Annotated in this window: 44 protein-coding genes and 1 riboswitch; of the genes, 15 read left to right on the top strand and 29 right to left on the bottom strand. The window is 72.0% G+C overall.

Annotation, left to right across the window (positions count from 1 at the left end):
• The first annotated feature begins 451 nt into the window (after positions 1–451).
• Positions 452–542: riboswitch (glycine riboswitch) on the top strand.
• A 170-nt stretch (positions 543–712) separates the two neighbouring features.
• From gcvT to V7Z97_RS12160, 5 genes are all read left to right on the top strand, one after another.
• Positions 713–1,852: a glycine cleavage system aminomethyltransferase GcvT gene (gene gcvT, locus V7Z97_RS12180; RefSeq protein WP_334163696.1), complete on the top strand. Its 1,140-nt coding sequence runs from the start codon at positions 713–715 to the stop codon at positions 1,850–1,852.
• 159 nt (positions 1,853–2,011) lie between these two features.
• Positions 2,012–2,377: a glycine cleavage system protein GcvH gene (gene gcvH / locus V7Z97_RS12175; RefSeq protein ID WP_334163694.1), complete on the top strand. Its 366-nt coding sequence runs from the start codon at positions 2,012–2,014 to the stop codon at positions 2,375–2,377.
• 128 nt (positions 2,378–2,505) lie between these two features.
• A complete protein-coding gene (gene gcvPA, locus V7Z97_RS12170; RefSeq protein WP_334163693.1) occupies positions 2,506–3,849 on the top strand; it encodes an aminomethyl-transferring glycine dehydrogenase subunit GcvPA in 1,344 nt (447 codons plus the stop codon).
• Positions 3,846–5,399, top strand: coding sequence for an aminomethyl-transferring glycine dehydrogenase subunit GcvPB (gene gcvPB / locus V7Z97_RS12165; RefSeq protein WP_334163692.1), 1,554 nt, complete (start codon positions 3,846–3,848; stop codon positions 5,397–5,399). The genes gcvPA and gcvPB overlap by 4 nt, the downstream gene beginning before the upstream one ends.
• Before the next feature lie 179 nt (positions 5,400–5,578).
• The gene (locus tag V7Z97_RS12160; protein WP_334163691.1) at positions 5,579–5,980 is read left to right on the top strand and encodes a hypothetical protein; all 402 of its coding nucleotides are present in this window, start codon (positions 5,579–5,581) and stop codon (positions 5,978–5,980) included.
• Between the two features lie 63 nt (positions 5,981–6,043).
• Here V7Z97_RS12160 and V7Z97_RS12155 read toward each other — a convergent pair whose 3' ends face one another.
• From V7Z97_RS12155 to V7Z97_RS12115, 9 genes are all read right to left on the bottom strand, one after another.
• Entirely contained in the window at positions 6,044–6,547 is a 504-nt protein-coding gene (locus V7Z97_RS12155; RefSeq protein WP_334163690.1) for a F0F1 ATP synthase subunit B, read from the bottom strand.
• The gene (locus V7Z97_RS12150; RefSeq protein WP_334163689.1) at positions 6,547–7,164 is read right to left on the bottom strand and encodes a F0F1 ATP synthase subunit B family protein; all 618 of its coding nucleotides are present in this window, start codon (positions 7,162–7,164) and stop codon (positions 6,547–6,549) included. Before V7Z97_RS12150 ends, V7Z97_RS12155 begins: the two co-directional genes overlap by 1 nt.
• A gap of 67 nt (positions 7,165–7,231) precedes the next feature.
• A complete protein-coding gene (locus V7Z97_RS12145) occupies positions 7,232–7,459 on the bottom strand; it encodes a F0F1 ATP synthase subunit C (RefSeq protein WP_257815053.1) in 228 nt (75 codons plus the stop codon).
• Between the two features lie 52 nt (positions 7,460–7,511).
• Complete coding sequence (locus V7Z97_RS12140) at positions 7,512–8,297, bottom strand: F0F1 ATP synthase subunit A (RefSeq protein ID WP_334163688.1); 786 nt, start codon at positions 8,295–8,297, stop codon at positions 7,512–7,514.
• A gap of 15 nt (positions 8,298–8,312) precedes the next feature.
• Complete coding sequence (locus V7Z97_RS12135; protein WP_334163687.1) at positions 8,313–8,672, bottom strand: AtpZ/AtpI family protein; 360 nt, start codon at positions 8,670–8,672, stop codon at positions 8,313–8,315.
• A 171-nt stretch (positions 8,673–8,843) separates the two neighbouring features.
• On the bottom strand, positions 8,844–12,287 hold the full coding sequence (smc, locus tag V7Z97_RS12130; RefSeq protein ID WP_334163686.1) for a chromosome segregation protein SMC: 3,444 nt from the start codon (positions 12,285–12,287) through the stop codon (positions 8,844–8,846).
• Positions 12,288–12,304: 17 nt separating this feature from the next.
• The gene (locus V7Z97_RS12125; RefSeq protein WP_334163685.1) at positions 12,305–12,919 is read right to left on the bottom strand and encodes a DsbA family protein; all 615 of its coding nucleotides are present in this window, start codon (positions 12,917–12,919) and stop codon (positions 12,305–12,307) included.
• Entirely contained in the window at positions 12,919–13,539 is a 621-nt protein-coding gene (locus V7Z97_RS12120) for a DsbA family protein (protein WP_334163684.1), read from the bottom strand. Before V7Z97_RS12120 ends, V7Z97_RS12125 begins: the two co-directional genes overlap by 1 nt.
• A 94-nt stretch (positions 13,540–13,633) precedes the next feature.
• Positions 13,634–14,182, bottom strand: coding sequence for a DUF721 domain-containing protein (locus V7Z97_RS12115; RefSeq protein ID WP_334163683.1), 549 nt, complete (start codon positions 14,180–14,182; stop codon positions 13,634–13,636).
• Positions 14,183–14,296: 114 nt separating this feature from the next.
• Here V7Z97_RS12115 and mutY point away from each other — a divergent pair, with 114 nt between their 5' ends.
• Positions 14,297–15,352 carry an A/G-specific adenine glycosylase gene (gene mutY, locus V7Z97_RS12110; RefSeq protein ID WP_334163682.1) on the top strand — a complete coding sequence of 352 codons (1,056 nt, stop codon included), beginning with the start codon at positions 14,297–14,299 and terminating at the stop codon, positions 15,350–15,352.
• On the opposite strand, the gene V7Z97_RS12105 is transcribed toward mutY, so the two are convergent.
• The 5 genes from V7Z97_RS12105 to ygfZ all read right to left on the bottom strand — a co-directional run bounded on the left by V7Z97_RS12105 (position 15,336) and on the right by ygfZ (position 19,963).
• Positions 15,336–16,493 carry an MFS transporter gene (locus V7Z97_RS12105; protein ID WP_334163681.1) on the bottom strand — a complete coding sequence of 386 codons (1,158 nt, stop codon included), beginning with the start codon at positions 16,491–16,493 and terminating at the stop codon, positions 15,336–15,338. The genes mutY and V7Z97_RS12105 overlap by 17 nt on opposite strands.
• Before the next feature lie 96 nt (positions 16,494–16,589).
• Positions 16,590–17,669 carry a site-specific DNA-methyltransferase gene (locus V7Z97_RS12100; RefSeq protein ID WP_334163680.1) on the bottom strand — a complete coding sequence of 360 codons (1,080 nt, stop codon included), beginning with the start codon at positions 17,667–17,669 and terminating at the stop codon, positions 16,590–16,592.
• A gap of 104 nt (positions 17,670–17,773) precedes the next feature.
• Positions 17,774–18,451, bottom strand: a complete 678-nt coding sequence (locus V7Z97_RS12095; RefSeq protein ID WP_334163679.1) for a ribonuclease HII — start codon at positions 18,449–18,451, stop codon at positions 17,774–17,776.
• Complete coding sequence (locus tag V7Z97_RS12090) at positions 18,444–19,037, bottom strand: DNA-3-methyladenine glycosylase I (RefSeq protein WP_334163678.1); 594 nt, start codon at positions 19,035–19,037, stop codon at positions 18,444–18,446. The genes V7Z97_RS12095 and V7Z97_RS12090 overlap by 8 nt, the downstream gene beginning before the upstream one ends.
• 92 nt (positions 19,038–19,129) lie before the next feature.
• Complete coding sequence (ygfZ, locus tag V7Z97_RS12085; RefSeq protein WP_334163677.1) at positions 19,130–19,963, bottom strand: CAF17-like 4Fe-4S cluster assembly/insertion protein YgfZ; 834 nt, start codon at positions 19,961–19,963, stop codon at positions 19,130–19,132.
• 60 nt (positions 19,964–20,023) lie between these two features.
• On the opposite strand from ygfZ, the gene V7Z97_RS12080 reads away from it, so the two are divergent.
• Both V7Z97_RS12080 and V7Z97_RS12075 read left to right on the top strand, forming a co-directional pair.
• Positions 20,024–21,019 carry a glycosyltransferase family 9 protein gene (locus V7Z97_RS12080; protein WP_334163676.1) on the top strand — a complete coding sequence of 332 codons (996 nt, stop codon included), beginning with the start codon at positions 20,024–20,026 and terminating at the stop codon, positions 21,017–21,019.
• A complete protein-coding gene (locus V7Z97_RS12075; protein ID WP_334163675.1) occupies positions 21,012–22,346 on the top strand; it encodes a dihydroorotase in 1,335 nt (444 codons plus the stop codon). The genes V7Z97_RS12080 and V7Z97_RS12075 overlap by 8 nt, the downstream gene beginning before the upstream one ends.
• Here the strand turns inward: V7Z97_RS12075 and V7Z97_RS12070 are convergent.
• Positions 22,343–23,716 carry a serine hydrolase domain-containing protein gene (locus tag V7Z97_RS12070; RefSeq protein WP_334163674.1) on the bottom strand — a complete coding sequence of 458 codons (1,374 nt, stop codon included), beginning with the start codon at positions 23,714–23,716 and terminating at the stop codon, positions 22,343–22,345. The two genes, V7Z97_RS12075 and V7Z97_RS12070, sit on opposite strands and share 4 nt — an antisense overlap.
• Before the next feature lie 97 nt (positions 23,717–23,813).
• On the opposite strand from V7Z97_RS12070, the gene V7Z97_RS12065 reads away from it, so the two are divergent.
• From V7Z97_RS12065 to V7Z97_RS12050, 4 genes are read left to right on the top strand one after another with little or no spacing between them, the layout of a single operon-like run.
• Positions 23,814–24,164 (top strand): YciI family protein, encoded by a 351-nt coding sequence (locus tag V7Z97_RS12065; RefSeq protein WP_334163673.1) that lies wholly within the window; start codon positions 23,814–23,816, stop codon positions 24,162–24,164.
• Between the two features lie 3 nt (positions 24,165–24,167).
• Positions 24,168–25,382, top strand: coding sequence for an RNA polymerase sigma factor (locus V7Z97_RS12060; protein WP_334163672.1), 1,215 nt, complete (start codon positions 24,168–24,170; stop codon positions 25,380–25,382).
• Positions 25,383–25,435: 53 nt separating this feature from the next.
• Positions 25,436–27,217: a feruloyl-CoA synthase gene (locus V7Z97_RS12055; protein WP_334163671.1), complete on the top strand. Its 1,782-nt coding sequence runs from the start codon at positions 25,436–25,438 to the stop codon at positions 27,215–27,217.
• Positions 27,214–28,755, top strand: a complete 1,542-nt coding sequence (locus tag V7Z97_RS12050; RefSeq protein WP_334163670.1) for an acetolactate synthase large subunit — start codon at positions 27,214–27,216, stop codon at positions 28,753–28,755. The genes V7Z97_RS12055 and V7Z97_RS12050 overlap by 4 nt, the downstream gene beginning before the upstream one ends.
• Before the next feature lie 2 nt (positions 28,756–28,757).
• On the opposite strand, the gene V7Z97_RS12045 is transcribed toward V7Z97_RS12050, so the two are convergent.
• The 6 genes from V7Z97_RS12045 to V7Z97_RS12020 form a co-directional block, all read right to left on the bottom strand.
• Positions 28,758–29,759, bottom strand: a complete 1,002-nt coding sequence (locus tag V7Z97_RS12045; protein ID WP_334163669.1) for a sensor histidine kinase — start codon at positions 29,757–29,759, stop codon at positions 28,758–28,760.
• 207 nt (positions 29,760–29,966) lie between these two features.
• Positions 29,967–31,274 carry a hypothetical protein gene (locus tag V7Z97_RS12040; RefSeq protein ID WP_334163668.1) on the bottom strand — a complete coding sequence of 436 codons (1,308 nt, stop codon included), beginning with the start codon at positions 31,272–31,274 and terminating at the stop codon, positions 29,967–29,969.
• A 168-nt stretch (positions 31,275–31,442) separates the two neighbouring features.
• Positions 31,443–31,898, bottom strand: coding sequence for an NfeD family protein (locus tag V7Z97_RS12035; RefSeq protein ID WP_334163667.1), 456 nt, complete (start codon positions 31,896–31,898; stop codon positions 31,443–31,445).
• Positions 31,899–31,900: 2 nt separating this feature from the next.
• Complete coding sequence (locus tag V7Z97_RS12030; protein ID WP_334163666.1) at positions 31,901–32,875, bottom strand: SPFH domain-containing protein; 975 nt, start codon at positions 32,873–32,875, stop codon at positions 31,901–31,903.
• An 80-nt stretch (positions 32,876–32,955) separates the two neighbouring features.
• The gene (locus V7Z97_RS12025) at positions 32,956–33,276 is read right to left on the bottom strand and encodes a hypothetical protein (protein WP_334163665.1); all 321 of its coding nucleotides are present in this window, start codon (positions 33,274–33,276) and stop codon (positions 32,956–32,958) included.
• A 28-nt stretch (positions 33,277–33,304) separates the two neighbouring features.
• The gene (locus tag V7Z97_RS12020; RefSeq protein ID WP_334163664.1) at positions 33,305–33,655 is read right to left on the bottom strand and encodes a hypothetical protein; all 351 of its coding nucleotides are present in this window, start codon (positions 33,653–33,655) and stop codon (positions 33,305–33,307) included.
• A 120-nt stretch (positions 33,656–33,775) separates the two neighbouring features.
• Here V7Z97_RS12020 and V7Z97_RS12015 point away from each other — a divergent pair, with 120 nt between their 5' ends.
• Positions 33,776–34,333, top strand: a complete 558-nt coding sequence (locus V7Z97_RS12015; RefSeq protein WP_334163663.1) for a YbjN domain-containing protein — start codon at positions 33,776–33,778, stop codon at positions 34,331–34,333.
• Here V7Z97_RS12015 and V7Z97_RS12010 read toward each other — a convergent pair.
• The 8 genes from V7Z97_RS12010 to V7Z97_RS11975 all read right to left on the bottom strand — a co-directional run bounded on the left by V7Z97_RS12010 (position 34,330) and on the right by V7Z97_RS11975 (position 42,357).
• Positions 34,330–35,313 (bottom strand): NAD(P)H-dependent flavin oxidoreductase, encoded by a 984-nt coding sequence (locus tag V7Z97_RS12010; RefSeq protein WP_334163662.1) that lies wholly within the window; start codon positions 35,311–35,313, stop codon positions 34,330–34,332. The genes V7Z97_RS12015 and V7Z97_RS12010 overlap by 4 nt on opposite strands.
• A gap of 81 nt (positions 35,314–35,394) precedes the next feature.
• On the bottom strand, positions 35,395–36,177 hold the full coding sequence (locus V7Z97_RS12005; protein WP_334163661.1) for an SDR family NAD(P)-dependent oxidoreductase: 783 nt from the start codon (positions 36,175–36,177) through the stop codon (positions 35,395–35,397).
• A gap of 64 nt (positions 36,178–36,241) precedes the next feature.
• The gene (locus V7Z97_RS12000; RefSeq protein WP_334163660.1) at positions 36,242–37,039 is read right to left on the bottom strand and encodes a 3-hydroxybutyrate dehydrogenase; all 798 of its coding nucleotides are present in this window, start codon (positions 37,037–37,039) and stop codon (positions 36,242–36,244) included.
• On the bottom strand, positions 37,039–37,839 hold the full coding sequence (gene yaaA / locus V7Z97_RS11995) for a peroxide stress protein YaaA (protein ID WP_334163659.1): 801 nt from the start codon (positions 37,837–37,839) through the stop codon (positions 37,039–37,041). Before yaaA ends, V7Z97_RS12000 begins: the two co-directional genes overlap by 1 nt.
• A 49-nt stretch (positions 37,840–37,888) precedes the next feature.
• Positions 37,889–39,298 carry an FAD-binding oxidoreductase gene (locus V7Z97_RS11990; RefSeq protein ID WP_334163658.1) on the bottom strand — a complete coding sequence of 470 codons (1,410 nt, stop codon included), beginning with the start codon at positions 39,296–39,298 and terminating at the stop codon, positions 37,889–37,891.
• Between the two features lie 23 nt (positions 39,299–39,321).
• The gene (locus V7Z97_RS11985; protein ID WP_442958032.1) at positions 39,322–40,290 is read right to left on the bottom strand and encodes an L-threonylcarbamoyladenylate synthase; all 969 of its coding nucleotides are present in this window, start codon (positions 40,288–40,290) and stop codon (positions 39,322–39,324) included.
• The gene (locus V7Z97_RS11980) at positions 40,221–41,498 is read right to left on the bottom strand and encodes a cytochrome b/b6 domain-containing protein (protein WP_334163657.1); all 1,278 of its coding nucleotides are present in this window, start codon (positions 41,496–41,498) and stop codon (positions 40,221–40,223) included. Before V7Z97_RS11980 ends, V7Z97_RS11985 begins: the two co-directional genes overlap by 70 nt.
• 70 nt (positions 41,499–41,568) lie before the next feature.
• Positions 41,569–42,357: an SDR family NAD(P)-dependent oxidoreductase gene (locus V7Z97_RS11975; protein ID WP_334163656.1), complete on the bottom strand. Its 789-nt coding sequence runs from the start codon at positions 42,355–42,357 to the stop codon at positions 41,569–41,571.
• Between the two features lie 145 nt (positions 42,358–42,502).
• On the opposite strand from V7Z97_RS11975, the gene V7Z97_RS11970 reads away from it, so the two are divergent.
• Both V7Z97_RS11970 and V7Z97_RS11965 read left to right on the top strand, forming a co-directional pair.
• Positions 42,503–44,245, top strand: a complete 1,743-nt coding sequence (locus V7Z97_RS11970; RefSeq protein WP_334163655.1) for an acyl-CoA dehydrogenase — start codon at positions 42,503–42,505, stop codon at positions 44,243–44,245.
• A gap of 86 nt (positions 44,246–44,331) precedes the next feature.
• A partial coding sequence (locus V7Z97_RS11965; protein ID WP_334163654.1) for a hypothetical protein occupies positions 44,332–44,903 on the top strand: 572 nt, incomplete at its 3' end.

The raw sequence follows: 44,903 nt of genomic DNA, 5'->3' as shown, positions 1-44,903 counted from the left end.
CATGGCCGCGAGCTCGGCCAGCATGGCCGAGTGGCGGTCCTGGGCTGGGGCGTCGACGGACATGAACGTAACGGGAACACGGGTTCGCCAGAAAGGCAAATATTGGGTGGGGGAATTTCGACCACGCACCCCACGAACCCCACGAACCCCACGGACAGGACGGCTCCGCCGTCGGGGAACCACGGAAGACACGGAAGACGCCTGCGGCCCCTGCGCCTCACCCCAGCCACCCGCGAACCCCAAGCCGGGCGCCTCCGGCGCGCAACGGGCCCCTTCCCCGGCGACCGCAGCGGGCCCTCCTTTCCGTGTGGTCCGTGTATTCCGTGGTTCCTTCCTTTCCCCGTTCGTGCGGTTCGTGGGGTTCGTGGACAATCTTCACCCACTTGTCCGCCCCGGCGCCCCGCGCCGCAGTCGCGCATTGACTCCCCCCGCACGCCGGCTACACGGTCGCCCAACTCTCGCGGGAGAGACCGGGATTCGACCCCGGAGCCGAAGGCGCAACCGCCCCGGAAACGCTCAGGCAAAAGGACCGCGACGGGCTGATGCACGCTGGAAAGTGGCGTCCGGTTTCCGGGCGCCCGCCGAAGGAGCAAGGGCGCACGACCCGCGCCCGAAATCTCTCAGGCCCAAGGACAGCGGGGGCGCAGGATGCCGGGGCGCAAGGCCGCGGCGGACTGCATGGTCGTCAGCCGGAGTAGCCCACGTGTCCGACATGCCCGCCGAGAAGGTCCTCAAGACCACCCCGCTCACCGAGGCGCACGTGGCGCTAGGCGCGAAGATGGTCGAGTTCGCCGGCTACTCCATGCCCGTGCAGTACCCGGACGGCGTGCTCAAGGAGCACCTCTGGACCCGCGAGCACGCCGGGATCTTCGACGTCTCCCACATGGGCCAGGCGCGCCTGCGCGGCGTCTCCCCCCTCTCCGCCTTCGAGGAGGTCACCCCCTCCGACTTCATCGGCCTGAAGGCCGGCAAGCAGCGCTACTCGGTGCTGCTGAACCGCCAGGGCGGCATCATCGACGACCTGATGGCCGCGAGGCCCGTGGCCCCCGACGGCTCCGGCGACGACGGCCTCTTCGTGGTGGTCAACGGGGCCTGCAAGGACAACGACTTCCGGGTCATCGACGACGAGCTCGCGCCGCAGGTCACCATCGAGCGCCTGGAGGACCGCGCCCTGATCGCCCTGCAGGGTCCCAAGGCGGTCGACGTGCTCAAGCGCCACGTGCCCGAGGCCGCCGCCATGGTGTTCATGGACGCCCGCCTGCTCACCGGCTTCGGCGTCGACCTGATCGTCTCGCGCTCTGGCTACACCGGCGAGGACGGCTACGAGATCTCCGTCCCGGCCCACGCCGCCGTCTCGGTCTGGAACCAGCTCCTGGCCGACGAGCACGTGAAGCCCATCGGCCTGGGGGCCCGCGACTCCCTGCGCCTCGAGGCCGGCCTGCCGCTCTACGGTCACGACCTCGACGAGACCGTCAGCCCGATCGAGGGCGACCTGGCCTTCGCCGTCTCGAAGAAGCGCAGGGACGCCCGCGACTTCCCGGGCGCCGCCCGGATCGCGAAGGAGCTCGCGGAAGGCCCGGGACGCATCCGCGTCGGCCTGAAGGTCAGGGAAGGCGCCCCGGCCCGCGAGGGCGCCGAGATCGCCGACGAGGCCGGCGAGGTCATCGGCAAGGTCACCTCCGGCGGCTTCTCCCCCGTCCTGCGCCAGGGCATCGCCCTCGGCTTCGTGCCCCCCTCCCATTCGGAGCCCGGGACCCAGCTCAACGTCATCGTCCGCGGCAAGCCCCAGAAGGCCGAAGTCGTGAAGACCCCCTTCGTCCCCCACCGCTACGTCCGGAAGGGCGCCGCATGACGTCCTATCCGCTCGTCCCCGCGGAAGCGGGGACCCAGGCGTTTTCCGTTTCCAGCCTTCACCGGCCCGCGCCCGCGGCCACTTCGCAGCACAAACAAGCCTGGGTCCCCGCTTTCGCGGGGATGAGCGGGCTTGGGATCTGACCCGAGGAGACAACCCATGCGCTTCACCAAGGATCATGAGTGGGTCCGGCTCGACGGGGACGTGGCCACCGTCGGCATCACCGCCTACGCCGCCGAGCAGCTCGGCGACGTGGTGTTCGTCGAGGTCCCCGATGTCGGCAAGACCGTGAAGGCCGGCGACGGCTTCGCGGTGGTGGAGAGCGTCAAGGCCGCCTCCGACGTCTACGCCCCGGTGGCGGGCGAGGTGGTCGAGGCCAACCCCGAGCTCTCCGGCGCGCCCGAGACCGTCAACGCCGATCCCACCGGCGCCGGCTGGTTCGCGAAGCTGAAGGTCTCCGATCCCTCCGAGGTCGAGGCCCTCATGGACCAGTCCGCCTACGACGCCTACCTCGCCACGCTCTAGGTCCGCGCGAAGCGCGATCAAGATGAACCACGGAACACACGGACCACACGGACATCCCGCCCGCACGGCCTGTTCCGTGTCGTCCGTGTGTTCCGTGGTTCTCCCTCTTCTCTCTCGCTGAGATTCCGATGCGCTACCTGCCCCTGACCCCCGACGACCGCGCCGAGATGCTCGGCGTGATCGGCGCGCCCGACGTCGACGCCCTGTTCGCCGACGTCCCGGCCGCCGCGCGCAAGGCCGACCTGTTCGACCTGCCGCTGCACGCCGGCGAGTTGGAGGTGGAGCGGGAGCTGGCGGCGCTGGCGGCGCTCAACCGGCCGGCCGGCGCGGGGCCGTTCTTCTGCGGGGCCGGCGCCTACCGCCACCACGTCCCGGCGACGGTGGACCACATCATCCAGCGCTCGGAGTTCCTGACCTCCTACACGCCCTACCAGCCGGAGATCGCGCAAGGGACCCTGCAGGTCCTCTTCGAGTTCCAGACCCAGGTCGCCGCGCTCACCGGCCTCGATGTGGCCAACGCCTCCATGTACGACGGCTCCACGGCCTGCGCCGAGGCGGTGATGATGGCCCAGCGTGTCACCCGCCGGGAGAAGGCCATCCTCTCCGGCGGCCTGCACCCGCACTATGCCGCCACGACCCAGACCATCGCCCACGCCGAAGGCATGGAGATCGTCCGCCAGGCGGCCGCCATCGACGCCGAGGCCGCGGTGATCGACGCCATCGACGCCGAGACCGCCTGCGTCGTCGTCCAGACCCCCAACGTCTTCGGCGTGGTCACCGACGTGACGCGGATCGCCGAGGCGGCCCACGCCAAGGGCGCCCTGCTGATCGTGGTGACCCCCGAGGCCGTCTCCTACGGCCTGCTCAAGTCGCCCGGCGAGATGGGCGCCGACATCGCCGTGGCCGAGGGCCAGTCGATCGGCAACGCCCTGAATTACGGCGGCCCCTACGTCGGCCTCTTCGCCTGCCGCGAGAAGCTGGTGCGCCAGATGCCCGGCCGCCTCTGCGGCGAGACCGTCGACGCCGAAGGCCGCCGCGGCTTCGTGCTCACCCTGTCGACCCGCGAGCAGCACATCCGCCGCGAGAAGGCGACCTCCAACATCTGCACCAACTCCGGCCTCTGCGCGCTGGCCTTCACCATCCACCTCTCCCTGCTGGGCGAGACGGGCCTGAAGCAGCTCGCCGCCCTGAACCACAGCCGGGCCCGCGAGATGCGGACCGCCCTGGCCGGAGCCGGCCTGGAGATCCTGACGCCGCGGTTCTTCAACGAGATCGCCGTGCGCGTGCCCGGCGACGCCGGCGCCATCGTGGAGAAGGCGCTGGCCTCCGGCGTCGTCGCCGGCGTCCCCTATTCCCGCCTCGACCCCCACGCCGGCCTGGACGACGTCCTGCTGCTGGCCGCCACCGAGACCACCACCTCCGACGACATCGCGGCGCTTGCCGCCGCCCTGACCAAGGCCTGCGCCCAATGAGCATGTCCAACGTGGGCCGCCCCACCCGCCCCGAAGGCGCCGTCGCCTCCACCGCCCATCAGTCGCTGTCCGGCGGCCGTGGCCTGCTGCAGGACGAACCCCTGCTGTTCGAGCTGGGCGGCTGGGACAAGACCGGCGTCGACCTGCCGCTTCCCGAGCACGACGCCGCGGACCTCGGCGACCTGGTCCGCGCGGGCCCCATCGGCCTGGCCGGCCTCTCCGAGCCCGAGGCCATGCGCCACTACGTGCGCCTGTCGCAGAAGAACCACGCCATCGACCTGGCGCTCTATCCGCTGGGCTCGTGCACCATGAAGCACAACCCGCGGCTCAACGAGAAGGCCGCCCGGATGGCCGGCTTCGCCGACCTCCACCCCCTCCAGCCCCAGACCACGACCCAGGGCGCGCTCGCCCTCATGGACCGCCTGGCCCACTGGCTGAAGACCCTGACCGGCATGCCCGCCGTGGCGCTCTCGCCCAAGGCCGGGGCGCATGGCGAGCTCTGCGGCCTGCTCTGCATCAAGGCCGCCCACGAGGCCGCCGGCGAGGGCCACCGCCGCCGCGTCCTGGTGCCCACCTCGGCCCACGGCACCAACCCCGCCACCGCCGCCTTCGTCGGCTACTCGGTCACCGAGATCGCTCAGACCACGGACGGTCGCGTCGATCTGTCCGACCTCGAATCCAAGCTCGGCCCGGACGTCGCGGCCATAATGGTCACCAATCCCAATACCTGCGGACTGTTCGAGCGCGACATCCTGGAGATCAGCCGGCTGACCCATGCGGCGGGCGCCTACTTCTACTGCGACGGGGCCAACTTCAACGCCATCGTCGGCCGGGTCCGCCCCGGCGACCTCGGCGTCGACGCCATGCACATCAACCTGCACAAGACCTTCTCCACCCCGCACGGCGGCGGCGGTCCGGGCGCGGGTCCCGTGGTGCTCTCCCAGGCCCTCGCCCCCTTTGCCCCCGCCCCCTGGGTGGTCAGCGACGGCGACGGCCTCCGCCTCGTCGAGGAAGCCGTCGAGGACGCCGCCCAGGCGTTCGGCCGCATGAGCGCCTTCCACGGCCAGATGGGCATGTTCGTGCGGGCCTACGCCTACATGCTGAGCCACGGCGCCGATGGCCTGCGCCAGGTGGCCGAGGACGCCGTCCTCAACGCCAACTACGTCAAGGCCCGCCTGTCGGCCGAGATGAGCCCGGCCTTCCCCGAAGGCCCCTGCATGCACGAGGCCCTGTTCGACGACGCCTGGCTGGAGGACACCGGCGTCACCACCCTCGACTTCGCCAAGGCGATGATCGACGAGGGCTTCCACCCGATGACCATGTACTTCCCGCTGGTCGTCCACGGGGCCATGCTCATCGAACCCACCGAGACCGAGCCCAAGGCCGAGCTCGACCGGTTCTGCGACGCGCTCCTGGCGCTCGCAGGCGCGGCCAAGGCCGGCGACGTCGACCGCTTCAAGGGCGCGCCCTACCTCGCCCCCCTGCGCCGCCTCGACGAGACCCAAGCCGCCCGCAAGCCGAAGCTGACCTGGAAGCCCGAGGCCGCCTGACGGGGCCCTGTGTCACGCTCGCCATGGCGAGTGTGGCTTTGGCGCCATCAGCCGGTGAATAGGCCCGCGTTAGCAAAATTTAACGCGCCTCTGCCTTTACGATTCACCGGGGCGTTCGCATATCGAGAGGGCGTGACGGCGGAACCTCCCCAAGCCCCCGCGCGCTCTCGGGTACCAATATGTCACTCGTCTTGCCCTCGCCGCGCGCCCGGCGCGCTACGGACGATCTCGCGCCCGAGATCGTGGGCCGCCTCGTGCGAGGCGCGCTGGTGACGCTTGGCGGCCTGATCGTCGTGGCCGGCGTGCTGATCGCCCCAATCCCCGGACCCGGCGGGATCCCCGTCATCGCGGTCGGCCTGATCGTGATCCTGCGCAATTCCTACAAGGCCAAGCGGGTCTTCGTCCGCGCCCACCGCCGCTGGCCGAAGGTGGTCCATCCGATCCGCCGGCTGATGCGCCGCGAGCCGGAGATCGCCTCGGTCTTCTGGCAACAGTACCTGCGGGTCGAGCGCTTCGCCCTGCCGAAGCGCTACCGCCTCGGCGTCCGCGGCCGCCGGCGCCTGAAGCGCCAGTTCCGCTAGGCCGACAAAGAGAAAGCCCCGGAGCGCGCTCCGGGGCTTCGTTCTTTCGGGCCGGCGAGACCGCTACTGCAGCTTCGAGGCCAGCTGGCCGATCGCCCGGTCCACGAGCGGATCGGCCTTGGCGCCGGCGACGCGGCCGGACAGCACCTGCTCGGCCATCTGCACCGCCAGGTCGGCGGCCGAGGCGCGGACCTCGTCCATGGCGCGGCGCTCGGCGTCGGCGATCTTGCGCTCGGTCATCTCCTGGCGGCGCTTGAGGCTCTCCTCAAGCTTCGCCTTCGCCTCGGCTTCGTAGGCCCGGGCCTGGGCCTGAGCCTGCTCCAGCATCGCCTTGGCGTCGGCCTCGGCCTTCGCGCGCTCGGCGCGCAGGTCGGCCAGCAGGCGCTCGGCCTCCTCGCGGATCCGGGCGGCCTCGTCGAGGTCGGCCTGGATGGTCTTGGCCTTGGCGTCCAGCATGCCGGCGACGGCCTTCGGGGCCTTGGCCACGAAGATCACGATCGCCAGGAAGATCAGCAGACCGACGCCGACCCAGAATTCGGCCTCGGCCGGGTTCAGGAAGGCGGGCATCAGGCGGCTCCTTGGCGGGTGGCCATGGCCTTGGCCTCGGCGGCCGAAGGCGCGGCTCCGGTCAGCTTCTCGACGATGGCCAGGGCGGTGTCCGTGGCGATGCCCTGGACGTTGCTCATGGCCTGGTCGCGGGTGGCGCGGATCCGGGCCTCGGCCTCGTCCATCTGGGCCGCGAGGCGCTGATCCTCGGCGGCTTGGCGGGCGGCGAACTCGGCCGCAGCCTTGGCCTGGGCGTCGGACGCCACGCGGCGGGCCTCGGCCCGGCCCTGGGCGATCTCGGCCTGGGCGGCGGCGGCCTGGGCGTCGGCCTCGGCCTGCACGCGCCGGGCTTCCTCGAGGGCGCCGGCGATGGTCTCGGCGCGCGTATCCACGACCTTGCGCAGCCGGGGCACGAAGACCCGGGCGAGCAGGACGTAGAGGATCGCAAACAGGACCAGCAGCCAGACGATCTGGCCGCCCCAGTACTCGAACCGGAACTGTGGCAGGCCGCCGCCTTCGCCGCCGTGATGGGCGACTTCGGTCGTGCCGGCCGGAACCTCGTGGCCGTGGACCGCTTCCGCGGCCTCGGCGGCGGGGTTGCCGTCGTGGTCACCCGTAGGGGTGGGAGTCGTAGCCATCGGAGGCAAGTGTTCCTAGGCGCTGGCGGGCGGCTCCAAAGCTGGAGCCGCCTTTGGCGGAGCTGTCTTAGGCGGCGAAGAGGATCAGCAGGCCGAGCACGAAGGCCAGGATGCCCAGGGCTTCGGTCAGAGCCGCGCCGAGGATCAGGTTCGTGAACTGGCCGCCGGCCGCCGACGGGTTACGGGTGGCGCCTTGCAGGAACCCGCCGAAGATGGTGCCCACGCCGATGCCCGCGCCGATCATGCCGAGGGTCGCGAGGCCAGCGCCGATGAACTTAGCCGCTTCCGCTTCCATGGTGTCCTAGTCCTAGATCAAGGGTTGAAAGTTTGAGGGTTGGATCCGGCCGTCAGTGGTGATGGCCGAGGTTGACCACGTCGTTGAGGTAGACGCAGGTCAGAACCGCGAAGACGAAGGCCTGCAGGAAGGCCACGAGGAACTCCAGCGCCGTCAGGGCGACCACGCCCGCCAGCGACAGGCCCGCGGCCGGAATGGCCAGCAGGCCCAGGCCGCCGCCGGCCGCCAGGGCGCCCAGCGAGACCACGAAGCCGGCGAACACCTTCAGCGCCACGTGGCCGCCCAGCATGTTGCCGAACAGACGAAGGGCGAGGGTGACCGGGCGAAGGGCGAAGGAGATGAACTCGATCGGGGTGACCAGGATCAGCATGTACCAGGGCACGCCCGCGGGGACGAACAGCTTGTACATGGCCGCGCCGTTGCGGACGAAGCCGACGATCAGCACGAGCAGGATGGTCATGATCCCGAGCGTGGCCGTGATGGCGAGCTGCGAGGTCGCCGTGAAGACCAGGAACATGCCCAGCAGGTTCATCACCAGGATGAACAGGAAGATCGTGAAGACGTAGGGGAAGAACCTCCGCCCCTCGTGGCCGATGATGCTCTCGGTGAGGTTGTCGATGTAGCTGAACACCCCCTCGCCGATCAGCTGCAGGCGGCCCGGCACCACGGTCGGGCGCGCGGTCACGGCGGCGAAGAAGGCGACGATCAGGCCCGCCGCAAGCGTCATCGCCAGCGTCGAGTTGGTGAACGCCATGTCGATCGTCCCGAGACCGGGGATCGAGAAATCCGGGAGGTCGACGATCTTCGTGACCTCGAACTGGTGCATCGGGTCGGCCATGCCGCCTCGAACTCCTCAATCTTCGTCTTCGTCGTCGAGGGGCAGGTCCTTGGGGGGACCGTATTCCTTCGCGACCTCGGCGGACATCTGCTGCGCAGAGCGCACCGCCATCCAGATCGACACGCCGAAGCCCACGAGGACCCCGACGATCATACCCCAGGGTCGGATGCCGAGGACCGCATCGGCGATCGCGCCGAACGCCAGCCCCACGAACACCCCGCCGATCAGCACGCCGATCAGGCGGTACCCATACCCCGACACCTTGGCGGCCGCGGCGTCGTGAGACACCTGCCGCGCCTGGCGCGCCTCCAGAGCCTTCGCCCGGGCGTTCAGGCGCTGTAGCGCCTCATCACGCGATTCGTCCGGGTTCGACATGGGCGGTGCGCCAACGGCCCGCCGTGTCGCCACGGCGGAGGGGGGCTTGAAAGTCGCGCGGAACCTATAGACCGCGCTGCGGTGCGTCAAGGCTGGCCGCCCCGTATTTAGGTCTTTGATTTTACTAATCTTCTAGCGCCGCCGCGACATTGCCGCAGCGGGACCCCGAAGCTATTCGGCCGCCATGGCCTCGGCTTGCCGCAGATCGACGCTCACGAGCTGCGAGACGCCCCGCTCGGCCATGGTCACGCCGAACAGCCGGTCCATGCGCGACATGGTCACCGGATTGTGGGTGATGGCGATGAACCGGGTCTGGGTCCGGCGCCGCATCTCGTCGATCATGTTGCAGAACCGGTCGACATTGGCGTCGTCCAGGGGCGCGTCCACCTCATCGAGGACGCAGATCGGGGCCGGCTGGGCCAGGAAGACGGCGAAGATCAGGGCCGAGGCGGTCAGCGCCTGCTCGCCGCCGCTCATCAGGCTCATGGTCGCCAGCCGCTTCCCCGGCGGGCAGGCGTAGATCTCCAGGCCCGCCTCCAGCGGGTCGTCCGATTCGACCAGCCTCAGCTCCGCCTGGCCGCCCTCGAACAGGGCGGAGAACAGCGTCTTGAAGTGCTCGTTGATCACCTCGAACGCCGCCACCAGGCGCTCGCGGCCCTCGTGGTTGAGCTCGTCGATCCCCTGGCGCAGGCGGGCGATGGCGCCGGTCAGGTCGGCCTTCTCGGCGAGCATGCCCTGCAGTCGGGTGGAGAGCTCCACGGCCTCCTCCTCGGCGCGCAGGTTCACCGGCCCGATCTGCTCGCGCTGGCGCTCCAGGTTGTAGAGGTGGGCCTCCATCCCGCCGGCGTCACCGGGAATGGCCACCGCCTCGTCCGCCAGCTTCTTCGCCAGCTCGCCAGGCTCGATCTGGGCGGTCTCGCGAATCTGGACGGTGACCTCGGTGAGGCGCTGGACGGCGGCCTCGGCGTGGGCGGCGAGGCTGGCGCGCACCTCCCGAGCCTCCGATGCCTCCGCCTCGGCGGCGCGCAGGCCCCGCTCGGCCTCGGCCCGTTCGTGCTCGGCGGCGGCGAGCGCGTCCGACGACTTGGCCCGGCGGGCCTCGGCGGCGGCGAGTTCGTCCAGCAGCGTCGCGCGGCGCCCGGCCAGGGTGTCGGGCTGAGCCTTCACCCGCTCCAGCTCGGCATGAGCCTTGGCGCGGGCCTGGACGAGCTGCTCCAGGCGCTTGGCCGCGGCCTGCGCCCGGCGGCTCCAGTCGTCCCGCTCGCGGCTCAACTGCTCCAGGCGGCTGGCGCGGCCGGCGCGTTCGCGCACCTCGATGTCCAAGGCCGCGCGCGCCCCGGCGGCGGCCTCGCGGGCGGGACCTGCCGCGGCGCGGGCGGCGGCCAGCCGCTCGGCGAGGTCGCTCCCCTCGCCCTCGCCAGCGGCCGTTTCCAGCACCGACTTCAGCGCCGCCTCGACCTCGGCAAGCTCGGCCTCGAAGCGGCGGATCACGTCATCGAGCGAGGCGGCGTGCGCCTCGCGGCGGGCGGCCTCGCGCTCGAAGCGTTCCAGGGCGGCGCGCGCCTGGGCGGCCTTCTGCTCCAGAGGCGGCGGTTCGCGGCGGGCGTTGCGCAGGCCTTCCTCGGCCGCCTTCAGCCGGGCGGCGGCGGCCTGGGCGGTCTCCCGCGCCGCCTTGGCCCTGGGCTCCAGCTTCTCGATCTCGGCCTCGACCTCGGCCAGGCGGGTCTTCTGCTCCAGCCGCACGGCGGCGGGCTTCGGCGCCTCGGCGCGGGCGGTGAAGCCGTCCCAGCGCCAGAGGTCGCCTTCCTTCGAGACCAGCCGGCCGCCGACGGGCAGCGCGCTCTGAAGCCGGTCGCCGTCGGCGCGGTCCACCAGGGCCGTGAACTTCAGCCGCGCCGCCAGCGCCGGCGGCGCCTTCACCAGCGGGCCGAGCGGCGTCGCCCCCTCGGGCCAGGCCGGAGCCTCGGCCTCGCGACCGCCCCAGAAGGCCGGCGCCTTGGGATCGAGGGCCGCGTCCAGGTCGTCGCCGAGCGCCGCGGCCAGCGCCTTCTCGTAGCCGCGGTCTGGGCTCACCGAGTCCAGCGCCGGGGCGAAGCCGCCGCGGCGCGCCTGGGCGACGAGGCCGGCGAGCGCCCGGGCCTCGGCGGTGAAGCGGCCGAGCTGTTCCTCCAGCTTGCGGCCGGCGTCCCGGGCGGCGGCCTCGGCCTCGATGGCCTTCGTCCGCTCGTCCTCGGCGGCGTCCAGGGCGGCGCGGGCGGCGGCAAGCGCGGCCTCCGCCTGCTCGAGGTCGGCCGCGGCCTGGGCGGCCTGCGGGTTGGTCGGCGGCCCCAGCGCCTCGCGCTCCTGGCGGGCGTGGTCGAGGGCGCGCTTCGTGCGGGCCACCCGGCCCTGCGCCTCCTCCACCCGCTGGGCGGCTGCGCGGCGGTGGGCCTCCTCGGCGGCGGCCTGGGCGGCGAGCGCCTCGACCTCGGCGTCGGCCGCGGCGCGGGCGGCCTCGGCGGCGCGCGCGGCGGCCTCCAGCTCCGGGGTCCGCTCCGGCGCGGCGGCGATCGCCCCCTGCAGCGCGGCGATGTCCCCGGCCAGCCGCTTCAGCGCCGCGTCGGCGTCCTCGACGATGTGCGCTTCGCGGGCGTTGTCGGCGTCGATCCGGGCGAGGTCGTCGGTGAGCCGCTTCAGCTCCGCGGCATGGGCCTCGTCCTCGCGGTCCAGCCGGTCCTTGTCGATCGCCAGCTTGTGCAGAATGGCCGCCGCGATGGTCTCGGCCTCGCGCAGCGGCCTGATCGCCTCCTCGGCCGTGGCGGCGCGGGTGGTGGCGGCTGCGGCCGCGCGGGCCGTCTCTTCCACCGCGCGGACGGCGGCGGCGGCCTCGGCGCGCAGCCGCTCGGCGGCCTCGCGCGCCTCGTTCCAGCGGGCCACCAGCACGGCCCCCTGCAGGGCGCGGATCTCGGCCGACAGCTTCTTGTAGCGCTCGGCCTGGCGGGCCTCCCGCTTCAGGCGGTTGAGGTTGGTCTCCAGCTCGCCGGCCACGTCCTCGAGCCGGTTGAGGTTGGTCTCCGCCGCGCGCAGGCGCAGCTCCGCCTCGTGCCGCCGCGTGTGCAGGCCGGAGACGCCGGCCGCCTCCTCCAGGATCATCCGCCGGTTCTGCGGCTTGGCGGCGATCAGCTCGGAGATCTGGCCCTGGCGCACCAGGGCCGGGGAGTTGGAGCCGGTGGAGGCGTCGGCGAACAGCAGCTGGACGTCGCGGGCCCGGACCTCGCGGCCGTTGATCCTGTAGGTGGAGCCTTCGCCCCGGTCGATCCGCCGGACCACCTCGATCACCGGATGGTCGTTGAAGGCCGGCGGCGCGCTGTGGTCGGAGTTGTCGATGGTCAGCGACACCTCGGCGTGGTTGCGCGAGGGCCGCCTGTCGGCGCCGGCGAAGATCACGTCGTCCATGCCGCCGGCGCGCAGCGACTTGGCGGAATTGGCGCCCATCACCCAGCGCAGCGCTTCCAGCAGGTTGGACTTGCCGCAGCCGTTCGGCCCCACGATGCCCGTGACTCCGGGCTCGATCCGGAATTCGGTCGAATCGACGAAGGACTTGAAGCCCGAAAGGCGCAGCCGCTGGAAGTGCACCGCCCCTGCGCTCCTCCCTATTTCCTGCCGGCCGCGGCGATCGCCGCGTCCAGGTCGGCCAGGGTGTGGACGTCCACCGCCTTGCCGTTGACGAAGAAGCTCGGCGTCGACTTGATCCCGTCTTCGGCGAGCACCCGGCGGACGCGAGCGTCCATGGCCTGGATCTGGGCCTCGTCGCGCAGGCAGGCGTCGAACTGGGCGTCGCTCACGCCGTTGGCGCGGCCGATCTCCTGCAGCACCGGCTTGATGTTGCCGGACGTCCAGCGCGGCTGGCTGCGGAACACCTCGTCCACGACCTTGAAGTACCTGGCCGGCGAGGCGCCGTTGCAGCGCGCCAGCAGGAAGCCCGCCACCGCCACCTGCTGCGGCGGGGTGGGGAGCTCCTTCAGCGTGTAATGGACCCGGCCGGTGTCGATGTACTTGGCCCTGAAGGCCGGGAACACCGTGGCGTTGAACTCGGCGCAGTGCGGGCAGGTGAGCGAGGCGTACTCCACCACGCTCACCTTGGCCTTCGGGTTCCCCAGGCTCATGTCGCCGGGCGCGGCCACGCCCGGAGCCGCCGCCGCCGGCCCGACCGCCAGCGCGGCGGCGAGGACCGCGGCGGCGAGGGCTTCGCGGCGGCTCGGGCGCATTACTTCTGCGCCTCGGCCACGGCGGCCTCGAGCTGGGCCAGGGTGACTTCGCCGGACGCGATCTGCTTGCCGTTGATCACGAAGGTCGGCGTGCCGGTGATCTTGTCCTCGCGCACCGCGCGGGTGACCCGGGCGTCCAGCGCCTTGATCTCTTCCTCGTCGGTCAGGCAGGCGTTGAACTGCTCTTCGGTCAGGCCCGCCGACTGGGCGATGCGCAGCAGCACCGTGCGGACGCCCGTGGCGTCGCCGGTCTGGAACATCTCGGCCTGGTTATGGAAGATGGCGTCCACGACGCTGAAATACTTGTCCTCGCCGGCGCAGCGGGCCAGCAGGAAGCCGGCGGTGGCCACCTGCTCGGGCGGAGTCAGGAACTCCTTGAGCGTGTAGTGCACCTTGCCGGTGTCGATGTACTTGGTCTTGAAGGCCGGGAAGACCTCGTTGTTGAACTGCGCGCAGTGGCTGCAGCTCATCGAGGCGTACTCGACCATCTTCACGGGCGCGTTCGGATCGCCCATGGACATGTCGCCTTCGGCCGGGCCGGAGGCGCCGCCCTTGGAGCAGCCCGCCAGCGCGAGGCCCGCGACGGCCGCGGCGGCGAGGAGGAGACGACGGCTCAGCATGTTCGAACGCCCTCTGAAAGTCCGAATAAAGGATTAAAGCGCGATTCCCCGCGCTGCGGCGAACTGCCCTTAGGCGATGGGACGGTGGCGGTTTTTAGTCAACCTGCCGCTGGCGCCGCAGCACGCCGCGCCCCAGCGACATCAGGGCCTGCTTGAGCTTGCCGTCGGGGGCGGCGGCCAGGTCCTTGGCGAGCTTCGCCTCCTGGGCGGCGTCGAGCGGCGGCAGCCGCCGCTTCGGCGCAGGCGCCTCGCCGGCGTGCCGCAGCGGACCCTGCACGATCCGCAGCTTCTGCACCGCCTCGGGCCCCAGGAACAGGTTCACCCGCGCCAGGATCTCGTGCGCCTGGTGCTGGATGATGGCGGCGGACGGCCCCGCGACCCGGATCTCCAGGGAGGAGGCCCCGCCGTTGCGGCCCTTCACCAGCTTCACCGGCTCGGTCCGCCGGGCGATCTCGACGCCCACCACCTCGCGCCAGCGCGCCTGCAGGGCGCCGGGCCCCTGGCCGAACCTGGCGTCCATCTCGCGGACCAGCTTGTTGAGCCCACGGCCGGCCGGCGGCGGCGGCCGGTGCTGCGGCCGCGTGCGCTTCTCCGCCAGGATGCGGAGCGCCTCTTGCGGGGATGGGAGCGGCCGGCGGCGCATGACGGGCCTTTCTACCGTCATCCCGCGGTCGCGCGCGAGTGTGATCCGAGGGAGCCTGGCGGTCTGTGACGATTCAGCATGGGCCCCCTCGATTGGCTTCCGGCCTGCCGCCGGATGACGATATGGGAGGTCGTGGACCTCCGCCCCGCCCTCCTCGCCTGGTACGACGCCAACGCCCGCGACCTGCCCTGGCGCGTGCGGCCGCAGCAACATGCCGCCGGCTTGCGCGCCGATCCCTACCGGGTGTGGCTCTCGGAAGTGATGCTGCAGCAGACCACCGTCCCGCACGCCACGCCTTACTTCCTGAAGTTCCTCGCCCGCTGGCCCACGGTCTCCGATCTCGCGAACGCGCCCGACGCAGACGTGATGGGCGCCTGGGCGGGGCTCGGCTACTACGCCCGGGCCCGCAACCTGCTGGCCTGCGCCCGGGCGGTGGCAAACGACCACGGCGGCGTCTTCCCGGACACCGAAGAAGGCCTGCGCGCCCTGCCCGGCCTGGGGCCCTACACGGCGGCCGCCGTGGCGGCGATCGCCTTCGACCGGCCGGCCAATGTCGTCGACGGCAATGTCGAGCGGGTGATGGCGCGCCTGTTCGCGGTCGAGCCGCCGCTGCCGGACGCCAAACCGGAGCTGAAGCGCCTGGCCGGGGCGCTGGTCCGCGACGACCGCCCCGGCGACTGGGCCCAGGCGCTGATGGATCTCGGGGCCACCATCTGCCGGCCGAAGCAGCCGCTGTGCGACCGCTGCCCGGTGGCCGCCCACTGCGCGGCGCTGGCCGCCGGCGCGCCCGAGACCTACCCCCGCCGGACGGCGAAGGCCGAGCGGCCGCACCGCTACGGCGTGGCCTATGTCCTGACCCGCGGCGACGAGGTGGCCCTGGTCCGCCGGCCGCCCAAGGGCCTGCTCGGCGGCATGCTGGCCCTGCCCACGTCCGAGTGGCGGGCCGACCGCTGGGGAGAGGCCGAGGCGCTGTCCGCCGCGCCGGCCGACGCCCCGTGGCGCGGGGTCGGCGAGGTGGAGCACGGCTTCACCCACTTCACCCTGACGCTTCAGCTCCTCCGGGCGGAAGGCGACGCGCGGGATGTCATCTGGAGCCCGCGGCGGGATCTAGACGCCCTGCCGAGCGTGTTCCTCAAGGCCGCGCGCGCCGGGCTCACGAACCTGCTCTAGCCTTCGGGAAGACGAACACCAGGATCGTCAGGCCGGTGAGCGACATCACCAGGGCCGCGGCCGGGATGGCCGGCACGCCGAAGCCCGCCAGCGCCGCGCCGCCCAACGCCGAGCCCAGCGCCTGGCCCACCGAGATCACCGAGCCGTTGAGGGCGAGCGCCACGGGCGCGCCCTCGGTCATGCGGATCAGCCGGTTCTGGATCACCGGCGTGATCGAGAACAGCGCCGTGGCCGCCAGGAAGATGGCGAAGGCGACCAGCAGCTGGCTGGGCAGGCCGGGCGGCGCGGCATGGTGGGTGGCGGCGAAGTGGGTGCTCATGGCCGCCGCCTGGATCAGGAAGCCCTGGATGATCCAGGCCTTGCCGGCGTCGCGGTCGGCGGCCCGCCCGCCCAGCCACAGCCCCGCGATCGAGCCCACGCCGATCATCGCCTGGAAGACGCCGACGCCAGCGCCGGTCACCCCCGCCCCCACCCGCACGATCGGGGCGATGTAGAGGTTGAGCGTCATGTTGGCGGCGAAGGTCAGGAAGGTGGTGGCGTAGAGCGGCCAGATCGCCGCGACGTCCAGCCGGCCGCCGGTCCGCTTCGGCGGCGCGGGCACGCGCGGCATCAACAGCAGCACCCCCGCCAGCGCCAGGCCGGACAGCAGGGCCGCGAACAGGAAGGTCGCCCGCCAGCCGAACACCGAGCCGACCACGCTGCCCATCGGGATGCCCAGCACGAAGGCGAGCGTCATGCCGCCCGAGACCATGGCGATGGCCGAGCCCCGCCGCTCCGGCGGCGCGAGCTGGGCGGCCGCCACGCTCGCCGACGGGCCCGAGATCGCCCCCGCCAGACCGGCCAGGGCGCGGAGCAGGAAGAGCGTGCTGAAGTCGGGTGTGAAGGCGCAGGCCAGGTGCAGCGCCAGTCCGAGGCTCAGCCCCATGACGATGGTGAGCTTGCGGTCGAGCCGGCCCAGGCCCCAGGCCACGAAGGGCCCGAGCACGGCCGAGGTCAGCACGAAGGCGGTCTGCAGCTGGCCGGCCACGGCGGTCGTCACGCCGAGGTCCGCCGCCATCACCTCCAGCAGGCCTGCGAAGATGAAGGCGCTCGACCCGAAGGCGAAGGTCACCATGGTCAGCACGAAGATGCGCGGGTTCACGATCCTCGTCCGTCCACGGCTCTGCCCCTCCCCGATCCTCGCCTCAGGTTGGGGAGGATTCCGCGGACGGTCCAGTTAGAAGAACTGGGATGGCGCTCAGGCCGGCAGCTGGCTGCGCACCTTGGCCCGCAGCACGTCGATGGGGGCCAGCCCCGCGTCCGACTTGAAGTGCCAGTAGGTCCAACCGTTGCAGGCGGGCGCCGACTGCACCATGGCGCCGACCTTGTGGATCGAACCGGTCAGCTCGCCCACCGCCAGCGAGCCGTCGGCGCGCACGCGCGCGGCGTTGCGGCCCTTGGAGCAGTAGAGGACGTCGCCCGGCCGCAGGAGGCCGGCCTCGACGATCTGGCCGAACGGGATGCGCGGCTCGGACTTCTTGGAGCCGGTGACCATCACCTCCTCCGGGGAGGCAGGGATCACGCGGGCGATCCGCGCCTTGGCGAGACGGGCATACTGCTCCTCCCGCTCGATGCCGACGAACCGGCGGCCCAGCCGCTTGGCCGCCGCCCCAGTGGTGCCGGTGCCGAAGAACGGGTCGAGGATCACGTCGCCCGGCCGGGTGGAGGCCAGGATCACCCGGTGCAGCAGGGCCTCGGGCTTCTGGGTCGGGTGCGCCTTCGCCCCCGTCTCGTCCTTCAGCCGCTCCTCGCCGGTGCACAGCGGCAGGCTCCAGTCGGAGCGCATCTGCAGCTCGTCGTTGGCCATCTTCATGGCGTCGTAGTTGAAGGTGTAGCGCTTGCCGCCCCGGCTCTTGGTCGCCCAGATCAGGGTCTCGTGGGCGTTGGTGAACCGCGTGCCCTTGAAGTTCGGCATCGGGTTGGCCTTGCGCCAGACGATGTCGTTCAGGATCCAGAACCCGAGGTCCTGCAGGGTCGCGCCGACCCGGAAGATGTTGTGGTAGCTGCCGATCACCCACAGCGCGCCGTCGTCCTTCAGGACGCGCCGGCATTCCTTCAGCCAGGCCTTGGTGAAGGCGTCGTAGGCCTCGAAGCTCTCGAACCGGTCCCAGTCGTCGTCGACCGCGTCCACCTTCGAATTGTCCGGACGCAGCAGGTCGCCGCCGAGCTGCAGGTTGTACGGCGGGTCGGCGAAGACCAGGTCGACAGAGCGGTCGGGGAGCTTCTTCAGCTCCTCCAGGCAGTCGCCCTGGATGATGGTCTCGGCCGGAAAGCCCATGGGTAGCCCTTTGGAAACAGGAGTCTGAATCCTCGGGGCTCATGGTGAAGGCCCCGTTGCCAATCATGGTCAACGGGAAGTTAAGGAAGCTCTAGCCGCCGGGCCTACTCCGCCGCCTCGAACGGCAGTTCGTCCTGCACGGCGTCCCCGAACGCCTGCAGCGGGTCCTTGCCCATCAGGGCCAGCTTCACCGGTCCCCAGGCCATGCGGTGGATGGGCGAGGGCCCCAGCTCCAGCAGGGCCTGGGCGTGGATCGGGGCGCGGTAGCCCTTGTGGCTGGCGAAGCCGTAGCCGGGATAGACCTGGTCCATCTCGGCCATCAGCCGGTCGCGGGCGACCTTGGCCAGGATCGAGGCCGCGGCGATGGACTTCGACTTGGCGTCGCCGCCCACCACCGTCTTCACCTCGCAGGGCAGCTTGAAGCGGTAGTTGCCGTCCACCAGCGCGTGCGTCGGCTGCACCGCCATGGCCTCGATCGCCCGGCACATGGCCAGCCCCGTGGCGTGCAGGATGTTGAGGCTGGCGATCTCCTCGACGCTCGCGAAGCCGACGCCCCAGGCCACGGCGCGGCCCTTGATCTCGACCTCCAGGCTCTCGCGCGTCCTGGCGTTCAGCTTCTTGGAATCGTCCAGCCCCTTCGGGTGCCTGCGCGGATTGGGGTCGAGGATCACCGCCCCGGCGCACACCGGCCCGGCCCAGGGCCCCCGCCCCGCCTCGTCGACGCCGCAGACGATGGCGTCGACGAACGCCTTCTCCAGCAGGAAGCTCGGGCCCTTAGCCATGCGCGCAGCCCTTCACTTCGTCGTGGCGGAAGCAGCAGGTGAGGTGGTCGTTGACGATGCCTGTGGCCTGCATCCAGGCGTAGACGATCACCGGCCCCACGAACTTGTAGCCCTTCGCCTTCAGCGCCTTGGACACCTCCACGGCGAGCGGCGTCTGGGCCGGCACCTGGCCGACGTCCGACCAGGCGTTCTGCACCACCTTGCCGTCGGTGAAGCCCCAGCAGAAGGCGGCGAAGTCCTCGCCCTTCTCCCGCATGTCGAGATAGGTGCGCGCGCTGGCGATGGCGGCGTCGATCTTGGCGTTGGAGCGGACGATGCCCGGGTCGGCCATCAGCCGGGCGCGGTCGGCGTCGCCGTAGGCCGCCACCTTCTCGGGATCGAAGCCGTCGAAGGCCGCCCGGAAGGCGTCGCGCTTCCGAAGGATGGTGATCCAGGCGAGCCCCGCCTGGAAGCCGTCGAGCACCAGCTTCTCCCAGAGCGCGCGGGAATCGTACTCTGGCACGCCCCACTCCGTGTCGTGGTAGGCCTCGTAGAGCGGGTCGCCGGCCATGCCGCGCCAGCCGCATCTCTGAACGGGAGCGGTCATCGCCGGCACTCTCAGCCGAGCGCGCGCCGAACCTCAAGGGGCGTTCGCGCCGCATCGGCGGATTCCGGCCGGCTTATCCCCAGCCGCGTGGGCTAGGCCGCCTCTCCAACCGCCTCGGCCATCCACTCGGGGACCTCGGCGCGCGCCGGCCGGCCGTCCACGGTCAGCTCGGCGCCCAGCGCGCGGTCCAGGCGCAGCAGGGCGAACGCCCGGCCCTCGGCGCCCGACAGCACCTCGCCGGCCCGCCGCTCGCCGGTCAGCACCTCCGTTCCGAAGGCGGGCGCGGGGCCCTCGAAGACGATCGGCAGGATGCGGGTCTTTATCTGGCCGCGCCGCTTCATCCGCGAGGTGGTCTCCTGCCCCACGAAACAGCCCTTCTTGAAGTCGATGCCGTGCATCAGGTCGAAGTCGGCCTCGATCGGGTACAGCCGGTCCGAGCCCCAGTCGCGAGGACCCGGAATCCCGAGTTCCAGCTTCCGCCGCTCCCGCTCCGCCTCGGTCGCGGCCTGCGCGCCCACGGGCGGCTCGGCCCCATAGCCTCTCCAGCCCAGCTCCGGATGCCGCGGGTCCTTGACCCACCCGGCCCCGGGCCCCGCCACCGGGTCCGCATCCGTCGCGAACAGGACCGACACCGGCGTCTCGTCCTTCGCCAGCTCCACCTTGGCCCGCAGCCGGTACATGGTCAGCCGCTGCAGGATGGCGTCGCGGTGCTCGGCCTCCACGTCCAGCCAGCAGCCGTCCTCCCGCCCGACCACGATCAGGTCCCACAGGAGGCGGCCCTGGGGCGTCAGCAGCGCCCCGAACCGCGCCTCTCCCGGCCGGAGCGTCTCCACGTCCTGGGTGATCAGCCCCTGCAGGAAGCTTCGCCAGTCGGGACCGGCCAAGGCGATCAGGGCGCGGGAGTTCAGGGGCGCATGCAAGGTCATGACGGCAATTTGGGACGCCGGGCGGTGGAGCGCCAGCGGCCACGGTCCTATAGATGGCCGATGACGCGCGGGTCCTTCCCGATTCTGTTCATCACCGCGACCCGGATCGGCGACGCGGTGCTCTCGTCCGGCCTCGTCAGGCGGCTGGCCGACGAGATCCCGAACGCACGCTTCACCATCGTCGCCGGACCGGCCGCCGCGCCGCTGTTCGCCGACGTTCCGAACCTCGACCAGGTGATCGTCTTCGAGAAGGCGAAGAACGGCCGTCACTGGTTCGAGCTCTGGCGCAAGGTGCGCCGCCGGAAGTGGGGCCTGGTGGTGGACCTGCGCGGCTCCGGCCTCTCCCGCTTCCTCTCCACACGCAGGCGCGCCGTCTATCGCAAGGTCCCTGGCGAGCCGGTCCACAAGGTGATCGAGGCGGCCCGAACCCTGCGCATCGAGGACGAGCCGGCGGCGCCCTTCCTCTATGTGTCCGAGGAGACGGAGGCGCGCGCCGCCGAGCTGCTGGCCGGCTACGGCCCGATCCTCGCGGTCGCGCCGAGCGCCAACTGGATCGGCAAGACCTGGCCCGTGGAGCGCTTCTCCCAGGTGGCCATGCGGCTGCTCGGTCCGTCGGGTCCTTTGCGCGGCGGCCGGCTGCTGGTCCTCGGCGGTCCGGAAGACGCCAAGGTCGCCCACCAGCTCCGCGACGTGGTCATGCGCAAGCAGCTCATCGACCTCACCGGCAGGGCCGACCTGCTCACCGCCTACGCCGCCCTGAAGCGCGCGCGCCTCTACATCGGCAACGACTCCGGTACGACCCACCTGGCGGCCGCCGCCGGGACGCCGACCCTGGCCCTGTTCGGCCCCTCCGACGAGCGCCTCTATGCGCCCTGGGGGCCGAACACCCGCGTGGTGCGGGGCCCGCGCAGCTTCGAGCAGGTGAAGAACGCCGACCCCCAGCTCTCCCAGCAGGTCTGCCACATGATGGACCTGAGCGTGGACGCCGTGGCAAAGGCGGCCGAGGAGTTGCTGGCCTCCACCGAACCCGCCCGCCGCGAGACCCGCCATGGCTGAGACCTATGACCTGATCGTTCGCGGCGGCGAGGTGGTGAACCACGCCGGCCGCGGCCCCGCCGACATCGGCGTCCGCGGCGGCAAGATCGCCGCCATCGGCGACCTCGCCCAGGCCAGCGCCGGCGAGGTGTTCGACGCGACGGGCCTCACGGTCATGCCCGGGGTGATCGACACCCAGGTCCACTTCCGCGAGCCCGGCCTGGAGTGGAAGGAAGACCTCGAGACCGGCTCGCGCGCCGCGGTGCTGGGCGGCGTGGTCGCCGTGTTCGAGATGCCGAACACCGAGCCCACGACCACCGACCCCGACCAGCTCGCCGACAAGCTCGCCCGGGCGCGCGACCGGATGCACTGCGACCACGCCTTCTACGTCGGCGGCACCCACGAGAACACGCCCTGGCTCGGCGAGATGGAGCGCCTGCCGGGCTGCTGCGGGATCAAGGTGTTCATGGGCGCCTCCACCGGCACCCTGCTGGTCAAGGACGACGAGGGCGTCGAGGCCGTGCTGCGCAGCATCAGCCGGCGCGCCGCCTTCCACTCCGAGGACGAGTACCGCCTGGCCGACCGCCGTCCGCTCGCTCGCGAAGGCGACTGGACCAGCCACTACGAGGTGCGCGACGCCCAGTCGGCGATCCAGTCCACCGAACGCCTGATCCGCATCGCCAAGTCGCTCGGCAAGCGGATCCACATCCTGCACGTCACCACGCGGGAGGAGATCGCCTACCTCGCCGCACACAAGGACGTGGCCTCCGTGGAGGTCACCCCGCAGCACCTCACCCTGGCCGGTCCCGAAGCCTACGAGCGGCTGAAGGGCTACGCCCAGATGAACCCGCCGATCCGCGGCGCCGAGCACCGCGAGGGCCTGTGGGTCGGCGTCGCGAACGGCGTCGCCGACGTGATCGGCTCGGACCACGCCCCGCACACCGCCGAGGAAAAGGCCCGACCCTATCCGGCCTCGCCGTCGGGCATGCCGGGCGTGCAGACCCTGCTGCCGGTGATGCTCACCCACGTGGCCGAGGGCCGGCTGACGCTGGAGCGGCTTGTCGACCTCACCAGCCATGGCGCGAACCGCCTCTTCGGCCTGGCCGACAAGGGCCGGCTGGCCGTGGGCTACGACGCCGACCTGACCATCGTCGACCTCAAGGCCCGCCGCACCATCCGCCACCAGGACATGGCCAGCCGCGTCGGCTGGACCCCGTTCGACGGCATGGAGGCCAAGGGCTGGCCCATGGCGACCATCATCCGCGGGACCGTGGTCATGCGCGACGACGAGATCGTCGCCCCGAGCCGCGGCCAGCCGGTGAGGTTCCAGGAGACCCTGGCGGCCTAGTCCAGCGCCGCCAGGACGTCCTTGGCGAACTTCGCCTCGTCGAAGCGCCTGCCGGCGGGGTCGAAGCCGCGGCGGACCACCACCACCTTCTTCGACGGCACGATCAGCACGTACTGACCGCGGTTGCCGTTCATCCCGTAGGTCCCCTCCGGCAGGCCCTGGGCCGCGCCGTAGAGCCAGAAGAACGCGCCATAGCCGGGGCCGCCCGGCGGCTGGGCCGGGGCCGGCGTCGCCACATACCTCGACCAGCCTTCCGGCAGCAGCCGCTCGCCGTTCCACACCCCGTCGTTCTGGTAGAGCAGGCCGAGGCGGGCGAGGTCGCGCGCGGTGGTCCACACCTGGCTGGAAAGGATGAAGTTGCCCTGCCAGTCGGTCTCCGACGTGGTGTGGGTCATGCCGATCTTCCAGAGCAGCTCCTGGAAGGGGAAGGCCAGGGCCCGCTCGCCGTCGCCCAGGGCTGCCCGCACGCTGCGCGCCGCCAAGAGGGTGTCGTTGTTGGCATAGCGGAAGCGGCCGCCCGGCGCGGCCTCCAGCGGCATCCGCGTCGCCCATTCGGTCACCAGGCCGCCGCCGACATAGACCTCGTCCGTCCGGTTGCCCGGCCCGTCGGTCCACAGGCCGCTGCCCATGTTCATCAGCTGGGCCAGGGTGATCTGCGCCCGGGGATCGCCGGCCTTCCATTCCGGGATGTTCGCCGGGCCGTCGGGCTTGACGAGACCGAGCTGTACGGCTCGCCCCACCACCGTCGCGGTCAGGCTCTTGGCCGCCGACCACGTCCGCTGCGGGGTGTGCATGGTGAAGTCGTCGCGGTAGCGCTCGGCGACGATCCTGCCGTCCTTCAGCACGACCACCGCCGTGGTCTTCGAGCCGGGGCCATAGGTGGCGCTGTCGAAGGCCCTCTCCGCCACCGCCGCCAGCTTCGGAGGCGTGCGGAGCTTCGGATGGACGTCGCCGTCAGGCCAGCGCCGCCCGTCGGCCTCCGGAGCCTTCACGTCGAAGCGCGGCAGCCGTCCCGCCGCCTCAGCCGGCGCGCCGATGGCCAGTTGAGCGCAGCCGAGGTTCGACCGCCAGGCCGCGACCCGCGGCGGCAGTTTGGGGTCGAAGGCGACGCTCACCGTCCTGCGCTCGCGGTCCACCTGCGCCGGCAGGGTGCGCACCAGCGCCTGGTATTCCGGATAGATGCCTTCCAGGTCGTCGGCGGCGACCTGCGCCTCGCTCATGCCGGCGTTGAACACGCCGCTGCACAGGAAGGCCGCCTTGTAGCCGGCCGCCAGCGCCCGGACGTGCGGGTCCTCCTGCGACGGGGTCTGCGTCTGGGCCGCGGCCGGAGCCAGGAGCGCGAACGCCGCCGCCAGAATAATCGCACGCATTGAAGAAGGCTCCTGTCGAATCCGGCCTGGCCGCCGCGTCTCCCCGGTGACGCAGGCATCCGCGTCGCGCAGACTTCAACCCCGGAGGGGACACCCGATGCAATACATGCTGCTCATCTACGAACCGGAATCCGCCTACGAGGGCGAGGCCGGGCAGACGCTCCTGCAGGATATCGTCGCCCGGCACTATGCGCTGGCCGAGGAGCTGCGCCAGAAGGGCCAATTCAAGGATGGCTCCGGCCTGCAGGAGACCGCGACGGCGACCACCGTCGCCAGCCGCGGCGGCGAGCAGACCGTCCACGACGGCCCCTTCGCCGAGACCCGCGAGCACCTGGGCGGGTACTATGTGATCGACGTGCCGGACCTCGACGCCGCCCTGGCGGTCGCCCGGCGCGTGCCGGTGGCGGACGGCGGCAAGGTCGAGGTCCGCCCCCTGGTCACCTACTGAGCCATGCAGGCGGCGGCGAAGGCCATCGCCCAGGCCCGTCCGAGGGTGGTGGCCGCGCTGGCCGCCCGCCTGCGCGACCTCGACCTGGCCGAGGACGCCTTCGCCGAAGCCTGCGCCTCCGCCCTGCTGGCGTGGCCGCAGCAGGCGCCGCGCGACCCCGCCGCCTGGCTGTGGCGGGCCTCGCTCCGCCGGGCCATCGACGCGAAACGCCGGGCCGCCGTGCGCGAGCGCGCCGTCCCCGACGCGCCCCCGCCCGCGCCGACGCCGGAAGAGGTGCTGATCGCCCTCGACGAGCCCATCCCGGACGAGCGCCTGCGGCTGATCTTCGTCTGCTGCCATCCGGCCATCGGCCCGGACACGCGGGCGGCCCTCACCCTGAAGGTGGTCTGCGGCCTTTCCACAGAGCGGCTGGCCCGCGCCTTCCTGGTCGCCGAGCCCGCCATGCTGCAGCGGATCACCCGGGCCAAGCGGAAGATCGCCGCCGCCGGCGTGCCGTTCGAGGTCCCCGGCCCCGCCGCCTGGCCCGAGCGGCTGGAGGCGGTGCTGGCGACGCTCGAGATCGCCTACGCCCAGGCCTACGAGGACGCCGCCCTGGCCGGCGAGACGGCCAGTTTCGCCGCCGAGGTCCTGCGTCTCTCCCGTCTGCTGGCCGAGCTGGTCCCGCAGGACCCGGAGGTCCTGGGCCTCGCCGCCCTCGTCCGCTTCGCCGAGGCCCGCCGGCCGGCCCGCCTGGACGGCCCGGGCGCCATGGTTCCACCGGAGGACCAGGACGTGCGGCTCTGGCGCCGCGACCTGATCGCCGAGGGCGCCGCCCTGATGGCCCGCGCGGCGGACCTCGGCCGCAGCGGCCCGCGCCAGATCCTCGCCGCGATCCACGGCGCCCACCTCTCCCGCCTGGAGACCGGGACCACGCCCTGGGCGGACATCGCCGGGCTCTACGACATCCTCCTCGCCGTGCGACCGAGCCCCGTCACCGAGGTCAACCGCGCCGTGGCCGTGGGCGAGGCGTTCGGCGCGGAAGCGGGCCTTGCGGCCCTCGCCCAGGCGGACGCCGGACGGCTGGACGGGTGGCTCCCCTGGCACGCCGCCCGCGCCGGCCTGTTCGCCAGGGCCGGCGACCGCGCCGGGGCCCGAGAGGCGCTGAGGGCCGCCCTGGCGCTGAAGCCCGCGCCGGCCGAGCGGCTGTTCCTGGAGCGCCGGCTCCGCGCGCTTGGCTGACCGACCCCCTTTCGCCTTCCCTTCCCTCGCGGCGCTTGGAATAAGGACGGTCCATGGACGCCGAGCTCCGCATCGCCAACGCGCCCTTCCGCGACCCGCGCTACGCCCCGCGCCGCCTGGAGGTGGACCGCCGCGCGGGCGGCGAGCTGGTGCTGACCAATCCGACGCCGTTCTCCACCCGCTTCCTGACCACCACCGCCGCCCTCGACCACTGGGCCCAGGCCGCGCCGGACCGGGTGTGGCTGGCCGAGCGCTCCGGCGACGGCTGGCGCACGATCACCTTCGCCGAGGCGCGCGAGCGCGTGGGCGTCCTGGCGGGCGGCCTGCGCGAACTGGGCGTGGTCGGCGCGAAGCCGCTGCTGATCCTCTCGGCCAACGCCATCGACCACGCGCTGATCAAGTATGCGGCCATGAGCCAGGGCATGCCCGTGGCGCCGGTCTCGCCGCAGTACGGTCTGAAGGGCGCGAACCTCGCCCGGCTAACCCACGCGGTGGAGGTGCTGAAGCCGGCCTGCGTCTACACCGAGGACGCCGCCCTCTTCGCCCACGGCCTCGGCGCCGATTGTCTCGCCGGCCTGCCGGTGATCGCCGGCCGCAACGCGCGTCGGGGCGACGTCCCCCTGGAGCGCCTGTTCGCGGCCGCGCCCGCGCCCTTCACGGCCACGCCCGACGACCACGCCAAGTACCTGCTGACCTCAGGCTCGACGGGCCTGCCGAAGGCGGTGGTCTGCCTGCACCGCAACGTCTCGATCAACGCCGCCCAGATCGAGGCCTGCTTCGACGATCCCGAGCCGCCGGTGATGCTGCACTCCGCGCCCTGGAGCCACAGCCTGGGCGCCAACGCCATCCTGCACATGGGCCTGCACCGCGGCGGCACGCTCTACATCGACCACGGCCAGCCCACCGCCGCGCGGTTCGGCGAAACCATCCGCAACCTCCACGACGTGTCGCCCACCTACCAGAACATGGTCCCGGCGGGCTGGATGCTGCTCGTCGACGAGCTGGAGAAGGACGAGGCCCTGGCCCGCAAGTTCTTCGCCCAGGTCCGGCTCCTGCAGTACGGCGGCGCGGCGCTCGGCCAGGCGACGGCGGACCGCATCCAGGCCGTCGCCGTGCGCACGGTCGGCGAGCGGATCAGCTTCGGCTCCGGCTACGGCGCCACCGAGACCGGCCCCACCGCCTGCAACGTCCACTGGCCCAACGCCCGCATGGGCATGATCGGCCTGCCGATCCCGGGCACCTCGGTGCGGCTCGTGCCGGAGGCCGGCAAGCTCGACTTCCGGGTGAAGGGGCCGCAGGTGACGCAGGGCTACCTGGGCCGGCCGGACCTCGCCGCCAGCATCTTCGACGACGAGGGCTTCTACGTCCTGGGCGACGCGGCCCGGCTGGTCGACCCCGAGGATCCGCGCGAGGGCATGGTCTTCGACGGCCGCCTGTCGGAGAACTTCAAGCTCGCCAGCGGCACCTTCGTGGGCGTCGGCGACCTGCGCATCGGCGCGGTGAGCGCCATCGGCGGGGCCGTGACCGACGCCGTGGTCTGCGGCGAGGGCCGGGAGGCGGTGGGCCTGCTGCTCTATCCCAGCCCGACGCGCAGCCGCGACGAGATCGAGACCGCGGTCCGCGAGGGCCTGGCGCGGTTCAACGCCCACGCCAAGGGGGCCGGCGGCCGGGTGGCCCGCGCCCTCGTCCTGCCCGACGCCCCCGACCCCAACGCCGGCGAGATCACCGACAAGGGCTACATCGCCCAGAGCCTCGCCCGCGCCCGGCGCGCCGAGGCCGTCGAGCGCCTCTTCGCCGATCCCCCTCCTCCAGACGTGATGGTGTTTCCCGCATGAACGGCGCCGACGCCCTGATCTCCACCCTGGTGGCCAACGAGGTCACCGCCTGCTTCGCCAATCCCGGCACCAGCGAGATGCAGTTCGTCGCCGCTCTCGACGGCGTGCCGCAGATGCGCCCGGTGCTCTGCCTGTTCGAGGGGGTGGCGACCGGCGCCGCCGACGGCTACGGCCGCATGGCGGACCGGCCGGCCTGCACCCTGCTGCACCTCGGTCCCGGCTACGGCAACGGCCTGGCCAACCTGCACAATGCGCGCCGCGCCTTCACCCCGGTGGTCAATGTGGTCGGCGACCACGCCACCTATCACCGGCAGTACGACGCGCCGCTGAACTCCGACATTCCGACGATCGTGAAGCCGAACTCGATCTGGGTGAAGTCGGCCGACACCCCCGACAGCGTCGCCGGCCTCGCCGCCGAGGCGGTGGCCGCCAGCTACGGCCCGCCCGGCGGCCCGGTCAGCCTGATCCTGCCCGCCGACTCCGCCTGGCTGGAGACCACCTCCGAGCCGGTGATCGCCCAGAAGCCCACGCGGCCGGCCCCGTCGGGCCAGGCGGTGGACGCCGCGGCGCGTGCGATCAAGGCGGCGAAGAAGCCCGTCGTGCTGCTGGGCGGCCAGGCCTGCCGGGCCGAGGCCCTGAAGGCGGCCGCGCGCCTCGAGGGCGCGGGCGTCACCGTCTATACCGACACCTTCGTGCCCCGCCAGCCGCGGGGCGCCGGCGTCTTCCTGCCGAAAAAGATGCCCTACTTCGGGGAGATGGCCCTGGGCGAGCTGGAAGGCGTCGACCTGATGGTCTTCGTCGGCACGGCCACGCCGGTCGCCTTCTTCGCCTACCCGGACCGGCCGAGCGTGCTGGTGCCGGAGGGCTGCGAGACCCTGACGCTGGCCGAACGTTCGGAGGATTCCGTCGCCGGCCTCGCGGCCCTGGCGGACGCCCTGGGCGCGCCGGCCGCCGGCCCGGCCCAGCCGCTGTCCATCCCCGACGCTTCGCCGACCGGCGGGCTGAACGCCTACTTCGCCGGCGCCTCCGTGGCCCGGCACCTGCCCGAGAACGCCATCCTCTGCGACGACGCGGTGACCTCCGGGACAGGGGTGGCCGCGGGCACCGCGACCGCGAAGCCGCACGACGTCCTGGCGCTCACCGGCGGCGCCATCGGCGCGGGCCTGCCGCTCGCGGTCGGCGCCGCCGTGGCCTGCCCGGACCGCAAGGTGGTGTCCCTGAACGGCGACGGCGCGGCCATGTACACGGTCCAGGCGCTGTGGACGATGGCCCGCGAGAACCTCGACGTGACCGTCGTGGTCTTCGCCAACCACACCTACCGGATCCTCAACGTCGAGATGACCCGCACCGGCGCCGGCCAGGCCGGTCCCCAGGCGGCCAAGCTCCTCGACCTCGGCGACCCCAAGATCGACTGGGTGTCGGTCGCCAAGGGCCTTGGCCTGTCGGCGGTCCGCTGCGAGACCGCCGAGGCCTTCGACGCCGCCTTCGCCGCCGCCATGGCGCAGCGCGGCCCGACCTTCATCGAAGCGGTGATCTGACCCTAGGCCGCCACGGGCCGCACCCGCTCCGAGAGCGGCGCGCGGATCGTGCAGACCAGACCCTCGGCCGGGAACTCCAGGGTCACGGACCCGCCGAGTTCGCGCGCGACGCCGCGCTCCAGCAGGCGGGAGCCGAAGCCTCGCGACAGCGGCGGACTGATGCGGCGGCCCTGGCTCTCGCGCCAGATGATCAGGGCCTGGTCGTCTGCAGCGGAGACGTCGATGTCGACGCGGCCCGCGCCCGCCCAGGCTCCGTGCTTCAGGGCGTTGGTGGCCAGCTCGTGCAGGGCCATGCCCAGGCTCACCGCCACATTTGGATCGAGCGCGAGGTCGTCCCCTTCGTAACTGTAGGGCCGGCCGAAATGGTCGAGCGTCCCGTCAGCCAGCTCGCGGAGGGACGCGCTTGTCCACTCCCGCTTCACGAGCAGGTTGTGGGTGCTGGAGAGCGCCATCAGCCGCGAGATGAAGGTGTCGTGGAAATCCTCCCGGCCGTCGGCATGGTTCAGGGTCTGGACGGCGATCGACTGCACGGTGGCCAGGGTGTTCTTCACCCGGTGGTTCAGCTCGTCTAGCAGCAGCTTCTGGCGCTGCTCGTGCTCCCGCATCTCGAGCATGGTGGCCATGGCGCCGCGCAACTCGGCCAGCGCTTCGTCGCGCTCGGCGATCCGCGCCTGCAGGGCGTCCGACGACGGAAGGGCGATGGCCCTCGGCAGGAGCGGCCACAGCGCGAGCGCGGTGATCACCGAGGCCGCCGCGGTGGCCGCTTTCACCAGCGCCTCCACCCCATAGTCGGCATGCCAGAGGGTCCAGACCATCATGAAGTGGGTCACGCCGCACAGCATGATGAAGGCCACGAACATCCAGATCGCCCAGCCGAAGCGCACATCCCGGCGGTGGTACAGGAAGACCCCCAGCGCCAGCGGGATGGAGAAGTAGGCGAGACCGATCAGCACGTCCGAGACGGCGTGGGTCCAGATAAGCTCGGGGCGCGCCAGAGCAGGCAAATTCCATGAGGGCTCAGGGTGTCCGAATCCAGGAACTGGCGGACGGCGTCAGGGAAGTTCATCCGGATCCTCGGCGCGGCTCGTCGGCTCCAAACGAACGGCTGCGACCAAGGCTGCGGCCGTCAGTCGAATCTGCAACCAAGCCGAGCAAAGAAAAAGGCCCGCGGGCGAACCCGCGGGCCTCGTTCGTTCAGGCCGGTGAGAGCCCTAGCTGTTGCCGGGCAGCTTGCAGCCGCCGGTGAAGGCGCAGCCCGTGGCGCCGATCGCAGTCACGGTCGGCGTCGTGTTGTACTCGATCATGTAGCCCTTCAGACCGTCGGCGCAGGCGACTTCCACGAGCGTGGTGCCCTTCTGCGTCTTGGCGGCCAGGCGCGAGTTCGAGACCACGCAGGACTGCACGTTGTTCTTCTTCAGGTCGGCGGTCAGGCCGGAGTAGTCCACCGGGCCCAGGCCGCACTTGTAGCCGGCCACCAGGGCCCGGCCGCAGTCGAGCACCTGGCCCTTGCCGCTGGCGGGGAAGATGCCGACGGCGCCCTTGCCGTCCTTGCAGACCATCTCGACGACTTCCTCGTTACCGCGCATCGGGAACAGGGCGTACTTGTCGACCTCGCAGGTGGAGCCGGCCGCCTTGGCCAGCCGGCTGTAGAGGCCGGCCTGCTCGTTCTGCGCCTCGCGGGCGTCGGTCAGGGTGCAGCCGCCGAGCACGCCGCTCGCCTTGGCGCAGTCCCAGCTCTGGGCGACCTGGCCGCCCGCGATCTTGTAGATGTAGCCCTTGCCGTCCTGGCAGGAGGCCTCGAAGAAGTTCGCGCCGTCCTTCGAGGCGCCGACGAAGCGACGGTCCTTCACCGCGCACTGGGTCGTGGCGGCGTACTTGTCCACCACCGCAAGGCGCGACGCCTTGTCGGAGAGGGTGCACTTGATGTTGCCCTCGCTGTCATCGAAGTTCAGGCAGTTCTGGGCCTGGGCCTCCTTCGCGGGGTCGAACGGCGCCGACGCCAGCAGGATGTAGCCCTCGCCGCCCTGGCAGGCGACTTCGATATAGGTCTGGGTCTTGCCCTGGCCGATGCCGCGGGTGCGCTCCGGCACGCAGGCCGCGCCGGCCTTCTGCAGCATCGGGGTCAGCACCGACTTCGGGTCGCTGTTCGCGGGCAGCTTGCAGGGCAGGGAGGCTTCCTTGGCGCCTTCGGGCACGGTGTTCGCCTCGATGCACGTGAAGGAACTGGCCTGGCCGCCGACCGGGGCCTGCAGCACGAAGCCCATGCCCTGCTGGCAGGCGACTTCGTAGAAGTTGGTCGAGGTCTTCGCCTTCTTGTCGTCTTGCTTGCCGACGAAGCGGGCGTCGGTGACCTGGCAGTTCAGGCCCAGCGACTGGACCACCGCCGGCGCCTCGGCCATGCCCTGCTTGCGCTGGGCCTCGGTGATCGCATCACCCTTCTTGGCCTGCGACATGGCGGCCGCCGGGACCAGCACCGCGGCGGCGAGAGCCGCGACCAGTCCAAATGCTCTGGGCCTCATCTCAGAATTCTCTCCTGGGGTTTTCCTTCGGCGCGCACATAAGCGCCGCATAGTCCTCAGGGTCAAGATGAGCGGCGAACCCGGCCGAAGTGTGGCGCGGTTCCAATGGTTTAGGCCGACTGCGGCGGGCTCCGCGGCCGTTGCGGGAGACCCACGTTACGGCGAAGCTCAGGCTTCGCGGACCCGCAGGCAGGTCCCGCTGACGCCCACGACCTCGACCCGCGCGCCGGCCTTGAGCCGCTCGCCCTCGTCGAGTTCGGCCGGCCATTCCTTGCCGTCGATGAACACCCGGCCCGAGCGGTTCTCGAAGGCGGCCACGGCCTCGCCGCGATGCCCCACCAGCCGGCCGATGTTGTCGTTGATGTCCTGGCCCGCGCCGATCACCGAGCGCGGCAGGTAGCGCCGCGCCGCCAGCGTCGAGACGATGGTCAGCGCCGCGTAGAGCAGCAGGGCGGCCGGAAGCGACAGGCCGGCGAGCGCCGCCAGCCCGACCAACCCGGCGGCGGCCGAAGCCCAGAGAAGCCACCCGGAGCCGGTGAGGATCTCGATGGCGAGCAGGGCCGCGCCGAGGGCCGCCCAGGCCCAGAACGGATGCTCCAGATAGAGGTCCAGCAGCCCGTCCATGATCAGGCTCCGGTCGGCGGGACGGCCGAGCCGCGGGCCGGCCGCGGACGCTGCGGCGGCGCGACCGGACCGTCGGCCTGCACCGCCTTCACGAGTTCGCCGATGCCGCCGATGGAGCCCACCAGGGCGCTCATCTCGGCCGGGACGATGACCGTCTTCTGCTGCGGGCTCTCGGCCAGCTTGGCGAAGGCCTCCACGTACCTCTGGGCCACGAAGTAGTTGATGGCGTTCACGTCACCGCGGGCGATGGCGTTGGACACCATCTCGGTCGCCTTGGCCTCCGCCTCCGCCTCGCGTTCGCGGGCCTCGGCGTCGCGGAAGGCGGCCTCTCGCCGGCCCTCGGCCTCGAGGATGGCCGCCTGTTTGGCCCCCTCCGCGCGGGCGATGGCGGCCGACTTCTCGCCGTCGGCCTCGGTGATCACCGCGCGGCGCTCCCGCTCGGCCTTCATCTGCCGCGCCATGGCGTTGGTGATGTCCGGCGGCGGCTGCAGGTCCTTGATCTCGATCCGCGCCACCTTGACCCCCCATGGGCCCGTGGCGGCGTCGATGACGTTGAGCAACCGCGAGTTGATCGCGTCCCGCTGGAACAGCACCTCGTCCAGCTCCATGGACCCGACCACCGTACGCAGGTTGGTCATCGCCAGCTGGGTGATCGCGTAGGTCAGGTTGTCCACCCGATAGGCGGCGGCCGCCGCGTCCATCACCTGGATGAAGACGATGCCGTCCACCTGGACCACGGCGTTGTCCTTGGTGATCACCTCCTGGCGCGGCACGTCCAGCACCTGCTCCATCATGTTCACCCTGCGCCCGACGGTCTCGACGAACGGGGTCAGGAAGCTGATGCCGGGCGCCAGGGTGCGGGTGTAGCGGCCGAACCGCTCCACCGTGTATTCGCGCCCCTGCGGCACGATCTTGATCGCGCTGACCGCGACGATCACGGCGAGCGCGAGGAAGACGAGCGCGACAGCGAGTTCCATGGCATCCCTCCCGAAAGACCGGGACAGATTATCGACGGTCAGAGCTGCACGATATGGGAATCGGAAATCGGCCGCGCGGGTCAGCCCCGCGTCGCGCACGCCTTCAAGACCTTGTCGGCCAGGGCGTGGCGGCCTTCATCGACCAGGATGGCCCGCGCCTCGTCGCAGCGGCCGGCCGCCAGAAGGGGGTCGACGCGCCTCTTCAGCGCCTGCCAGTCGCGCCTGCGCTCGGTGGCGGCGAAGCTCATCTGTGGAGGAGCCCCGGCCCTCAGGGACGGGCAGCCGACCGGCTGTCCCACCCGGCAGCCGGCCGGATCGCGATCGGGCGCAGCCGGCTGGCCGGTGGCGAACCCCGGCGCCGCCAGGAGGCTCAGGCCGACGAGAGCAACGAGTACGCGCATCGAACAGACCTCCATTGACGGATCGGGCCTATTTGCTTCGGCAGGCCCGCCGGATCTGGGCGGCGAGATCATGCAGGCCCTCATTGGTCGCGATCTTGCGGGCGCCGGCGCAGTCGCCCTGGGCCAGGGCGGCGTCGATCTGTTCGCGGGTGCTGTCCCACTTGCGACGGTCGTCGCCGCCGACGGAGGAGCCCTTGCGCTCGCTGACGTAGCTCTCCAGCTGGCCGCGGCCCGGCCGCAGCTTGTCGGCCTCGAGCCGATCGCGGGCGGACGGCGTGGCGGCTTCAGCCGCCGGCGCCGCCGGCGCCGCCGGGGGATCCTGCGCAAAGGCAGGAGCCGACAGGAGGGCCGCACCGAGGGCCAGGACAACAGAACGCATCGCCAGAACTCCGCGGCGGGAAGATTTTCCGGGAAGCTAGCCCAATCCCGCCTCGGCAACCAGAGCACACGCCGCCGCGCCACGCTCGCGCCCAGGCCCCGGGTCTGGTAGCGGACCACCATGCTCAGGAACCTGTCCCTGCCCGTGCTGCTGGCCGCGCTGGCGCTTCCCGGCCCCGCGCCTGCCCAGGCGCCGAAGGCGGCGCCCGCCAAGTCGCCGCCCGCCAAGGCCGCGTCTGCCGCCGCGGCCGGTCCTTTCAACGCCCAGGACCCCGCGGCCCTGGCGAGTCTGCTGAACGCCGCCGGCGCCCAGGCGAATGTCGGCAAGCGCGACGGCGACGCCGTGCTGGTCAGCGTGACCTCGCCCGCCGCCGACTTCACCGTCCAGTTCGTCGGCTGCGACACGCAGGGCCGGGCCTGCAAGGCCGCGCTGTTCGACTTCGCGGCCAAGTCGTCGTCCCCGACGCTGGCCCACCTCAACGGCTTCAACCAGAGCTCGGCGCTGTGCCGCGGCTACCAGGCGCGTGGCGGCGTGGCCCACGTGGTCTATTCGGCCCTGCTGTTCCGCGGCGACACCCGCCAGGAGATGACCACCCACGTCGACGCCTGGCGCGGCTGCCTCGGCGACTTCGCCGCCTTCCTGAAGGATCCGCCCGGCTACCTGGCCGAGGCCCCCTAGGCCGGGACCTTCGAACGCTCGCGCAGCGCCGAGACCCGGTCGATGGCGGCCTCCGCCTCGGCCATGATCCGCTTCACGATCTCGCCGGCCGGCAGCACCTCGCGCACCCCGCCCGCCGACTGGCCCATGGCGAAGCAGGACTTCTCCGGGTCGAGCCCCTCGATCTGGCCGCCGATGCCGCCCATGACGCCGGCGTTGTGCGAGATCATCGCCTGCATCGGGAACGGCTGGATGTCCTGCGGCCGCTTCTCCCAGTCCTCGACGTAGGGGTTCTTCTTCACCCGCATCGGCTTGCCGGAGTAGCTGCGGGTGCGGATGGTGTCCTCGTCCGAGGCCTCGAGGATGGTTTCGCGGTAGAGCTCGCCGGCGTGCGCCTCTCTCGAGGCGATGAACCGGGTGCCCATCCAGACGCCGACCGCGCCCAGGCTGAGCGCCGCGGCCAGGCCGCGGCCATCGTAGAGGCCGCCGGCCGCCACCACCGGGACCTTCACCGCCTCCACGGCCTGGGCGACAAGCGGCATGGTGCCGACGAGGCCCGTGTGCCCGCCGCCCTCGCCGCCCTGGCAGATCACCGCGTCGCAGCCGGCCTGCTCGGCCTTCACCGCGTGCTTCACCGCCCCGCAGACCACCATGACCTTCAGGCCGGCCTTCTTCAGCTTCTCCATGATCGGCATGGGCACGCCGAGGCCCGCCACGAAGGACGAGGCGCCCTCCTCGATGATCACGTCCACGGAGGCCGTCAGGCTCTCGGGGCTCGCCGCCAGCAGGTCGACGCCGAACGGCTTGTCGGTGAGCGTCTTCACCAGCCGCATCTGGTCGCGGATGAAGTCGGGGCCGCGCCCGGCCATGCCGAGCACGCCGTAGCCGCCGGCGTTGGAGACCGCCGCCACGAGCTCGGCGTAGGAGACCCCGCCCATGCCGGCCAGCATGATCGGGTGCTGCACGGCCAGCAGGTCGCAGAGCTTCGTGTGCAGGGTCATCGCCATCCTCCCGGTGTGTCGTTGCCGGAGAGGATGGCGCCGTAGGTTATCGTTGGAAACCGTGACCCGAGGGCAGGCGGCTCAGAAGATCGTATAGCCGCCGTCGATCACGAAGCTGTCGCCGGTGTGGAAGCGCGAGGCGTCCGACGCCAGGTAGACGGCGATGCCCGAGAAGTCCGCCCCGTCGCCCCAGCGGCGCATCGGCACGCGCTTCAGGATCACCTGCTCGTTGAACTTGTCGTTGTCCTGGGCGCCGGCGGTCATGTCGGTGGCGATCCAGCCCGGCAGGATCGAATTGGCCCGGATGCCGTAGCGCGCATATTCGACGGCCAGGCCGCGGACCATGGAGAGCACCGCCCCCTTGGTCGACGCATAGGCCTCGTTGCGCGGCGCCCCGTGGATCGCCGAGGTCGAGGAGGTCACCGCCAGCGACCCGCCGGGATCGCCGGCCCGCGCCCGCTCCACCATGTGCCTGGCCGCCTCGCGGAAGGTCCAGAACACCGCGTCCAGGTTGACGGTCGTGACCCGGCGCCAGCGCTCCGTGGTCATCTCCTCGAACGGCCCGCCGCCGCCGATGCCCGCGTTGGCGACGCAGAAGTCGAGCCGGCCGAAGGTCTTCAGGACCTCGGCGACGCCGGCCACCACGGCCGCCTCGTCGGCCACGTCCACCTTCTGCACGAGGACGTCCACGCCATGGGCCTTCAGCGTCGCCTCGGCGCGGGCGTTCTTCTCCGGGTTCTGGCCCCAGATCGCCACCTTGGACCCGGCCGCGGCCAGGCCCTCGGCCATGCCGAGCCCGATGCCGCCGTTGCCGCCGGTGACCAGGGCCACCTTGCCCGTCAGGTCGAAGGGATTGAACGCCATGGCCTCCCGCTCCTCTTTTCAAACAGTCGTTGGAACAGGAAAGGCCCCGGTTACCCCACGGTCGTCAAGCCGCCGTCCAGCCGCCGTCGACCGTCAGCGCCGCCCCCGTGGTGCCCGCGCCCATGTCGGAGACCAGGTAGAGCAGCAGGCCCGCGAGCTGGCCGTATTCGATGAAGCTCTTGTTCGGCTGAGCGGCGAGGATCACGTCCTCCACCACCCGGTCGACGGCGATCCCCCGCGCCCTGGCCTGGTCGGCGATCTGGGCCTCGACCAGCGGCGTCTTCACATAGCCCGGGCATATGGCGTTCACGGTGATCCCCTGGCGGGCCACCTCCAGCGCGCAGGACTTGGTGAAGCCGACGATCCCGTGCTTGGCCGCCACATAGGCCGACTTGAACGGCGAGGCCACGAGCCCGTGCGCCGAGGCCAGGTTGACGATCCGGCCCCGCCCGGCCGCCTTCATCACCGGCAGGGCCGCGCGCGTGGCGTGGAAGGCGCTGGTCAGGTTGATGGCGATGATCGCATCCCACTTCTCGGGCGGGAACTCGTCGACCGGGGCGACGTGCTGGATGCCGGCGTTGTTGACCAGGATGTCCAGCCGCCCGAGCTCGCGCCAGGCCGTGTCGACCAGGTCGGAGATCTCGGCCGGCTTGGTCATGTCGGCGCCGTGGTAGATCACCTTCACGCCGGTCTCGGCCTCGATCCGGCGGCGGTCGGTCTCGATCTGCGCCGGGTCGCCGAAGCCGTTCAGCACCACATTGACGCCCTGCCCCGCCAGGGCCTCGGCCATGGCCTGGCCGATGCCGCTGGTGGAGCCGGTGACCACCGCCACCTGGCCGTCGAGGTTGTAGGGCGCGGGCATCAGTCGGCCTCCTTGCGGGTCTGGGCGGGCGGCGGCGGCTGCGGCCGGGAGAAGGTGTACTCGGTCTCGCTGGAGAGTCCGGCGTCGAACCGGTAGCCGGCGGCGTCGAAGGCCTTCAGGCCGTCGCGCCTGTCTATCCGGTTGTCGATCGCCCAGCGGGCGAGCATCCCCCGGGCGCGCTTGGCGTAGAAGGAAATGATCCGGGCCTCGCCGTCCTTCTCCTCCAGGAAGCGGCAGGAGAGCACCGGCAGCTTCAGGACCGCGCGGTCCACGGCGCCGAAGTACTCGCCGCTGGCGCAGTTCACGAGGGTCTTGTCCTTGTGGCCCATGGCGTCGGCGTTCAGCGCCTCGGCGATCTTCCCGCCCCAGAAGTCGTAGAGGCTCTGGCCGCGCCTGGTCTTCAGCCGCGTCCCCATCTCCAGCCGGTAGGGCTGGATGGCGTCCAGCGGCCGCAGCACGCCGTAGAGCCCCGAGAGGATCCGGACATGCTCCTGCGCCCAGGCGAGCCCCTTCCTGTCGAGGGTGCGCGCCTGCAGGCCCGCATAGACGTCGCCGTTGAAGGCGAAGGCCGCCTGCAGCCCCTCTTCCGACGCCGGATCGAAGGCCTGGAACCGATCGCGGTTCAGCTTGGCCAGGTTGTCGGACAGGCTCATCAGCCGCTTCAGGTCCGCGGCGCGCAGCTTCTTGGTCACCTTGGAGAGCTCGGCCGTCTCGCCCCCGAGCTGCGGCGTCGTCAGGGGCGCAGAGACCGGCGGCGCGTCGAAGTTCAGCGCCTTGGCCGGAGAAAGCACGATGAGCATCGCCGCCTCATAGGCTTGACCGCGGCGAGCGCCAACCCCCGCTCCGCGTTTAGAACAGGACCCGCGGGTTCATGATGCGCCTGGGGTCGAGCGCCTGGCGGATCGCCCGCATGGCGGCCACCTCGACGGGGCTCTTGTAGCGCAGGGCCTCGGCGGTCTTCATCGCCCCCAGGCCGTGCTCGGCGCTGATCGAGCCGCCGAGCTTCGCCACGATGTCGTGGACGATCCGGCTGCCCGCGTCGCGCTTGGCGGCGTGCTCGGCGTCGGAGCCGCCATCGGGCCGCAGCACGTCGTAGTGGATGTTGCCGTCGCCGGCGTGGCCGAAGGCGGCGATTCGGCAGCCCGGCGCGAAGGCCTGCATGGCGGCGGTGGCCTCGGCCAGGAAGGCGGCGACCTGGCTGACCGGCACCGCGACGTCGTGCTTCCAGGTGGCGCCCTCGGGCTTCTGGGCCGGCGACTGGTTCTCGCGGATCGCCCACAGCGCCTTCGCCTGGACGTCCGACTGGGCGACCACGGCGTCACGGACGAGGCCGTCCTCCACGCCCCCCGTCAGGAACCGCTCCATGGCGGCCTCCGCCGAGCCAGGCTCGCCCGAGGCGAACTCGGCCAGCACGTACCAGGGATGCGGCCCCGCCAGCGGATCGCGCGTGCCGGCTATGTTCCTGAGCGCGAAGTCGATGCCGATGCGGGCCATCAGCTCGAAGGCTTCCACCGCCCCCCCGGTCTCCTCCCGGGCCCGCGCCAGCAGGCGGATGGCGTCCTCGGGCGAGCCCACGCCCAGCATGGCCACGGCCCGGCTGGCCATCACCGGATGCAGCTTCAGCGCCGCGGCGGTGACCACGCCCAGCGTGCCCTCCGCGCCGATCAGCAGCTGCTTGAGGTCGTAGCCGGTGTTGTCCTTGCGCAGGCGCTTCAGCCCGTTCCAGATCTCCCCGGTCGGCAGGACAGCTTCCAGCCCCAGCACCAGGTTGCGGGCCATGCCGTAGCGCAGCACCTGGGTGCCGCCGGCGTTGGTGGAGACGAAGCCGCCCACCGTCGCCGAGCCCTCGGACGCCAGCCCAAGCGGGAAGCGCCGGTTGGCCCCGGCCGCCGCCTCGTGCACGGCGGCCAGCGTCACCCCCGCCTCGGCCACCAGCACGTCGTCGAAGGCGTCGAGGTCGCGGATGGCCCGCAGCCGCTCGGTGGAGAGCAGCACCTCGCCCTGCGGGATCTGGCCGCCGACCAGCCCCGTGTTGCCGCCCTGGGTGGTGATCGGCACGCCCGCCTCGAAGCAGATGCCCACCACGGCGGCGACGTCCCCGGTGGTCCGCGGCAGCGCCAGGAACGGCGTCGTCCCGACCCAGCGGTCGCGCCATTCCACCAGCTTCGGCGCAATGCGCTCGGGGTCCTGGCTCCAGCCGCCCTCCCCCAGGACGGCCTTCAGGCGCGAGAGCACGTCAGCGGGAACGGGGGCGGTCATGGCGCGAAGATAGCCGCTTGCGCCTAGCCGACAAAACCCGCCGCCCGGCGCAGGCGGTCGTTGATGGCCTCGCCGAGCCCGGTTTTGGGAATTGGCGCGACGGCGATGGCGGCCGGACGGGTGCGGTCGGCGGCGCGCAGGTAGGCGAAGAGGTTGGCGGCGGCCTCCGCGAGGTCGCCCGCCGGGCTGAGGTTCCACGGCCCCGCGCCGTCCGGCCCGAAGGAGAGCCAGGCCTCGCCCGGCCGCGGCGCGGCCGCCTCCAGCCGCACGGGGGCGTTCGGGGCGTAGTGGCGGGCGAGCCGGCCCGGCGAGCGCTTCGCATCCGCCTCGGCTTCCGACAGCGGGCCGACCACGGCCTCGATTTCGGCGCGGGTGACGGCGCCGGGCCGCAGCAGCCGCGGCGTATCCAAGAGGGCGACCACGGTCGATTCCAGCCCCACCCGGCAGGGACCGCCGTCGAGGGCCGCGGCCGCGGCCGCGCCGGTCTCCTCCACCGCGTCCCCGAAGGTCGTCGGGCTCGGTCGGCCGGAACGGTTGGCCGAGGGCGCCACCAGGGGGCCGCCGAAGGCCTCCAGCAGGCCGTGCGCCACGGGATGGGCCGGCGCGCGGACCGCGACCGTGTCCAGGCCCGCGCGGGCGAGGTCGCAGACCGCGTCGGTGTCGGCGGCCGGCAGCACGAGCGTCAGCGGCCCCGGCCAGAACCGCTCGGCCAGCGCCACGGCGCGGTCGTCGAAACGGGCGATCCGGCGCGCCGTGGCGAGGTCCGCCACATGGGCGATCAGGGGATTGAAGCTCGGCCGGCCCTTGGCCTCGTAGACCCTGGCCACGGCGCGCGCATCGGCGGCGTCGGCGGCCAGGCCGTAGACCGTCTCGGTGGGCATCAGAACGAGGCCACCGGCCCGCAGCGCGGCCGCCGCCTCGGCTACCCGCGCGTCGCCTTCAGGTCCACGCTCACCGTCACCGCGGCCGGTATCTGGTCGGTCTCCGCCCACTCGCCCTGTCCCACCCCGAACGCCGTCCGGTCGAGGGTGGTTACACCGTGCGCCTCGGCCTTGTCGCCCTCCACGTCGAGAGTGAACGGCAGGTCCAGGGGCCGCACCACGCCGCGCAGCTCCAGCGTCCCCCGGGCGACGTACCGGTTCCCACCCAGCGGTTCGAAGCCGGTGGCGCGGAACACCGCCTCCGGATGGCGGGCCACGTCCAGCCAGTCGGGCGAGGGCAGGACCTGGTCGCGCTGCGCGTCGCCCGTGACCGCGGAGGAGAGGTCGATGACCGCCGTGACGCCGGAACGCTCCAGGTCGTCCGGCCCGTAGAGCAGTCCCGCGCGCCAACGGATGAACCGCCCCTCGATCGGTCGTCCGCCCCAGCTGGTCGTGAACCGGATCTCCGAGCCCGGCGCCACGCGCCAGCGGGCGAGGCCGGCCGCCGCAGGCCCCTCGGTCGAGGCGGATCCGCGCGGTCCCTGCGCCTCAAGAGGGTCGGCGGCGGGGCCCGATTTCGTCGGCGGCGACATCCCCGGATGCGGCGGGTCGAGCACCCGCCCGAACGCCGCCACCGCCAGGAAGGCGGCCAGGATGATCAGGATCCGCGGCTCCAGCCACCGCCCGGCCCGGGCGCCCGGCGCCATGCGCGCCAGCACCGGCTCGTCGCGGCTGAACAGCTGGTGCTTGAGCGCGCCGGCCACGTGCAGGCCGACCAGGACGTAGGTCGCCTTGGCGAGCGCCTTGTGGGCGAACTCGGCGGTCCCGTGCCAGGCCTCCTTCGCCGCCGGCTCCAGGCCGGCGAGGCCCAGGACGTTGGGCCAGGGGACGAGGCCGTAGAGGATGGTCGGCAGGCCGAACCTGCTCGCCGAGACCATCACCCAGCCGGTCAGCGGCAGGCCGATCATCACCGCGTACAGCAGGACGTGGGTCACGCCGGCCAGCGCCTTCTCCGGCCGGCCCAGGGTGTCCGGCAGCGGCGCCGGCGGGTGCATGAGCCGCCAGGCGAGCCGGAACAGGCTGAGCAGGAGGACCGTGATCCCCACCGACTTGTGGAGCTGGGTGACCTCGAACCGCTCCGGCGAGGGAGGCGCGTCCATGCGCCCGGCCAGCACCACCTGCAGAACGATCAGCGCCGCGATCGTCCAGTGCAGGACGATGGCGACCGTCGCGTAGCGGGCGCTGCCGACCGCCCTGGGCGCCTGTGCCTTGTCGCTCACGGGGAACCTCGGAACCGTCTGGGCCGGTCAGGACACCGGCAACCCGCCCCCGAGGTCAACCGCCTGCGGACTATTTCCGGCCGGAGCCGGGTTCGGCCATCCCGCGGTGCATCTCCGCGAGCGCGCTCTGCGGCGTCACCGCCGACATCGCCGCCTGCATCTTGTTCTTCCAGCCGGCCACGACGTCGCCCTCGCCCTTCAGCATGGCCGCCCAGCCGGTCCGCGCCACCATGGCCGGATCGTCCTTCTTGTCCGTCCCGACCTTGGTGTCCTCCAGGTCCGCGCGCTCGAAGAAGTCGGTGTCGGTGGGGCCGGGCATCAGGCAGGTCACCGTCACGCCGGTGTCCTTCAGCTCGTTGCGCAAGGCGAAGGAGAAGCTGTCCACGAAGGCCTTGGTTCCGTTGTAGACCGCCTGGAAGGCGCCGGGCATCAGGCCCGCGATGGAGCCCGTGAACAGGATCCGGCCCCGGCCGCGCTCGACCATGGCCGGCGCGAGCCTCTGCACGAGGTAGATCGTGCCGGTGACATTGGTGTCGATCACGTGCCGCCAGTCCTCCACCGGCTGCTCCAGGAAGGCGTGGCCCAGGCCGTGCCCGGCGTTGGCCAGCAGGGCGTCCACCGGCCGGCCGGCCACCAGCCCCACCAGGCGGTCGACGCCGTCGAGGGTGGCGAGGTCGACCTGCAGGTGCTCGACGCGCGCGCCCAGGGCCTGGAAGGCCTGCGCCGCCTCCACGATCTCCGGCCGGTCGGCGGCGATGATCAGGTCGTAGCCGTCCTGGGCGGCGAGCCGGCCGAGGTCGTAGCCGATCCCGGACGAGGCGCCGGTTATCACGGCGAGCGGACGAAGGTCTTCTGACATGGCGCAATCCCTCTTTGGCCGGCGGCCCGTCGCCGCCGTCGCGTCAGCCCGCTAAGCCCCGACCCCCGCACGGGTTCCTACGGTCGACCTTTGACCGGACGGTTCATTGGCCTAAACAGCGGCGGCAGTTCGGAGCCCTGTTCCCATGACCTTCCGCGCGCCCGTCCGCGACCTCGCCTTCGCCCTCTCCACCGTCGGCCACGACGCCCTGGTCCAGCGCGCCTTTCCCGACCTGGACGCGGACACCATCGCGGCGGTGCTGGAGGCGGCCGGCGGCTTCACCACCGAGGTCCTCGCCCCGCTGAACCGCCGGGGCGACCTGGAGGGCGCGAAGTTCGAGAACGGCGTGGTCCGCGCCGCGCCCGGCTTCGGCGAGGCCTACCGCCAGTTCGCCGAGCAGGGCTGGAACTCGCTGGCGGCCGACCCGGAATTCGGCGGCCAGGGCCTGCCGAAGGCCATGGAGCTCGCCGTCTTCGAGATGGTGCACGCGGCCAACATGTCCTTCGGCCTCTGCCCGATGCTGACCCAGGCCGCCGTCGAGGCGCTGACCCTGCACGGCACGGAGAAGCAGAAGCGCCTCGTGCTGCCCAAGCTGGTCTCCGGCGAATGGACCGGCGCCATGGTGCTCACCGAGCCGCAGGCCGGCACCGACCTGGCCGCGCTCACGACCCGCGCTGAGCCCGATGGCGAGGGAGGCTACCGCCTCTACGGCCAGAAGATCTTCATCACCTGGGGCGACCACGACGCCACCGACAACATCTGCCACCTGGTGCTGGCCCGCCTGCCCGACGCCCCGCCGGGCGTGAAGGGCATCAGCCTGTTCCTGACCTCCAAATACCTGCTCGACGACGAGGGCCGGCCCGGCGCGCGCAACGACTTCCGGCCGGCGTCCATCGAGCACAAGCTGGGCATCCACGCCTCGCCCACCTGCGTCATGCTCTACGAGGGCGCCCAGGCCGAGCTGGTCGGCGAGCTCAACCAGGGCCTGGCCCACATGTTCGTCATGATGAACGCCGCCCGCCTGCAGGTCGGCGTGCAGGGCGTGGCGATCGCCGAGCGGGCCTTCCAGCAGGCCCTGGCCTTCGCCCAGGAGCGCCGCCAGGGTCGCGCCGCCTGGGCCGCGGACGGCGCCATCTGGGGCCACCCGGACGTCCGTCGCATGCTGATGCTTTCCAAGGCCAAGATCGAGGCCGCCCGCGGCATCTGCCTGACCACCGGCGTTCTGGCCGACCTCGCCAGGCTTGCCGAGAGCGAGCAGGAGCGCGCCGGCGCCAAGGCCCGCCAGGAACTGCTCACCCCGATCGCCAAGGCCTGGTCCACCGACGTCGGCGTCGAGGTCGCCTCCCTGGGCGTCCAGGTGCACGGCGGCATGGGCTTCATCGAGGAGACCGGCGCGGCCCAGCACTACCGCGACGCCCGCATCGCCCCGATCTACGAGGGCACCAACGGCATCCAGGCGCTCGACCTCGTCGGCCGCAAGGTTCCCATGGCCGGCGGCGCGGTGATGCGCGAGCTCTGCGCCGAGATGATGCTCACCGCCCAGACCCTGACGGACGGGGCCGAACTGGCCCCGGTGGGGCGCCGGCTCGCGGCCGGCGTCGCGGCGCTGGAGCGCGCGACCGACTGGGTCCTCGCCAACGGCGGCCCCGCCGCCCAGGCCGCGGCCACGCCCTACCTGAAGCTGGCCGGCGACGTGATCGGCGGCTGGATCCTTGGCCGGCAGGCGCTCGCCGCCTCCGGTTCCGCCGACCCGTGGCTGCAGGCCAGGCCCGCCCTGGCCCGCCTGTTCGCCGCACAGGTCCTCAGCGGCGCTCCGGGGCTCGCCGATAGCGTGTGCGAAGGGTCCGGCGATCTGGAAACGGTGCGACCGGAAGCCCTTGCCGGGTAGGTCCGGCCGCCACCGCGAGTTGAGCGACCGTCGTTCTCTTACGGTTTACCATTCCACCCTAAAGCCTCCCGGATCGAGGGGGCGAGATGGACGGACGGAGCCAGTCCACGCTGGTCGGCGCCGGAGGTGAGGCGTCGGTCGAACCGGGACAGAGCACCTACCAGCTGACGCTGGCGGGCCTCATCCTGCCCGTGCCCGCTCACCTCGCCTTCAACGCCGTGTCGGCCGCCTGCGTCATGATGCTGGGCCACCCGGTGGCCGCGGCGGTCCTTTTCGTCAGCGCCAGCGCCTTCGACGTCGTCCTCCAGCTCACCCTCCGCCGATGGCTGGCGGCCGGCGACGCCACGCCGCCGGGCCGCGGTTTCCGCCAGCTCGCCGCGCTCAGCGCCGTGCGCGTCTGCGTCTACCTCGCCCCGGTGCTGACGGTCGCCCTCAGCGGCGGCGCGGGCGAACTGATCTTCTTCGCGTTCCAGCTCTGCGGCCTGGTCGCCGTCGGACTGTCGGCCGGCGCCCTCTCGCGGCTGATCTTCTGGTCCTTCGTCGCCCCCGCGCTGCTCGCCGCGACGATGCTGGTCGTCTCGCTCCTGCCCGCGCCCGTGGCGGTCACGGCCATGCTCAGCCTGGCCAGCATGACCCTGATCCTGAACCTGATCTCCCG

Source organism: Phenylobacterium sp. (assembly GCF_036821595.1).
Lineage (GTDB): Bacteria > Pseudomonadota > Alphaproteobacteria > Caulobacterales > Caulobacteraceae > Phenylobacterium.
The sequence above is the reverse complement of the archived record's forward strand: the minus strand, read 5'-3'. Positions and strand labels throughout refer to the sequence as shown.

Coding starts and splice junctions, on each gene's coding strand:
- gcvT (WP_334163696.1), top strand. CDS start 713: ATGCCCGCCGAGAAGGTCCTCAAGACCACCCCGCTCACCGAGGCGCAC.
- gcvH (WP_334163694.1), top strand. CDS start 2,012: ATGCGCTTCACCAAGGATCATGAGTGGGTCCGGCTCGACGGGGACGTG.
- gcvPA (WP_334163693.1), top strand. CDS start 2,506: ATGCGCTACCTGCCCCTGACCCCCGACGACCGCGCCGAGATGCTCGGC.
- gcvPB (WP_334163692.1), top strand. CDS start 3,846: ATGAGCATGTCCAACGTGGGCCGCCCCACCCGCCCCGAAGGCGCCGTC.
- V7Z97_RS12160 (WP_334163691.1), top strand. CDS start 5,579: ATGTCACTCGTCTTGCCCTCGCCGCGCGCCCGGCGCGCTACGGACGAT.
- V7Z97_RS12155 (WP_334163690.1), bottom strand. CDS start 6,547: ATGCCCGCCTTCCTGAACCCGGCCGAGGCCGAATTCTGGGTCGGCGTC.
- V7Z97_RS12150 (WP_334163689.1), bottom strand. CDS start 7,164: ATGGCTACGACTCCCACCCCTACGGGTGACCACGACGGCAACCCCGCC.
- V7Z97_RS12145 (WP_257815053.1), bottom strand. CDS start 7,459: ATGGAAGCGGAAGCGGCTAAGTTCATCGGCGCTGGCCTCGCGACCCTC.
- V7Z97_RS12140 (WP_334163688.1), bottom strand. CDS start 8,297: ATGGCCGACCCGATGCACCAGTTCGAGGTCACGAAGATCGTCGACCTC.
- V7Z97_RS12135 (WP_334163687.1), bottom strand. CDS start 8,672: ATGTCGAACCCGGACGAATCGCGTGATGAGGCGCTACAGCGCCTGAAC.
- V7Z97_RS12125 (WP_334163685.1), bottom strand. CDS start 12,919: ATGCGCCCGAGCCGCCGCGAAGCCCTCGCCGCCGCGGTCCTCGCCGCC.
- V7Z97_RS12120 (WP_334163684.1), bottom strand. CDS start 13,539: ATGCTGAGCCGTCGTCTCCTCCTCGCCGCCGCGGCCGTCGCGGGCCTC.
- V7Z97_RS12115 (WP_334163683.1), bottom strand. CDS start 14,182: ATGCGCCGCCGGCCGCTCCCATCCCCGCAAGAGGCGCTCCGCATCCTG.
- mutY (WP_334163682.1), top strand. CDS start 14,297: ATGACGATATGGGAGGTCGTGGACCTCCGCCCCGCCCTCCTCGCCTGG.
- V7Z97_RS12100 (WP_334163680.1), bottom strand. CDS start 17,669: ATGGGCTTTCCGGCCGAGACCATCATCCAGGGCGACTGCCTGGAGGAG.
- V7Z97_RS12095 (WP_334163679.1), bottom strand. CDS start 18,451: ATGGCTAAGGGCCCGAGCTTCCTGCTGGAGAAGGCGTTCGTCGACGCC.
- V7Z97_RS12090 (WP_334163678.1), bottom strand. CDS start 19,037: ATGACCGCTCCCGTTCAGAGATGCGGCTGGCGCGGCATGGCCGGCGAC.
- ygfZ (WP_334163677.1), bottom strand. CDS start 19,963: ATGACCTTGCATGCGCCCCTGAACTCCCGCGCCCTGATCGCCTTGGCC.
- V7Z97_RS12080 (WP_334163676.1), top strand. CDS start 20,024: ATGACGCGCGGGTCCTTCCCGATTCTGTTCATCACCGCGACCCGGATC.
- V7Z97_RS12075 (WP_334163675.1), top strand. CDS start 21,012: ATGGCTGAGACCTATGACCTGATCGTTCGCGGCGGCGAGGTGGTGAAC.
- V7Z97_RS12070 (WP_334163674.1), bottom strand. CDS start 23,716: ATGCGTGCGATTATTCTGGCGGCGGCGTTCGCGCTCCTGGCTCCGGCC.
- V7Z97_RS12065 (WP_334163673.1), top strand. CDS start 23,814: ATGCAATACATGCTGCTCATCTACGAACCGGAATCCGCCTACGAGGGC.
- V7Z97_RS12060 (WP_334163672.1), top strand. CDS start 24,168: ATGCAGGCGGCGGCGAAGGCCATCGCCCAGGCCCGTCCGAGGGTGGTG.
- V7Z97_RS12055 (WP_334163671.1), top strand. CDS start 25,436: ATGGACGCCGAGCTCCGCATCGCCAACGCGCCCTTCCGCGACCCGCGC.
- V7Z97_RS12050 (WP_334163670.1), top strand. CDS start 27,214: ATGAACGGCGCCGACGCCCTGATCTCCACCCTGGTGGCCAACGAGGTC.
- V7Z97_RS12040 (WP_334163668.1), bottom strand. CDS start 31,274: ATGAGGCCCAGAGCATTTGGACTGGTCGCGGCTCTCGCCGCCGCGGTG.
- V7Z97_RS12035 (WP_334163667.1), bottom strand. CDS start 31,898: ATGGACGGGCTGCTGGACCTCTATCTGGAGCATCCGTTCTGGGCCTGG.
- V7Z97_RS12030 (WP_334163666.1), bottom strand. CDS start 32,875: ATGGAACTCGCTGTCGCGCTCGTCTTCCTCGCGCTCGCCGTGATCGTC.
- V7Z97_RS12025 (WP_334163665.1), bottom strand. CDS start 33,276: ATGCGCGTACTCGTTGCTCTCGTCGGCCTGAGCCTCCTGGCGGCGCCG.
- V7Z97_RS12020 (WP_334163664.1), bottom strand. CDS start 33,655: ATGCGTTCTGTTGTCCTGGCCCTCGGTGCGGCCCTCCTGTCGGCTCCT.
- V7Z97_RS12015 (WP_334163663.1), top strand. CDS start 33,776: ATGCTCAGGAACCTGTCCCTGCCCGTGCTGCTGGCCGCGCTGGCGCTT.
- V7Z97_RS12010 (WP_334163662.1), bottom strand. CDS start 35,313: ATGACCCTGCACACGAAGCTCTGCGACCTGCTGGCCGTGCAGCACCCG.
- V7Z97_RS12005 (WP_334163661.1), bottom strand. CDS start 36,177: ATGGCGTTCAATCCCTTCGACCTGACGGGCAAGGTGGCCCTGGTCACC.
- V7Z97_RS12000 (WP_334163660.1), bottom strand. CDS start 37,039: ATGCCCGCGCCCTACAACCTCGACGGCCAGGTGGCGGTGGTCACCGGC.
- yaaA (WP_334163659.1), bottom strand. CDS start 37,839: ATGCTCATCGTGCTTTCTCCGGCCAAGGCGCTGAACTTCGACGCGCCG.
- V7Z97_RS11990 (WP_334163658.1), bottom strand. CDS start 39,298: ATGACCGCCCCCGTTCCCGCTGACGTGCTCTCGCGCCTGAAGGCCGTC.
- V7Z97_RS11975 (WP_334163656.1), bottom strand. CDS start 42,357: ATGTCAGAAGACCTTCGTCCGCTCGCCGTGATAACCGGCGCCTCGTCC.
- V7Z97_RS11970 (WP_334163655.1), top strand. CDS start 42,503: ATGACCTTCCGCGCGCCCGTCCGCGACCTCGCCTTCGCCCTCTCCACC.